Below are 57,671 nucleotides of genomic sequence, written 5' to 3'. Positions count from 1 at the left end.
CGCAGCTTTAACCATACCAGGCCCACCAGTGGCGAGGATTAAGTTGATTTTTTCATGAGTCATTAATTGATTAGACAGAGCAACCGATGGCTCATCAATCCAACCAATAATATCTTTAGGGGCACCAGCTTCAATTGCAGCTTCAAGCACGATTCTTGCAGCTGTTGTCGTTGATTGCTTTGCCCGAGGGTGCGGTGAGAAGATGATACCATTACGGGTTTTAAGGCTGATTAATGCTTTGAAAATGGCTGTCGATGTTGGGTTTGTAGTCGGTACAATCCCGCAAATAATTCCAACAGGTTCAGCAATTGTGATGGTACCAAAAGTCACATCCTCGCCGATAATTCCGCAGGTTTTATCATCTTTGTATTTGTTATAGATGTATTCAGATGCAAAGTGATTCTTAATGACTTTGTCTTCTAATAAACCCATATTTGTTTCAGATGCAGCCATCTTAGCAAGTGAAATTCGTGCGTCAGTGGCAGCAAGTGCAGCGGCTCGAAATATTTTGTCGACTTGTTCTTGGCTGAAGTTAGCAAATTCTTTTTGCGCTTTAGCGACTCGGTCAACAAGTTGGTTAAGTTGCTCTGTATTGGTGACAGTCATAATCACTTCCTTAAAAAATAGTTAACTAAACTAAACAGCTTTAGGTAACGACTCTTATATGTGAGTTCATTAGTTTGTTTATCTACAAGAATTCTTAATCTTCGTTATAAAATTACCTCTTTGGAGGCATTATTGTCGTGATCAACTGCACGCTTTGGGTGTTATTGGTAATTTTATTACGATGTTAGACAGGTAATTATCGTGTTGATCACATATTAAACTTAAATCAGGTTGTTTAAAGTTTGATTACAGTTAAATCAACTGAAAGTAGAACAAGGGTAGTTTAGGAGCTAAATTAATTATTACGTGGTTTACTGTGATGTAGTAAGAATAAAGTGAAGCGATATCGCTTCACTTTACCTCATGTTGTAAGCACTTGTGGTTATTACTAGTTGTAAGTAGTTGTTGGTGTAACTAATTTGCTCTTACTTTTACCCTTATGCCTTGTGAGTCTAAGAGTTACTATCTCTCTAAGCTTATCTCAAATATTCCAGCAGATTTAGGACCAAATAGTTGTTGATGTAAGCGGCCTGCAAATTCATCTGTCATTCCCGAAATATAATCTGCGATGATGCGCATCTCGTTTAAATTATTGTCTTTAGCGTGTTGCCACCGCTCTTGAGTATTAAGCGGTAATAATCGCAGCGGATCTGACTCAAAAGCTTCGAACAACTCCATCACGATTTGTTGTCCTTTGTATTCGAGCATTTGTATTTCAGGTTTGCGAATTACATACTTAAACACGAATTTTTTAAGGGTATCCAATGCATCAGCAAAAGCAGGTTGTAGTGCTGCATTGTATCTCAGTAGTGGCTCTTCAAATTTCTGGTCTTCGGTAATAATGATGTCGGTAACAAATCCGTTTACTAAGGTTCCGATTGCATCTTTTCGTAAGTGATGCTGATGGGAAAACAGTTTATCTGCAATGGTTTTAAATTCATTACTTAGCCATTGGTCTTCACTTTCTGATAAATGCATAGCAACATCACGCTGCCATTGAGCTGGAGTGACAATCCCCATGACTATGGCGTCTTCTAAATCGTGTACTGCGTAAGCAATATCGTCTGCGAGCTCCATAATAGAGCAATCGAATGATTTAAATTGTGTTCGATGATGCGGATATGTATCAGTAGGACTAGGTTTGGAGCTTACAAATCGATTACGATCACTTGTTGATAAACTTGCTAAAACCCAGTCATAAATATCTTTATCATCATTGAACAAACTTTTAACTGGCGGCCACTCAGAGGGTTTCAGTTGCCGATGGTTTTTAATTTCTTGTTGACCTAAATCAACATGCAATTTGTTATATAGAGCAGGGTACTTAAGGATCCCTAATAAAGTACGTCGAGTTAAGTTCATTCCCCAATACTCAGTATAGGGTTCAAGTCTTGCGAGAATACGAAAGGTTTGTCCGTTACCTTCAAATCCACCGTGATTGCGCATCATGTAATTAAGCGCGACTTCACCGCCATGACCGAAAGGTGGATGGCCTATGTCATGAGCTAAGCATAAGGATTCTATTAAACTCATTGAGTCTAGTAGAGAATTGATTTCATTGTATTTACGCTTTAGCTGAGCAGCAATGCCAGTGCCGATTTGAGATACTTCCAATGAGTGGGTTAGCCTTGTTCTAAAAAAGTCATTCATGCCAATACCGTGAACTTGAGTTTTAGCCTGTAAACGTCTGAATGCAGCAGAATGCAAAATTCGAGCACGGTCACGTTGAAAAGGGCTACGATGATCATTACGTCTTAGCTTATCCTCCCCTAAACGTCTGTCATGCCATGGATTTTGGATTAGTTCATGTTCAGTTTTTTTATAAGAAATCGTATCTGGCATTTTAGTTCCTTTATCAAAGGCTGCTAACTGGGTTTCAGTAACTAGTCATTAAATATGGGGATCGTTTTCAGTTAATTTATCCAATGTAGAAGTACAGCTATCTAAGAAGATATCAATGAAGCATTTTACCTCGGGTAATTGTTGCTGTATTTCGTTAAGCTTTTTATCAAGGTTGTCTTTAACATGATGAAATTCATCGTTGTTAAACCTTAGCTCATTCATCGTTTTTACATAGGCTTGTAATATGTCAGCAGCTTTTACAATCGCTTTGTACTCTGGATCAACTTCGGATTGAACCAGTAAAGACTCCATTTCCTCACGTAAATCAGCAGGTAGTGACGCTAAACATTCTTTTTCAGCTAAATCTTCAAGTTTTTTAAATGCTTTAGTAAATTCAGGGCTGTGATACTTAGTATTTGAATTAATATCCTGAAGTTTGGTTTCTGATACTTCATGGTATAGCGCGATAGTTGCGGCTTTTTCAGGATTTAAATTGCCGCCAAAGCGTTTATTGTTAATCACAACTAATAAATGGGCTATTACTGCAACTTGATGGCAATGTTCTGAAACATTCTCTTTTTGAAAACAATGCATTAACGCCCAGCGTTCGAGAAGTGGCATACGGGTGATCCATGCCATAAATGTACTTGGTTTCATTTGCGCCCCCTAGTGAGTCGATACTCGCTGAATACGGAATGTATTAATACTTGTATAGCTATAACATTACTTTAGTTAATCTTGAATCGCCATATAATCAATTTGTTTTTATTCAATATTTTATAACTAAAATTTGATATTGGAATTGCTTAGTTTTACTCTAACTTATTGGATTATTAGAAGAGTACCAAGATGGATGATGCCCGTTGTGTTGAGCTAAATAAACTGATTACAAATGAAGATTTGTATTTATTAGACAATGTGAAATCCTATAGCTTTGAATGTGACGAATGCGGCGTGAGTTTAATTCCTTGCTCTTATAAAAAAGCGGTCAACTTACGTAAGCCATACTTTAAAACGGGTAAAAATACTGAACATCAAACAAATTGCTATGCTAAAGCAACCTCGAAAATACGTGAGCAAGCCAAGACTAGCCGTATATCAACGGATGAAGGTTTTCCTTTAGCTTATCCTAACCGTTTTAATCTTGTGTCTGCCAGAACAATTAAACCTGTTGATGTGTTGGTAAACAATGAGCAAAGAGAATTTCAAGCAGGACGGTTAACAGCTTCAAGTTCCAGTCAAAAGAAAGAAAAACGTAACTATCTCACCAGTTCATTTCAAACCATAGTTGACCAATATTTTAATTTCCCGTTTGATCGTGATCGCCAATTAACCTTCGAAGGTATCAGTGGTAATCATTATCAAGAGGTTTTTCAAAAGATTAGTAATCCCATTGGTAAGCAAAAATTTCGTTTTCAGACTGAGCAAGCTGAAACAAAGATATTTTTTAGTACCTTGTCTTGGGATAAACCTGAAATTAGTGATGATAAAATAAAAATTAAGCTATCTGCTGGTTGGTGGCAAGAAAGTGAAGGTAAGAAAAAAAACCTTAGACCCTATTTTGTCGAAATCAATACTCAAGGCTGGCAAACCAATGTATTAACCAAGTTTATTGAGCGGTTAGTGCAAATTAGAGAGTTAGTAAAAGGGACAGATAAAAAAGCTTTGATGGCATTTGTCGGTGAGCAAGATCGTGAAGAAGACTTTTACCGATTTACTTGTAGTGAATCACGCTTAATATGCTTCAAAGTTTTTTGATTGATAATGCAATTTAAAGCTGTTGCTCAATAGAACTGGACTAAAAGCTTCATGGATAATGGCAGCTGTAGATCAGAAACTGCCATTACTTTAGTTTAAATTGGGTTTGAATTGGATTGTGATCGGATGCGGTAGTTTTATCAGAGTTAGCATCGATTAAGGTTAAACCGCGATAATAAAGGTGGTCTAATGGCAAGCCAAATACACGTTTCCTAAAATCGACTTTGTATTGAGCTTCTTCAAGCCTTAATCCATGAGCCAATTGCTTTACAATATCTAGTCTTCCGTCGCGCCATGTATTGAAATCACCCGCTAAGATCACAGGTCCACGGTGTATGGTGACTTTGTGTAGTATTTGCTTAAACTGTGCTTCGAAACTTGTTAAGCGAACATCAAAATTGACTCCGTGTAAATTAATTACTAATAGTTGCTCGCCAGAAGATAGCGGGTAACGGCTCACTAAGGTTGACTTAGCAAAACGAATTAACGGTTCGGTAGTTTGATATGCACAAGCCTCATTAGCAGGTTCTGTAGACAGATTCATCACGCCCATTGGCACATTCATTAACTTAAAGCCTTTGGCCATGAGCACATGAAATTGATTATCTTCAAGATACTGTTTGAAAGTTCGATTTAGCTTGGCTTCTTGTAGTAACACAAGATCATTATGTTTAGTTAGATTTGTTAAGACAGGCTGCCAATCGACCTTTTTTTGTTTGTAGATATTCCAAACGGCAATATTTAACATTCCGTTACGATCAATCGCGACTGAGTTAGATGACGAAGAACATTGCGATACAAAAAAAGGCGGTTGTTCACTCATCATTACCTCAGGCTCACCATTAAAATTTGAAATTATGCTGTTATAAGCCAACAGTAATCCACTAAGCAGCAACAAGATAAAAGGGTACTTATATCGTTTGATCTGCAAAATAACCTCTTAAAAATTGTTATCTATAGCATAGTTTTTTACTAAAGTTATTTTTTTACGCACAACATTAAAACTATTTCACGAATGACGCTAATTATGACGTTCGATGGATTATTCAGTACAATCAGACTTTACTATTTATTCATCGCTTATTCACTATAAAGCTTAGGACGAATCAAATACCTATGGATCAAATAACCCAGATTATGGCAGTGCTTGGTGTTTTCCTTTATTGGTTAATATTGGGTGGGGTTGCTACACGTATTGTGATTAAGAGACGTAGCGTGGGCGTTTCATTTTCTTGGTTGTTGATTATTTATTTTTTACCTTTTGTCGGTGTTATAGCATACATGCTGTTCGGTGAGTTACACCTTGGTAAAGCTCGTTCTAGTCGCTCTAAAGGCATGTATAAACCTTATGCCGAATGGTTTTCTGCCCTATATCATCACAATGCACATCAGCCTAAACGCCAAAGTGAATATGCGCGTTCTATTAGTAAACTATGTGATGTGCAATTAAACATCCCTTCATTAATGGCCAATGAATTGGTGCTGCAACACACTCCAGAACAAATTCTAAACTCAATAATTGACGATATTAATGCTGCTAAAACTTCGATAGATATTGAGTTTTATATATGGCATCCAGGTGGCTTAGCTGATGAAGTAGCATTAGCTTTAATTAATGCAGCTAAACGTGGTGTTGCAATTAAACTGTTATTAGACGCTGCAGGAAGTCGTCAATTTTTTAAATCTCATTGGCCAGCGGATATGAAGTCTGCTGGAATTAATGTTGTAGCAGCATTAATTGTTAGTCCATTAAGAATGTTCTTTCGCAGAATGGATTTAAGATTACATCGTAAAATAGTGGTTATCGATAACACCATTGGCTACACAGGCTCAATGAATTTAGTTGATCCTAAATGTTTTAAACAATCAGATGGCGTAGGTGAGTGGATTGATATGATGGTTAGAATTACTGGCCCTGTAGTACCAGTAATGAATACCGTAAGCGCATGGGATTGGGAAGTTGAAACCAATCAGCGAATTATGCCAGCTATGCCACCAGAAGCGCATTGCTCTGATACATCGTCATTAGTTCAAACTATTCCTTCTGGTCCAGGCATGCCTGAAGAAGTCATCCATCAGGTACTTTTGCAAAGCTTATATCAAGCGCAGCATAAGATAGTAATTACAACACCGTATTTTGTGCCCAGTGAACAGCTATTAGATGCGTTGGTGACAGCTTCTTTACGTGGTGTTGATGTGAATATCATTATTCCCCGTAAAAATGATTCAACCATGGTTAAGTGGGCAAGTAGCTCATTTTTTACCGAGTTATTAAATGCAGGTGTGGTGATTCACCAATTTAAAGGCGGCTTACTGCATACAAAATCTATTTTGATAGATGATGAACACTGTCTTATTGGCACCGTTAATATGGATATGCGTAGTTTATGGCTTAATTTTGAATTAACTTTGGCCGTTGATGATGTGAAGTTTGCTGCTAGGTTGGGGTTATTGCTACAAAGCTACATGGATGATTCAGATATTTTGACAGTCGAAGAATGGGAGCAACGGCCAATGTATAAACGTGTCATTGAGCAAGTTTTTTACCTGTTTAGCCCATTGCTGTAAGTGAATAAATTGTATCGGCATCAACAAAAAAGCCACTGAACTCAGTGGCTTTTTTGTTGAATGAATATTCCATTAGGCTTTAAACGCTATTGAGAATAATCTTCTAAGAAGTTACCAAAGTCCGTTAACGCTTTTGATAAATCTTCTTTGTGCGGTAAAAAGACCACACGCACATGATCAGGTTCTGGCCAATTAAAAGCAGTGCCTTGAACCAGTAGAATTTTTTGAGATTTGAGTAAATCTAGCACCAAACGCTCATCATCGCGTAAATTGAATTTGTTCATATCCAGTTTAGGAAAAGCGTATAAGGCACCTTTTGGTTTTTTAACACTGACACCAGGGATACTATTTAGGGCATCGAAACACACGTCACGTTGAGCGGTTAAACGACCGTTAGGAAGGATCAACTCATTAATACTCTGATAGCCACCTAAAGCGGTTTGAATCGCGTGTTGGTTAGGTACGTTTGAGCACAAACGCATTGAAGCCAACATGTCCAAGCCTTCAATATAATTAGCAGCAGATTTTAAATTACCGCTGAGAACCATCCAACCCACACGGAAACCCGCAGCGCGATACGCTTTTGATAAACCATTAAAGGTGACTGTTAAAATATCGTCAGATAACGACGCTGCATGGGTGTGTACAGCATCATCGTATAAAATCTTATCGTATATCTCATCTGCAAATAAAATGATGTCGTGTTGTCGACAAAGTTCAATCACGTCTAGCAATAATTCTTTACTGTAAACCGCACCCGTCGGGTTATTAGGGTTAATAATCACTATGCCGCGCGTACGTGGTGTAATTTTACTTTTTATATCTTCTAAATCTGGAAACCAGTCTGATTCTTCATCGCAGCGGTAATGCACAGCTTTACCACCAGCAAGGTTTGCCGCAGCAGTCCATAAAGGGTAATCAGGCGAGGGTATCAATACTTCATCATCAGTGTTAAGTAAACCTTGTAGCGCCATACAAATAAGCTCTGAAGCGCCGTTACCAATATACACATCTTCAATATCAATACCGTGAATACCTTGGGCTTGATAATGCTGCACAATCGCTTTACGGGCCGAGAATAGTCCTTTTGATTCGCAATAACCTTGTGCACTTGGTAAATTTAAAATGACATCACGAACAATTTCTTCAGGTGCTTCAAATCCAAATGGGGCAGGGTTACCGATATTCAGTTTCAAAATTCGGTGGCCTTCATCTTCTAAGCGACGTGCTTCTTTATGCACAGGACCACGGATATCATAGCAAACGCTATCGAGTTTATTGGATTTGATTATAGGGCGCATACTTGCCTCAACATTACTAATACGACTTAAGTCTGCGAACAATAACGAATTTGTAGCGCAGTTAAAAGGTTTATTTAGCAGTTTTTGTGCTTATTTTAGGGTTTTATTCTGTCGCGGGTTTTTGAAGTAACACTTGGTGGTTATTTGTGCTGCTGTGATGGGGCGATTTAGGTTTTGATGCTTATGTGGTTGTTATTTTAAGTACAAGTCACTTTTGCTGATTAATTTTATTTAAGCAATTAAAAACAATAAAAAAACCAGCATATGCTGGTTTTTAACAATTTCGCTGTTGCGATAATAAAAGCGTAAATTAAACGCGTTTTTTGAATTCGTTTGTACGAGTATCGATTTCGATTTTGTCGCCAATTTTTACGAATTCAGCAACAGTAACTGTACCGCCACCAGTAATGGTTGCAGGCTTCATTACTTTACCTGAAGTATCACCACGAGCTGCAGGCTCAGTGTAAGTTACTTCACGTACGATTGTGACAGGCAGTTCAACAGAAATCGCTTTACCTTCATAGAAAGTAACTGAACATTCCTCTTCCATACCGTCAACGATATAAGCACCAGCATCACCTAAGTTGTCAGCTTCAACATCGTATTGGTTGTACTCTGCATCCATGAATACATACATAGGATCAGCATAGTAAGAATAAGTACATGCAAGACGTTCTAGGATGATATCTTCCATTTTGTCCTCACCTTTAAAGGTGGTTTCAGTGGTAGAATCTTGAAGAACGTTTTTAAGCTTCATCTTAACGATTGCAGCGTTACGGCCAGAGCGAGTTGTTTCAGTTTTCTGAACAACCCATGGGCTGCCATCTAACATGATCACGTTACCAGGACGGAGTTCATGAGCAGTTTTCATTACTTTATTCCTATATTTTAGGTATTAATTTTTAATTGCGCAGTATCTTAGCTGGTTTTTACAAATTCAACCAGTCGAGAAGCGAGATCTGCATCCTTTTTAGCGTCAATCGGCCAATGTTTAGCATGTTGCTCAAGAGTCGATTGGGCTGAAATGAGTTGTTGCCAATGCTCTACAACATTGGAGTCTTGTTGATTGAAAGCAAAATTGGTTTTAGACCAAGTATTTGCGACATCATTTTCAAGTTTCTGGCTGTAGATATTAACAAAAGCCTGTAATTTTACTAGATGATAATCATCTTCTTGGGGGTATATGTGCCAAATAAAGGGTTTTGCAGCCCATTGCGCTCGTAGAAATGAATCTTCACCTCGAACAATATTGAAATCGCAACTCCATAGCAGTCGGTCGAACTGAGTTTGATCTGTCATTGGTAATATATGAATGACTAAGTTTCCTAAACAAAACTGTTGTCCAGTTTTTATTGCTTGAAGTGGTACGTTTAGCAAATCAAGAATACTGCTTAAGCTTTTACCCATAGGGAATAAAGCATGAATACGTTTGCTTACAGGTGATGTTTTATTTGTGATTGAATTACACTGAATCCAATGTTTGCATAGTGCGGTTAGTGCAGTGGTTTCATAACTAAACACACTAATGACAAAATCTTTTGCTGTGATACCTGTTAATCCAAGTTTTTTAAACAATGCTACTTTGTTATTGGTATTAGATTGCCATTCGTCACGCAGTTTAAACAATGTAGATTCACATATAAGGCCGCCACTTTTTGCTGTAAACCCCGGGAAATAAAAATGTTTTTTAATTCCGCTCGCTTGCATAGAAGGTAGGCCATGACATCCATCAACCCAATCTTCAGCTGACAAGTATTCTAAATTTAACCAAACAGGTGGCTTAGTAATACTTTCTTTTGCTTTATGCTTTTGATGCAACTCGCCGATTAATGAAGTAACCTGTGATGGTAATTCACAGGCAAAGGCCTCGATTAATACGGCTCCAGGATCATAATTTATATCTAGAGGTTGATTCCATTTAAATATATTCACATTATGAAAGCGTTGCTGAGCTACTGATTTATCAAGCTCAGGTAAAATATGTGAAAAGCTATTAAGGTCATCAACCCATAGATTGATGTCAATTTGATATTCAGCAGCCAATTGTTTAGCAAGGCGCCAAGTTACGCCTATGTCGCCATAATTATCAACAACAACACAGAATATATCCCAATGTGGTGAATGAAATGAAGATATAGTTGGTGTTTCAGATGCCATTTGGCTTTGCCTCTACAGGATGATATTTATAAACGATGCTAGCGAAATTAACGGTATGCCAAGAGCAGCTCGATTAAACCTTGTAAAATACAGATTCAAAAAAAGCGGCTAATGCCGCTTTTTATTATTTGCTAGTGCTACTTAAAGTAGAACACTGACAAAATATTAGTCTTCTAACTCTGCTAAGCACATTTCTTCGTAAATTTGCTTAACCCAAGCGTCTACACGCTCTTCTGTTAGTTCTGGTTGACGATCTTCATCGATACCTAAGCCAATAAAGTGCTTATCATCAACTAAGCCTTTAGAAGCTTCAAAGTCGTAACCTTCTGTTGGCCAATGGCCAATAATTATGCCACCACGTGCAGAAACAATGTCACCAACCATGCCCATAGCATCAAGGAAGTATTCGGCATAATCTTCTTGGTCACCACAACCAAAAATCGCGACTAACTTGTCGGTAAAGTCTACTTGCTCAAGTTCTGGGAAAAAATCATCCCAATCACATTGTGCTTCACCGTAATACCAAGTTGGGATACCGAATAGAATTAAATCGAATTCAGCGATTTGCTCTTTAGTGCTCTTGGCGATGTCTTTTACATCAACCAATTGCTTACCCAGTTTCTTCTGGATCATTTTGGCTACAGCCTCGGTGTTACCAGTGTCACTACCGAAAAAAAGACCTACAGTTGCCATTTGCTATCCTTTAAATATCTAGTTCGCTTTGCGAATTATAAAATATGGTTCAGTTGTCGATTTGTTGTTGCAGGATTAATTCGATTAACTGGCTACGGCTGATGTTACTGGCCAATGCTTGTTCGTTCAAGGCGTCATACAAAACTTGTGACACCTTTAACTCTATTCGTTTTAATCCATTAGCGCGATCCCGTTGGATCTGGTTACGCTTATTGATTTTTAGCTGTTGTTCCCGACTTAAGGGATTGCTTCTTGGACGTCCACGACGTTTTTCAGAAGCAAACAGGTCAATCGTTGTTCTGTCTGTTGATTCTTTTGCCATCGTTTTGTTTAACCGATGCCTGAGCCTTCCCAGGTCATCTGAATAATACCTTTTGCTACAAACCCGGCACAGCCAAGGAATAATACTAACCAAACGATATATCGACCAAACTTAGGCACTTTGCCTTGTTTGAGTACATCGTGAATCGCCATGCCGATAAAGAAAAAAATTAAAGCAAAAAACAAGTTTAGACCGAGAGTCTCAATTTGATCCATGTATTGATTCAACATGTTTTTACCTTCAGTTTTACTTTTAAGGCTAAAAGAGGGCGGGAATATACCACAATGAAGATACGTGGGCTATATCTGCTTAGTTCATTTTTTAAAATTTACGTAGTTGGTTTGTTTAATTAAATGTAACAAGAGTTAACTTGATTGCTTATTGATAAACTCAACGACAAGACGATTAAATATTTCTGGCTTTTGTGCATGTAACCAATGACCTGTGCCATTAATTGTTTTGGCGCTGACCTTTGGAAATTGTTTCATTATCGCATTGGAATGTTCAGCTAAAACATATTCTGACTCTCCACCGCGGATGAAAAAGCATGGCTTTGGGTAGACAGAATCTGGTATGTCCCAGCCAATAATGTGTGAGTAGTTTTCAATGAGACCTTCAAGGTTCATTTTCCACTCAAATCCATTATCGGTTCGTTGTAAATTTTTTAATAAAAATTGTGATGTGCCAATATCAATGTCTGCATTGGTGAGATGATCAAGTGCAAATTTACGTGATGAAACTTGCTCCATTGGCATGCTAGTTAATCCTGCAAATACTTTTTGGTGGCGTGGGCTGTATGCTACGGGTGCTATATCTGCAACGACGAGACTGGTAACCATTTCTGGATGGATTAACGCTAATGCCATAGCGACTTTGCCGCCCATGGAATGCCCAACAAAATGAGCCTCGGTTAAATTTAGTTTGTGTAATAGTTTAACGCATTCATCTGCAAGGCTAGGATAGTCCATATGCTGCCAGTGCATACTTTTACCATGGTTAGGTAAATCAACACGGATAACTTGGTGATTTTCTTCTAGTGCATTGGCAAGGTTTTTAAGGTTATCTAGATTTCCAAATAATCCGTGAATTAAAATTACCGGTTGGCCTTCGCCAGAAGAGACATAATGCATGGCTTGTTTTCCGTTATCATAATCAATGAGGCGGTGATTTTGCCTTCAAAATAGATATGATTTCAATAGGAGGCGCTAATTATCCTTAGAACTTATGTTCATTTATCAATCCACCAGTCAAATGATTTAATGAAATTAGCTATAATTGAAAGATTTAGTGACTTTTGCTCTTTAACCTAATGCGACACATGGGTAGACTGTGAGTAATATTTTGATCGATCAAAATCGATCTTTAAACCGCCAACATTCAATATCAACTGTTTGACAGTAGAATATAAAGAATTACAAGCATTAGGCGGTATTCGTTCAAAGACCAAAGGAAGCAGACTAATATGAAATATATTGAGGTAGACGAAGAACTCTATCGTTATATTGCAAGTAAAACGGAACGTATTGGCGAAAGCGCATCAGATATTTTACGTCGATTGCTAGACCTCTCTGTTGTCACTGCTGAGCCAGCGGAACCTCTTGCTATTAGTCATCCAAGTTTAGAAACTGCCCACGAAACTGCAACTGATGAAGTTGTAGAAGAGCCAAACCAAGCTGAACATAACGACGTTGTTGAAACTGAAGTTACTGAACTTGATCAAGCAACAGAGATTACAGCGGCGAACTTTAAAGATGTTGTTCACGAGCATATGTTGTCTCAACAAAAAGGGGCAGTAGGGCGCTTTATGTTCTTACTGGAATCACTATCAGTATTAACGCCAGCGACTTTTGACCAAATTTTAAAAATTCAGGGCCGTGGTCGTTTGTATTTTGCCCGTTCAAAAGCTGAACTTTTATCGGCTAGTCAATCGGCTAATCCAAAGGAAATTGGAGATAGCGGTTATTGGGTAACTACCAATAATAATACTGCTAAAAAGCGCACGATTTTATCAGAAGTGTTATTGCAATTAGGCTGTAATGAAGATCTGGCAAAATCGATAGCTGAAAGGATTTAAATTTTAATAGGGAGAGTAAGCGTGGCGATTCACAATCGAGCTGGAAAGGTGGCATTACAAACGGATTTGATCAATTTACCAAAATTGATGAGTCACTATTATCGCATTACTCCCAACGTTGAAGATGTCCTGCAAAAGGTGACTTTTGGTACATCTGGACATCGCGGCAGTTCGTTAAAAGCAAGTTTTAACCAAAACCATATTTGGGCAATTACACAAGCTGTTGTAGATTATCGTCAGCAAGCGGGTATCACAGGGCCTATGATTGTTGGTTTTGATACTCATGCTCTATCTTATGCGGCTTACATGTCGGTACTTGAAGTGCTAACTGCCAATCAAGTCGCGGTTAAAGTTCAGAAAAATGATGGTTTTACCCCGACGCCTGTCGTGTCTCAAGCCATTATTGCAGCAAATACTGCAGTAAATGGTGAAGCAAATAGCGCTACTAATATTGTCTCATTAACAGATGGATTGATTATTACCCCTTCTCATAATCCACCTCAAGATGGTGGAATTAAATATAATCCTCCTCACGGCGGCCCAGCAGAAGCTGAGATTACAAAACAAATCGAAGCCAATGCCAACCAATATTTAATTAATCAATTATCTGGCGTACAAAAAGTCAATTATGGCGTGGCGGTTGATTCTGGTTGGATTGATGAAGTCGATTTTATCGCTCCTTATGTTAAGTCACTTTCAAATGTTATTGATTTAGAAGCGATAGCAAAAGCAAACATCAAAATAGGTGTTGATCCGCTAGGCGGTTCAGGAATTTATTATTGGTCGCATATTGCGAAACAACATGGTTTAGACATTACTCTTGTGAATGACAAAGTCGATCCATCATTTGGGTTTATGACTTTAGATAAAGACGGAAAAATCAGAATGGATTGTTCGTCTCCTTATGCAATGGCTGGTTTGCTTGCTCACAGCGAAAATTTCGACATTTGTGTGGGTAATGATCCTGACTACGACCGTCATGGTATTGTTTGTCCAGGTTTTGGCTTAATGAACCCAAATCATTACTTAGCAGTCGCCATTGATTATTTACTCACTTACCGTAAAGACTGGTCAGTTGATTTATCGATAGGTAAAACCTTAGTGTCTAGTGCAATCATAGATAGAATTTGTCAGTCTCATGATCGCCAATGCTTAGAAGTTCCTGTTGGTTTTAAATGGTTTGTGGAAGGTTTAGCTGATAGTTCAATTGCTTTTGGTGGTGAAGAAAGTGCAGGCGCTGCGTTTCTAAATAAAGATGGCAGCACTTGGTGTACCGACAAAGATGGCTTTATATTAGCGTTACTTGCCGCAGAGATTTTAGCAGTTACAGGTAAAACTCCTGCACAAAGGTATGTTGAACTGACAGAGCAATTCGGTGAGAGCTTTTATACCAGAATCGATAGTCCAATCAACTTGAAGAAAAAAGCCAAGTTTGAAAAGTTATCGTCAGATAGTTTTGCAGACAAAACATTAGCAGGTGAAAATATCACAGCCATTTTATCTCATGCACCAGGTAATAATGCTGCAATTGGTGGCATTAAAGTGACTACAGAAAATGGCTGGTTTGCAGCGCGACCATCGGGTACTGAAGCATTATTTAAAATTTATGCTGAAAGCTTTATCAGTGAAACACATTTGAGTGAGATTATCAGTCAAGCACAAGTGATGATAGATACGGCATTAAAAGCTTAACTGACCATTTCGAACAGCATTACAAAGTAAAATAGACACAATAAATAAAGCCCTCACTTGAGGGCTTTATTTATTTTACGTTTTAATTTACGCATATTACTTTGATTTTTTATAGAAGATAAAGGCCACAATTGCCACCAATGCAATTGCAGGCGCCAATTCGTACATGTGATGAAATAAGCCAACACCACCGTGACCTTCATGTGCGAATGCGAGTGTTGGGGCTGCGGCTAATAGTAGTGCTGTTAGTTTTGCTTTCATGATGGTTTCCTTTTGTAAAAAATAGTTTATTGATAAATTGTTTTGATCTTACAAATCGTAATCTGTGTTTCTTAATGACACTCGTTCTATGCTTGTTTTAAAGTTTAAGCTGGTTAAAATTTACTGTTCTAAACTCAGTTTGCATTCATTTCTAGCTGCATCAACATCATGTCCTCACCGTCAATAACCCGGGTATCATGACTTTTACAATTTGGGCAGATGACATTTCGCTCAGTTAATTGTGAGCGAACTTGGCAATGTCGACACTCAATCACTAATGGTTGCAGCTGCATATTTAATACGGCTTGATGGCAAACGGTTTCAAGCTTAAAAGTATCAAATGCATTTTGTAGTAAATGTGGTTCTACACCACTCAATACACCGACCTTGATATCAACTCTGACAATTTCAGTTGCGTTATTATCTCTAGCTAATTGCTCTATTTGCTCCATTAAAGACATAACAATTGAGTACTCATGCATTAGCAAATCCTTGGCAGTAGTTCACCTTGAGGAATGTCTAAATAACGACTACTACCCCAAGGAGTATTCAAAATAACTTTGCCGTTGTGTTCTTCAGTTACATAGCCGATGATCGCTGCTTGATCGCAATGACAATATTGAGTCATTATTTCTAATGCTTTGTCTGCGGCTGCTCGAGGTAGGGCGATAATAAATGTCCCTTCATTGGCTAAATCAAAAGGTTCAAATCCGTAGAGTTCGCAAAGGCCTTGTACCTCAGAAGAAACAGGAACTGCTTTTTCATCAACATTAATTCCAACATCGGATGCGCTAGCCCATTCGTTCAATACCGCAGATAAGCCCCCACGAGTGGCATCGCGCATGGCATGGATATCAATATTGGCTGCGATTAATTGCTCGACGATTGGCCATAATGTGGCGCAATCACTGGTTAATTCAGAATCTAACGATAAGCTATCGCGTGCCATTAAAATTGCAGCTCCGTGTCTTCCGATATCTCTTGATACAATTATGACGTCATCTGTTTGTAAGTTCTTAACCGAGATATTCTGTTTTATAATTTTGCCAACGCCTGATGTATTGATGAATATCCCATCTGCGCAGCCTTTAGGGACCACTTTAGTATCACCACACACAATGTGCGTGCCGCTGAATTGCATTTCATCGGCCATACTGGTGACGATGGTTTGTAAGTCTTTTATTGCAAAACCTTCTTCAATGATAAAACTACAACTTAGATATTCAGGAATTGCACCCATCATAGCGAGATCATTGACTGTGCCAGCAATGGCCAACTTGCCAATATTGCCACCAGCAAAAAATAAAGGTTCTACGGTAAATGAATCTGTAGTAAAGGCTGTTGCACCAGATAGTTGTATATGCGCAGCATCTTCTTGTGAGCTTAGAATAGGGTTAGAAAATGCCTTAAAGAACATTTCGTTAATCAGGCTATTCATTTCTTTGCCGCCACCACCATGACTGAGTTGCACTTGTTTAAATTTATGGATGGACATGGTTTACTCCTGCATATCGATAATAAGCGTTACACGCACCTTCTGAACTCACCATACAACTACCTAAAGGGGTTTCAGGACTGCAACCACGGCCAAACACTTTACAATCAGGAGGACTCGATAGGCCTCTTAGGATATCGCCGCATTGACAGGCTTTATGATCGTCAATTTCAGCAGTGGGTAGGTTAGTCATATAGATGATTTCAGCGTCGCGGTGAGCAAATTTATCTTTCAACTTTAAGGCTGAATTGGGAATAGGACCTAATCCTCGCCATCTAAAGGTATCTCTAATCGTGAGGTATTGATCAATTAACGCTTGCGCTGTCAAGTTGCCTTCTTCTGTGACAGCGCGGCTGTATTGAATATCAAGTTCAGCAATGTCAGCATGTTTTTGTTGAACAATACGAAGAATGGACTCCATTACATCTACTGGTTCAAATCCAGATACGACGACAGGAGTTTGGTATTTTTCGACTGCTGGCCTGTAAATTTTAGCGCCACTTATCACACTGACATGAGCCGGACCTATAAAGGCATTAACTTTACTATTGGTATCAGCCATTACAGCGTCAATGGCTGGTGGCACTAATACATGATTAATGTGAAATAGTAAGTTGTTTATTTGTTGTTTTTCAGCCTGGTCAATCAGTACTGCTGTCATGGGGGTTGATGTTTCAAAACCTATCGCAAAAAAGATAACTTTTTTGTCTGGGTTATCTTTAGCAATAGTTAAGGCATCCATTGGATCGTAAAGCGGTCTAATATCAGCCCCTTTGGCACGAAACTTAGCAAGATTACCTTTAGAGCCGGGCACTCTGATCATGTCGCCTAATGTCAGCAAGATGACATCGGGGAGTTGGGCTAGGGTAGCTGCATGGTCTATTCGCTCTTTTGGCATAATACATACAGGGCAACCTGGCCCGTGAATAAATTTGATATTATTTGGCAGAAGTTGATTAAGCCCATATTTCATAATCGTGTGGGTATGTCCGCCACACACTTCCATAATATTAATATTTGACTTAATATCGGAAGCCAACTTATTAATCGACTCAGACAAAGCCCTTATTGTGTCTGGGTTCCTGAATTGTTGGTATAAGTCAGTAAGTTCCATTAAACCTGCTCCTCAAGCTCGAGTTTTTCCACAATTTCCTTATAGAGTTCTAGGCTTAAATTGGCTTCATCTTTATCAATTTTATTCATAACAAAACCGATGTGAATAAGAACAAAGTCGCCAATGGCTAAAGGTTCTGTCATAAGATGACTACTCACACGTCTTTTAACGCCTAATGTATTGACGGTAACAGTGGCGTCTTCGTGTAGCTCAGTAACTTGAGAAGGAACAGATAAACACATATCACTTTTCCCCTTGGTGTTTCTGAATCCAGTTTGCGACCGCAGTAATTGACTGCGGGTCTTTAACTGAAACGGGTATTAAGGTGACTTCAGGGTTTAACTTCTCAAGTTGTTTTCGACATTCAACCAAGGAGAAATCGAAATGTTCAGCTAAATCCATTTTTGTAATCAGGACTAAATCAGCACGGCGAAACATGACCGGATATTTTTCAATTTTGTCATCGCCTTCAGGGACAGATAATAAAACGATGTTGTGGTGGGTACCTACATCATAACTGGCAGGACACACTAAATTACCGACATTTTCTACAAAACAAACATCAATAGGTTTCAAATCGATGTGATGTAGCGCTTGATGCACCATAAAGGCATCTAAGTGACAAGCTGAGCCTGTTTGTACTTGATAGGCTTCAATGCCCTTAGCAATCAGCCTATCGGCATCTCTTGATGTTTCTAGGTCGCCTTCAATCACAGCGTACTTTTTAGGTAAGTATTCGTGTAGATGTTCAAGCAGTGTTGTTTTGCCACTACCAGGGCTACTCATAAGATTAAATGCACGGACGTTATTCGCTTCAAAGTGCTCGCGATTATGTTGCGCTTCATGATCATTCTTATCCAATATTTTATGAATGACGGATAAGGTTTTAGTATCGTTCAGTTGAGGATTCGAATGCAGGCTTGAGTGATCCGTTAATGAACATCCACAATCTTGGCACATTTTTATACTCCTTTAAAAACCGTTTTAACCTGTACTTATTCAGTATTAACATGGGTTTTAATTGATTCTTTGATTAACATCAGCAAAGTGAAACTCTTTAAACGCTTAATGCTGTGTTTGTGATCTATTTAGCTGTTGATATGCATACCAAATTTGTCCAAGAGAAATTCCTGCATCGTTAATCGGTACTAATCTGCTTGGTAATATCCGGTTTTCTATTTTAATTTCGTTGGTATTGTCTAGCTGAGAAAGTTTACATAAGGTCATCTCATACAAGAGTTTATTTTGAAATACTCCACCGCATAGCACGATTTTATGACTAGGAAATTGCTCGGTTACATCTGCCACTGTTTGGCTAATGCTGTCGATAAACTCCAAACACAATTGATTAATCAACTGTGGTAAGGCACTAATGCTAGTGTTTGATTTATCTTGATTGAGTCTTGTAATGAGTTGGTTGACGAGAAAGGCGGGCTTAAATACCTGAATTTGAATATTTTTAGCTGCTTTATCTATGTCATGAATGTTTTGTGCGATGTCAGATGTCAAACTTAATGGAGTTCTAGCATCATCACTAGAAATGGGCTGCTGATTGTTTAACGCTATCGCTTTATTGGCGTGAGTGGAAATCAGCATACCAGCTTGTGCTTCAAAATCATTTTGATTGATTAAATTAAGCGCGACAGCAACGGCATCGAATATGCGACCCACTGAGCGGCATTCAATACATGCACTGTTATTCGTCCACATATTGAATAAGTTGTTAACCGTTGTACTATCCATTTGCTGTATGGCATTAATTGGCAGCGACATAATTTCAGCAACAGACATGGTTTCAAATAACAGGGCTAATAATATTCGCACTGGCTGCTTTATCGCTTGTTCACCGCCAATCAATTTGAATGATTTAAAGTGTGATTTAATTTCATATTGATGCGCATCAGCAAGCATGCATTCACTGCCCCATAGCTCGCCATTATCCCCAAGACCAGTACCATCAAAGCTAAATGCTAATACTGGTTTATGATAGTTGTTAACAGCAAGAACGCTCAATACATGGGCATAATGATGTTGTATGTTGGCAAGTGATAAGTGTTGGTTAATGGCTTGCGTTTCAGCCCACTGGCTAGAGGTATATTCAGGATGTTTATCAGCAATGATTTGTTCGGCATTAAAATGATATAAACGATTGAATGTGGCTAAGGTTTGTTCAAAGTACTGGTTGGTTTCCAGATTATGTAAATCGCCGATATGAGGGCTCACAAAAGCATTTTCATTAAATGCAAAACACTGAGTGTTTTTTTGCTGAGCACCTACAGCGAGGAGTTGATGTTGTAATTTATTCTCTAGAGGAATACTGAGTGGCGCATAGCCCCTAGCTAATCTTATTACTTGTATCTTTTCATCAATAACTTGCACGACACTATCATCACAAGCGTTAACGATCGGACGGTTATGATCCACTATGCCGTCGACGACATGTGAAAGTTGACGTTTGATTTCGTTCCCATCAATGATAATGGGTAATCCAGATACATTCGCACTCGTTGCAACGATCGGTTTTTTGAATGCTTCAAGTAATAAATGATGCAATGGTGTATAGGGTAAAAACACACCTAAGGTATCAAGTTCTGGTGCAATGGCAGGGCTTAAATTAATTTTAATATCTGACCGTTTGTACATTAACGTAATGGGTTTCTCAGCAGAGTTTATGATTTGCCATTCTTTTGCTGTTCCTTCAACCATTTGTTTAGCATTAGTTAAATCAGTTGCCATTACTGCAAAGGGTTTGGCTTTACGTTGCTTACGCTGTCTTAGCCGTTTGACTGCCGCATCATTAGTTGCATCACAGATAATATGAAAGCCACCAAGTCCCTTAATTGCTAGGATTTTTCCTTGATTTAAATCATTTACTATCTGATGAATAATTTGCTTAGAACTGACATCAGCATTGACGGTTAATGCTTTTTTTTGTTCAGTATTGCATCGAACATAGCTCAGTTGCGGACCACATTTAGGACAACTAACAGGTTGAGCGTGATATCGTCGATTAAGAGGATCGTTATAGGCATAGGCGCATTCATCACACATCACAAAATCCGCCATTGACGTATTGATTCGGTCATAAGGTAAATTATTTATAATGCTATAGCGTGGGCCGCAATTAGTGCAGTTCGTAAAAGGATATTGATAATGACGATTGTTTGGATCGCGCATTTCGACTAAACAATCTCCGCATACGCTTTTATCCGCAGATATAGAAACGATTGCATCTTCATGGCTGCTACTGCTTTCAATAACAAAATCCTTTAATGAGTAATCAATAGCTTCTTCTTTAATTAATAACTTATCAATACGCGCCAGAGGAGGTGGGTTAACTTTAAGTTGGTGGACAACTTTATTAATGTCAGTATTCATACCTTGCAGATGAATACACACTCCTTGTTGATTATTTAATACAGAACCATACAAATTTGATTGAGTTGCAAGGCGATAAACAAATGGCCTAAAACCGACACCTTGGACGATCCCATTAATATTCAGAATAACTTGTTGTCGATAACCACTATGAATAGTCATAAATTGCTCCTAACGACGTCGCTTGGCAAGATACATACCGCCAATCGCTATATTGGCTCCATCCAAGTCAAATTGTCTGTTAACCACTAGTGGATAGTTTTTACCTAGTCGAATACATAATCTGTTTGCGAGCACCTCGTAGCTAAAATCGCTACCAGCTAAAACCACAGCGTCTATGCCTTGCTGTTGCTCTAGGTGATCAATCCAATTACTTAAATAATCGGTAAATGAGTCGAAAAAGCCAAAAGCTAAAATAGCTGGATTTGCTCCAGCTAATTTGAAACTCATTAAACTGGCCAGTGTTTTTCGCCAATTTATTGAACGGTTATGGACGGAAAAATCGTCATCACTGTTAATGGCACACAATGGAAAATCGATTCTTGGAGCATTGTTACCTTGGTAGGTTTGAGCCAATGCGTGGAATTTATTGGCTAGTTCTTGGCTCAGTAAATGTGGAGAAATGTGACCACTTGAGGATATTTCTTCAGTCGGTAGCACGATTAACGCAGCATAAGCCATAAATGCCTGTAAGCTATCAAGACGTTCATTAGGTGCTAGATTAAACTCTGAAACCAGTGTCACGGTATCAGGGAAAGCATCATTATATTTTTTAAATATGGTATTTTTATCAGAAGAGGTTAACTCTTGAATCAATTCAACTCCGTTTTGAGGGAGAATCGGTAATTGTAGGAATGAATTGATATCGCCTTGTTCATTTTGTGTAATCACAGAACTCGATTGCTGACTTGAAAAGTAGATACAAGCGAGTTTTTTAAGTGTTGAAGTGGCTTCGAAAAAGCCTTTAGCGCTTGTAATACAGCCTGTGCTTAATAAACCAGAATGCATGGCACATATTGCAGCATCAATACCGGCAAGCGGCTTACTCGCTATATGACTGGTACTCGTGATCTCAGCATGTTTATCTATGTGACAAGAGAGTACATTCTTTTTGTATGAGACATCATATTGAAGGTAACGATTGTCATCATGTCTTGGCAATGGTGCTTCAATGGATATATCACTTAGAGTTGTAGTTTGAACCCAAGCACTATCCAACCAAGTCACTCTTAGAGTATTGCTCGTTTTTGTTATATTGGGTTTATTGATGAATAACCAGTTAATCCCTTTATGTTTTAGTAATGCAGCTATCTTAATCAGCAGTCGGCTATCAGCAAATGTGACATCGTAGTAACTGGCAATTAAATGTTGTTTTTCATGTTCACTGATAGCATCTAAGTTTTTATTCGGAGCAAGTTTGATAAACGGTTTTTCAAAGCTTGATAACGCTAATGCTTGCTGTTCATTGACAATAAAAGATGAAGTGATTACTTGTGGATGGGTAAATAATATTTGTTGCAAAGGCCTAGCTTGATTTTCAAAATCTTGAATTGGGTTGGTCAGATTTATTGAATTAAGACTTAGGTAAATTTGATTAGCTGTTTCCCCTAAACAAACTTCTTTTCCTTGAACAATCTTGTCGACAACGTCACAAATATCTTGCTGTTTAAAACCTAGTTCATAGTCTTGTAGCTTTTTATGACCAAAGCATTGTTGACAGTTATCAGAGATATCATAGATTGCATTTATGTCTGACAACTTAGGTTCACATTCACTACAGAATCGTTGGTTTACGACGTGATGTTGTAAACAGTTTTTAGTGCCTAATCTATGTTCAATAGTTATTACTTCAGCACTTTTAAGCCAAATAGAGTAGAGAAACTTTGTCGCAATTTCATCTGCTAGATCACCGAGTTCTGCCTCTAAGCCTTCAACTTCTAAAAAATAGGTATGTACTTGTTCAAACTGGGCATGTTTGGTTTTTTGGTCATGATTAATGAGGTGACCAATGGTAAAATCGAAACGGTTATCAGCGAGATAAAGATTACAGAGATCTGCATATAAGGGGATGTCGCGATAACAGTGAAAATTAAAACAAATTTTAGGCATATTGTAAGTTTCCGCGTTTATATGAATCAGGGATAAGCTCGTTGATATCCACTTCCGCTTGTTGCTGGTAACTAAAGCCACGCTCTTTAAGGTGTTTGAGCAATACGTTTTCCATAGTAGGAACTGCTGCTTGGATAGTTTTAGTAAGTCCTAAGGTCATTGGTTCAATTACTGTAGGTGTTACGCCAACAACATGAGTATTTGGCCTATCACCAACCATTTCCATCATGATAAGGGTTTGCAACATTTCAACTTCATGCGCACTACCTTGCCAATCAATTTCAGGTGGTGCTTGGTCAAAATTAAACGAATAAACTTCACCGGGGCTAACACCAGGGCTATTAACGGTATCGACCACAATTAGGTTGTCGTATTTACATAAGATCGGAATAAGCCCCTGAGCTAATGTGCCCCCATCAAGTAAATCTAATTGGTCAGTCGGATGAGTAAACTGATATTTCTCTTGGATATAATTAACGAAATGTACGCCGATACCTTCATCGGCGTACAATACATTACCTATCCCAATAAGTAGGGTGGTAGACAAAGTTTAGTGATCCTTGTGGTAGTCATAGCCAGATACGATTGAATCGACTGAGTTATGTTTAAATCGAATACCAGACCAAACGGCCATATAAACGTGAATTACCATGAACACAATGAATACCCAAGTCAGGATATGGTGCCAGATCCTCACTTGTGCTAAACCACCCATTATTGCGGTAAACCACGCAGAAACATCCCAAATTATTCCGCCCAAACCTTCATGATAGACATTGGCGTAAAGTACTAATCCAGTAATACACATAAACAAGGCTACAAATGAAATAGCCACGTATGTAACAAACTGCAATGGACCATATACACCAGCTTTATCTAGGTGACCCATCCAGATGTAAGACTTTATCTGGGTAATCCAGCTTTTAATGCTCATTACATCTTTCATCGAGCGCCTTTCTATCGATCTTTTACTAAAGAAAAACAAGTAAAAACGGATAATGGTGATACTCGTTAATGCAAAGCCAAAAATAATATGGGCAAATCGGATCCATCCTTGTACTAATACATCAGATGATTCTGGTGCCACTAGAAATGGCCAAGAAATGTAAAATCCAGTAGCGATAAGCACCACAATTGATAACGCCCTTATCCAGTGAAAAATTCGGATAGCAGGCGAGAAAATCAATTCTCTATGGTGGGTAGCAACCTGAGTCATAATTAATTCCTCTTTGATTGGCTAAATAGTTAAAATCCGTTGGGATCGATTTTAAACTCGCCTAAACTGGTACCTTTGTAATCCATGACGTGAACGGCGCAAGCCATACAAGGATCAAAAGAGTGAATAATACGAATGACCTCAAGAGGTTTACTTGGATCTTCAAGCTCTAAACCAATGAGTGAGGCTTCATACGGTCCCACTTTGCCATTGACATCAACAGGTCCAGCATTCCATGTGGTAGGAACAATAGCTTGGTAATTTTCTATTTTACCGCCTTTGATCCTAATCCAATGGCTTAACATTCCTCGTGGCGCTTCAATCATGGCGTGCCCCACATAATCTTTACTGGAATCTATTTCTGGAGTGACATAGGTGCTTTCATCTGATTGCATATTTACTAGCATCGCATCAAAGGTTTTTAATCCTTCTTCTGCAACGATCACCGTTTGAAGCATGCGAGCTGCTGTACGTCCCAATGTAGTAAATAAAGCCTCGATGGGTAATCCAGTTGCTTCAAGTAAACCATTCACTGAATCAACAACGACCTTGTTACCTCGGGCGTAACTCACAAGTAATGATGCAAGCGGTCCAACTTCGACGGGTTCATCTTTGTATCTTGGGGATTTAACCCAAGAATATTTGCCGTCGCCATCAACAGTAGGTAATTTGCCATAAACCGTATCGCGTTCAACAAAACCGGTATAGTTTGGCACGGTCGTACCTTCATATGGATGTTGAGCTTTATCGGCGTCATACCATGCATGGGTGACATCTTCTTTAATCGAGTCAGGGTCAATATCACTAACACCGGCTAAATCACCGTTCATGATAACGCCTTGATCGAACATGTATTGTCCATCAGCTAATACGAAATCATTGGTCGCCATGAAGTTTTTAACATTGACTCCACCCAGCACACTAGGTTCTGTACCAAAAGCGGCAGCTGCCATGACAATATCGGCTTTGTAAGCTCGTAAAATAAAGTCCTGAACTATTGCGTGCTTTTGTTTCCATTCTTGTAACCTTGCAGGGCTAAGCATGTCGCGTACGGAAGTCACACCACCGACCACTAAAGACTGAGGGTGAGGGGATTTACCGCCAAAGATTGCAAGCATTTCGGCAGCAATACGCTGAACTTCAAGCGCTTTAAGGTAATGAGATAACGCAATTAGGTTTTGCTCTGGGGTAAATTTATAGGTTCTATTTCCCCAATAGGCATTAGCAAATGGACCTAATTTACCGGTATCAACTAAGCCTTTAACGCGCTCTTGCGCAGCACGTAAGTCACCTTCGCCAGCTGCAATAGGATTTGCTGTGTACTTAAGTGCTTCTTGTGCAGCGAGTGCTGGGTCAGCACTTAACGCTGAAACCACATCTACCCAATCTAATCCATGTAAATGATAAAAATGAACAATATGGTCATGCATATACAATGATGTTTGCATTAACGAACGCAAATACTTGGCATTAAGTGGAATTTTAACGTCTAGTGCGTTTTCAACAGCTTCAGTACCGCAGCGATAATGAGAGTAGGTACAAACACCACAAATTCGCTGTACGATTAAACCGACATCCATTGGTGTACGGCCTTTTAAAATAACTTCGATACCACGCCAAAGGGTGGAAGAAGACCAAGCCTTTTTAATGACATTATTTTCATCAACCTCGACTTCAACACGCAGATGGCCTTCAATTCGAGTAATAGGATCAATTACGACACGTTTGTTCATGGGTTATTCCTCTAAAGGCTTAGCAAAAAGACTTGCAACGGCATGTGCACCAATACCAACAACAGTCGCACCGAGTATGACTGCACCAATGGTATCTGCTGTAGCATCTACCCCATGTAATAATTGTCTGCCTAATGGTTTTTCAAAATCAGCCATATCATCCCAGAAGTTCGGCTCTGAACAGCCAATACACCCGTGCCCCGCTAATACTGGCCAACTCGTATGATGATTAAAACGTTCCGTTGGACAATTGTTGTAAGTGTAAGGACCTTTGCAACCTACTTTATAAAGGCAGTAACCATCTTTTGCGCCTTGATCGCCAAATGTTTCTACAAACTCACCAGCATCAAAACGTCCACGTCTTTCACAGTTGTCGTGTACTCGTGCGCCATATGCCCATTTAGGTCTATTAAACATATCTAAGGCTGGGAGTTTACCGAACATGATGAAGTACATTAATGTACCGACGATGTTCTTTTCACTTGGAGGGCAGCCACCTAAATTAATGACTGGCTTATTAATTACATCTTGCACGCCTTTTGCACCTGTAGGATTTGGTGCTGCTGCTTGAACGCCACCGAATGCTGCACAAGTCCCCACTGAGATGATTGCTGCAGCACCTTCTGCAGCTTCTTTTACAATATGCATCCCGGTATGGCCTTTACAACCAACCGTTAAAAATGCACCGTTATTTGCTGTTGGAATTGCGCCTTCAACTGCTAAAAGATAGTTACCTTTATAAGCTTCCATCGCGTGTTCTAGATTTTCTTCTGCTTGCCAACCTGATGCTGCCATCAAGGTTTCATGATATTCCAAGGAAATATGATCAAATATCAAACTATCAAGGTTTGGAGTGTCGGTACGTATAAGGGATTCAGAACAACCAGTACATTCGGCCATATGTAACCAAATTAGCGGGACTCTATCTGCGAGCTCTGCGGCTTCGGTAACTAAACTTGTAAAAGGGAGTGGTAGGGCAAGTAGAGCGGTAACAGATGCGCTCCAAGTCATAAATTCACGTCTCGTAATACCGTTTTCTTTTAGTTTTTCATCGAGTGTTACGGTTTGGCGAGGCGCTGTTTGTTTTAATTGTTCTAAGCGGGTTTTGCACCGCTGATATAAAGCTGCATGTGTATCCATGTTTTAACCTTTTCCATGTTGGAGGATTAAACTGCGTCAACACAATATAAAGAGTTAAAAAAAGGGTCATATTGATTTGAATCAATATTAAAACACTTGATTGGATTTTATTTGAAACAATGATTGTTGATTTGATTTTAATCAAAAAATGCTAATTTAGTGAGCGGTGAAATGTTTGTGATTTATTTGAAATTGTTGCGCTAAGTCATAATAAACAGTCGCTTATTGCAGATTTAGTAATGCCGATTGCACTTTTTGCAAATGCGATTATTGAATAGCTGTATCCATAGATTTAACTGCATTCTAAAACCAATTTGATTAGTTAATATTTTAATGGAAACAATTTGCTTAGTTTCAGTGGTTAAAACTTAGCTTGCAAACAAATCAATAAAATAACTTTGCCCTTACAATAGAAGTAGAAGTTTATGGGCAAAGTTTTAATAGCATAAATTGTAATTTTAAATTCGACTTTAACCACCTGTAAGTTGTTTGATAACCTGCGGTGGAACAATTTTAGCGAGTCTATCTAAACACGCTTGAGTTGTTGGGTCTCGATACTTAATTTTAAATTCACATAAAGCATAAAGGTGTTGTGGGTTTCTGCCCACATCGTAGGCTTTCGATATAGATACCATTGCTTTACTAACATTTATTTTTTCTTGGGCTAAACCTAAAACGTACCAATATTGCGCGTTTGTTGCTTCAATTTCAGTTGCTTGAGTGAAGTAATCTATTGCATATTTAAGTTGCTGCTGCCTATATAAGTTTAAACCTGCGCTATAACGTAATGTTGCTGATTGAGGTTGGTTTTTAATTCCTTTCTTTAGCAGCACTAGTGATTTGTCATCATCACCAAGTTGGCGATATAAATCAGCGAGATTCACATAACTAGTGGCAAAAATGGGTTCAATCTCTATCGCTTTTAAATAAGTTAGTTCGGCTAGCTTAACTTCTCCTTTAGCACGGTGGATATTAGCGAGGTTCATTAACCCAAAACCTCTATCAGAATTAAACTGCTGTATTTCGATGTATTCATTTAAAGCAGGAGTTAACAATGCTTGTTGGTTAGCATTCATATTTTGCCAATTAATAACTAACGCGCCTGCAGTTTCTGTTCTAACGGCAAAAACAGGATCTTGTAATAATGGGCTGATAATTTGCCAGCGATCTTCAAATGGATAAGCAGCAGAACCTGCTATAGCGCCTATTCTTATTTGAGGGTCTTGATGTTTTATCCCGCGCATTATTGCAACCATGGCATTTTGACCAGGAAATCTATCCATTCTTGAAAGAGCAGAAGCGCGAATAATATTAGCTTCGAGACTATTTTGAGCAATGTAAGACAGCGAGTCACCACTAATTGGTATTCCAGCGCCAGCTTGTGCAAATGCTATCGCGAAATGATCGCTTTGTTGGTAACTAGAATTAGGAAACTGTTTTGCTAATGCATTAATAGCCCATTGATTGGTTTCTTTGGTGTGGCAACTTGTACAAACATTTGGTGTACCAATTTGTTGGCTAATGTCTGGTCTTGGTATTTGAAAGCTATGATCGGCTCTTGGGTCTATTTCCATATAGGTTGTTTTGGGCATATGGCAAGTGACACATAACGAGGCTTCACTGCCTTCTTGATGTTGGCTATGTTTAGCAGCAGTATATTCATTAGGGACATGACACTTAAAGCAAATAGCTTCTTTAGGTGCTACTAGTTTATTACTGTGAGGATTATGACAGTCGGTACATACGACGCCAGCTTTGTGCATCTTAGACTGCTTGAATGATCCTAATACAAAAACTTCATCATAAATTTGGCCGTCAGGATAATACAATTCTGGAGTGATGGCGTTAAGCATGTATTTATCAAAAAAATCGGATTTTAGATGGTCATGATTATTATTTAGTTGCGCTCTACGGCTATGACATTGACCACAAGTGTTCAATTGGTCTGAGTCTGATAACTGCTTGGGTTTAAGTATCTTTTTACCTTTATTAAATTCCCAAGAGCCAACTTTGGGTGCTAAATTACGATTAAACCCCATATTACTGTTTTGTTCGATAGGTTGTTTTGACCACTTAATATGGTCACTTGCTGACCCATGACAAGCTTCACAAGCGACATTGATTTCAGACCAAGTCGTATCATAGGTATTTGTTTTACTGTCATAGTTTTTATTCACGTTTGTGGAATGACAATCAGCACACATATAATTCCAATTTTGGCCATTATTGGTCCAAAAAAATTCATCATGGACTTCCATATAAGGGTAGAGGTGAAACCAAACTTGACCTCCTTTTGACTTATCACGACTATCCCATGCAAGTGGGATAAGTTGCACACGTCCGTCAGGGAATTTGACCATATACTGCTGTAAAGGCTCGTAACCGAAGGTATAACTGATTTGATAGTCATGAAACTTTCCATCAGGTCCTTTAGTATTGACCCAATAATCGGTTCCTTTTTTGAAGAAACGATGGGTTTGTTCGTTTACAGCCAATGTTGCGTTGTTAAAGTCACCTAAAACTGATTCTACAGAGGCATGCCTCATAGACATGTTGTGGTGTGAAGTTTTCCAATCGTTATACTCTTGCTGGTGGCAGTCTACACATTGTTCGACACCGACATAATCAGCAGAGTAAGCCCTTTTGTGATAACAAAAAGAAAGCATGGTTATACAAATAATGGTAACTAGCTGATTGAATTTCATATTAAAACTGCATTTTTAATTAGTTAACTCCAGTCTAAGGTCTAATTAACAATTATCCAACACTTAAGATGTGTCTATTTGAAAAAAATGAAGGGTATATCAACAGTAAAAATTTACTGCTTTCCTAATGAGTACTGTGGCCAATACTTATTAAGTACGAAAACGGCTGAATAAATTCAGCCGTTTAATGAAGTAGTCAGAAGCATGTTAAAAGAAAAATTATAGCTAGATTGTTATTTAATCACTTCCTTTAATGGGTAACCAGCAGCACTGGAAGGGGCGTTGATATTAACAATCGCGCTTAAGGTCGGCGCTAAATCAACAGTGGCTACAGGTCTATTGATTACTTGCGGCTTAAGTCCAAAGCCTGCAAAAATGATAGGAACATGGGTGTCATATCGCCAAGGCGAACCGTGAACAGATGCTACGTTTAATCCGTCAAAATCTGCAACAAACACATTAGGTTCAAATACTAAATATATATCACCAGAGCGACTTGGGTAAAAGCTATTTTGAACCTTTTGAGTTATTTCATCTTTAGGTACATTACCGTTTAAAAGATCGTCAAAACTGTAGGCACGGTGAATGCCTGCAACACTATTTAGTACTTGTGCTACTTCGTTAGATGCTAGTGCTAAAGATACCTTTTGTTTAGCCAATTTATCATGGTCTAAATTGATATATGGCTGCCAAGCATTGGCAAACAAGTCACCTTTAATATTCCATTTTGATTTAAGTGATTGAATCTCTTCATTTGTTTCAAGGGAGGATAAATCAAAATGTTCAGCTTTTATGCCAAATTGAGTTAAATATCCAGGCGCTTCAGGTGCGCCATGATCTGCAGACAATACTATTAATGTGTTATCCAAACCGACTTTATTATCAATATATTCGAATAGCGAAGCTAAGGTGCGATCAAGTCTTAATAAGTTTTCTTCAGCTTCGAGGCTTGAGGGACCAAAAATGTGACCGACATAATCAGTTGATGAAAAACTTATTGATAGATAATCAGTTACAGGGTTACTGTTTTGTTTGCTTGAATTGACTTGGCGATGACCTAGTTTATTTTCAATAATAATTTGTTTAGCAAAATTAGCCGTCATTTCATCACCAATGGGGCTGACTGTTAAAAATGTACTGAAGTAAGGGTTATCACTAGGGCCAAAATTGTGGGGGAAGGTAACACCATAACCTGGTAACTTTGTTTTCCAGTCATGGGGATTATTGTCGCCAAATATATATTGATCTTTGTTTTTAGTTAATGCCCATTGAGTATCGGCGTACTGTGAAATTGGATTTTGTTTATTCCAATTTGTTACCCATTGAGGATATTGGTCAAAGTAATAATCACTACTAACAAATTCGCCAGCAGACTTTGAAAACCAAAAAGCTTTACCAGTGTGACCTGCGAGTGTAATAGCACCTCGGTCTTTAACTGAAACAGCAAAAACTTTAGATTGGCCATTATTACTTGCGGTTAGTTCATCACTGAATGTGGTTGCCATAATATTTTTTGGCGAGCGTCCTTCAACCTTACTGGCTTTCTGTGTTGGATCAATTTCATTTTTAGTATCTACAGCAGCATTAGCGCTTAATAGAGGATGAGCTTTATCTTGCACATTATAAATAGGTTGTTGGAGTTGTTTATCAAACCATAAGTTACTCACCATACCGTGAGCAGAAGGATGAGCACCTGTTGCTAATGTGGTATGCCCAACTACGGTTTCTGTAATGGCATGTTGATGATGAGCTTCTTTGTAATAGATACCTTCATTGATCAAATAACCAAAACCTTCTTCAGAAAAGTGTTGTTGATAACGAGATAGTAAATCTCCACGAAGTTGATCAACCGTTATCTGAACAATTAACTTAGGTTGTTCAGCATAAGCGAAATTTATAGATGTGCTAATAGAGAATGCGCTAATGGTTGTGAGTGTTACTAATGACAAATTTGGCAGCCATTTCATTAAATTTTCCTTTTAAAATAGGTTGTAACCACAATTCCTTGTAACGATAGTTTTAGCAGAGAATACAGTAATGATAAATAAGGCTTTGGTGTTGATAGGTAGCTTTATTTATTAACCTACTTAAAGAATTAAATAGAAACGGTTAGTTATAGCCAAGTAAATGCTGCTGACACAAGGCTAATTTTAATCGTATTGGATCTAAATACGCCGAAGCTTCATTATCCGATAGGTACCAAAAGCCTCTCGATGTTTCAGGAGATTGATTAAAAAACAGTTGCTCGATAACAAGTAACTTTTGCTGAGACAAATATTTTAACCAAATTGATAGTGGTAGCTGACTTAATAAACCTAAGTTTAGTATCCCTGATTTCGTTTTGTGATTTTGCTCAGACAAATGCATAATTTGTGTAAAGGGATCTTCATCGCCATTATTTATTGAAGTCAGTAATTTTAATTGTTCTTGGCTTTCTACTGGACTTGGTTTATAAGTTTCAGTCTCTTCTAAAAGAAGTAACTCGGGCCAATTTGCTTGGTTAAAGTTGCCTTTAATTTTTATGTCTTTAGCATTCAAGTGATACTCAATTGCTATTCTGCGTTCGCCTAGCCAATTATGAACGACACAAGGTAAATGTTCTGACTCTGATAGCGCACTGCCTCTATTTAAGCTTGGCAGCAAAGACATTCTTGACAGAGACAGTTCGATACCTAATTGGCTGAATAATACAAAGCACACTAGGCCTGACGAAGGCCAGCATTGGAGCTTTGTTTCAAGCTCTTTTGCGACACGCGATAATTGTTTAGTTAACCATTGGCTGTGTTCACCTGTAACAACAAAATCTTCAGTTGATCCCGCATAAGGTCCATTACACACATTAATTATTTGGTTACCAGTAGCCACAGTACCATTGAAGATAATGGTATAACCGTGATTAGCCGCTGCCCAGTCGCCATTTGCGTTCCCTATAATGGTAACTTTATTGAAAGGAGATTGTTCGATAGGCAACATATTAAGACCAATTGGAGTATTAGCTAAAAGAGATAAGTTAACTATTTTACAGTGATTCTTTGGTGTATATGCAAGTTTTATAAAAATCGACCTGATTTTTCTTTATGATTTAGACATATGTTTGATTTGAAACGTCGCTACGAACTCTCTGCAAGTTATCTATTTCAATTGCGCGCTTCTAACTGGCTTGTGAAGTAAAAAAGTGCTTGAATTTTAATTTGGTTGATCTACATTTTATATAAGCTTTCGATTGCTACTTAAACAGATTTGTTTTTATTCGTGTATTACTGATTAATCAACAAAAAAGAGGCTTTTATGTTAGGTGAAAATCACTCTCTTAGAAATGAATTCCCAGATCACTTAGATACAATTACATCCCTGAATAACAGCGATGCAGAGTTTGCAGAAGTGTTAAAACAATATGATAAGTTAGATCAACAAATTCGCGAACTAGAATTGAAAGATTCTCCAATATCCGATGAATCAATACATGATTTGAAGCAACACCGTGTTGATATGAAAGACAAGCTATACCATAAGATTATGGCTTCGGAAAATTCGTAATCCTTATCAAATAGCTACCTTAGATTGTGACAAAAAAAGCCAGAAGACAATATGTTCTTCTGGCTTTTTTAACACCAAACTTAGCAAAAAAAGTGAAGAATTTTCCTTTCTTTTGGTAGGCAAGCTTTAGAATGATTAGTTATTAAATTGCTAATAATAAGCTAATCATATCTATAATTAAGATGACTTGTCAGTGAGTTGTGGACTTAGCAGAGGACTCAGTACTGTTAAGTCGCCGTCAATTTTTTCAGTTATGGTTAAGCCTAAAATTTCAGCAATTAGTGGGTAAAGGTGAATGTTTTCAGCTTTTTCTACCATGACGTTGTTTTTAAATGCTGGCCCTTGAGCATATAACACAGTGTTCATATCTGTTATAACTCTCGGGTCATAGCCATGTTTACCAATTACCCCAGGTTTTGCATCACTACTCGTTATATAGTGATTATTACTGATGATAATGGCATCACCAATAGATGGGTTATTAGTAAAGTGCAAATGTGTAGGAATATCTTTTTGTAAGTAAAACTCGAGGCCATCAACTTTATCAACTAATAGCTTGAGTGCTAATAAATCGGCTGTTTTGTTTTTACCTGTTGCGGTAACTAAGGAAAATGCAGCATCGTTATTGAAAGTGAATTTTTCAATGAGCTGTTCATTATCCGCAATAAGTTTATCGGTATAGATTCGATCAAATTCATCAACTTTAGCCATGCCATGATCTGACGTGATAATGACATTGACATTAAATGGTAGGGCATCTAAACCCGTTAGCAGGTCCCCAATCATTTTATCTATATATTGAACAGCATCGTAAGTTTGCTGTGCTTCAGGACCGTGGTGATGGCCAGCACTATCTACATCAGAAAAATACAAAGTAACAAATTGTGGTCGCTCATCTACAGGTAAATTAAACCAATCAATAACCTGCTGTACTCGCTCTTCGTTTGGTGTTCTACCATCATATTTTAACCAGTAGTTTGGTCTAAAACCGGCTATTTCTGCTTCTGAGCCCGGCCAAAAGTAGGTGGCTGATTTCAAACCTTGTTGGCGTGCTAAAGACCATAACGGTGTACCTTGATAAAACTGTCCGTCTGTAACTGCATCATGAATATTCATAGCATACTCACGTTCTAGCACTGGGTTATAAAAGCGATTAGAAATAATCCCGTGATTTGCTGGATAAAGACCAGTCACTAAAGTTAAATGATTGGGAAATGTGACTGTAGGAAAAGAAGGGATGAAGGACTTTACTGTCGCAGCTTTATCTGCAAATTGATTGATGTTCTTTGGCGAATGTAACTCATTGTAATTGTGATGATAACCATCGATAGATACCAGTAATACATATTGCTGGATTGGTTGAACATCATCTTTTTGAGTTTGAGTTGGTGGCTTGCTCCCTGCAAAAATGGATAAAGAAAAAAGGAGTCCACTTGTAGCTAATAGTAATCTTGTGAGCTTGTTATTTCTGAACACGATGGTTCCCTTTGCATTAGTGTTTAAGGTAATGGGTAAAAATAATTGATAAATACAAGTAACTAATAAAAGCTAAAAAATAAGAAATTCGATTATGTAGTCTGATTCGTTAACTTGTTTAGATAGCAGCTGAATATTTATTAGTTTGCCATAATAGCCTTTGTTTATGACATTCTTAGGATAACCTAATCAAATAGCCGAATAAGTAAACTTCTTAAGTACTGTTTACAGTAACAGCATCAAGGCATTCAATATATTCAGACAATAAAAAAGCGAAACTTTCGTTTCGCTTTTGTGTTATCAATTACTTTGAAACTAACTGTATAAACTGATTTGAAATTAGCTTAGTTCATACTATGTGGCGTTTGTGTAGTTATGCCTGCCTGTAACTCTTCCTTAGTTTCTGGGTCATACATTCTCCAAATACTACGGACTATTTTGCGCATATCTTCAATTGCAATATATAAGCAAGGGATTAGGCATAAAGTTACGACAGTGGCAAACAGAACACCAAACGCTAATGATACAGCCATTGGTATAACCATCTGCGCTTGCATACTGGTTTCAGTCATAATTGGCATTAAACCAATAAATGTGGTTAACGAAGTTAACATGATAGCTCTGAATCGACGGCAACCTGCATTAATAACAGCTTCGTTTAACGGTACACCACGCTTACGGGAGTTATTGACATAATCCACCATAACTAAAGAGTCATTAACCACCACACCAGCTGCTGCAATTATACCGAACACAGATAGGGCACTTAAATCGATGCCTAAAATAATATGACCTAGCATTGAGCCAATTACACCAAACGGAATAACCGACATGATCATAAATGGTTGGATGTATGATTTAAGCGGTATAGCTAGCAGGCTGTATATGACCAACATTGAAATGATAAAGTCTCGTAGTTGTGTGTCTGCGCTGTCTAACTGCTCTTGAATATTACCTGAAACTTCACTTTTTACTCGTGGATACTTAGTCAATAACTCTGGCATAAAGTTATCACGAATATCTTTAGCAAGTTTGAAAGGCTCTGCTTGCTCGGCATCAACAGATGCCCATACATTAATAGTACGGTTACCGTTTTCACGGCGGATGCTGTTCACACCTTGAACCACTTCGATATTAGCAACCTCAGATAAAGGTAATTCAGCGCCTTGCGGAGTCTTGATTAAGACCTCTTGTACAAGTGCAATTGAATTACGCTGCTCCTCTGGGTATCGAAGCATGACTTTTATCTCTTCACCATTACGGATTATGCGTTGAGCTTCAAGCCCGTAAAAGCTATTACCTACCTGAGAAGCTATATTGGCAAGGGTTAACCCTAAACTATGAGCTAAAGGTTTTAAATTAAATTGCACTTCTTTAGCCGATGATTGACGGCTATCATTGACATCGCTAACGCCTTTAAGGGTATTTAACTTCTCTTTTAAGGCTTGTGACGCTGCAATTAACTGTGCATCATCATTTCCTTCTAATCTAAAGCTAATGTCACCATCATCACGACCACCACCAAATAAACTGTCCTGGACTTCAAAAGACTTAACCCCTGGAATTTTTGGCATAGCTTGACGCCACATTTCTGCAACTTCAAAGGTGTTAATTGGTCTTAATTCAGGATCAACCAGTTTAGTTCTCACTTCAGCGCGAGTTCGACCTTGAAGCTCAACCTGAAGTTCAGCAATCATTCCTTGACCGTATTTATCTTCTAACTGCGCCTCAACATCTTTTAATGCCTTTTCAATAGCATGAGCGGCATCAAGTGTAGCTGTTTCTGCAGCATCAACATTCATTTCAAGACTGATACGTGGGAAATCATGTGGAATTTTAGGCTGGCCGATAAAACGAACCAATCCACTGATGTATAAAGCTGCACAAATAACGATAAGCATGATGAAAGTAGAAATCACGGCGTAGCGATATTTAACGGCAAGGGTCAGGCTTGGTTTGTAAATATTGCCAATAAACCAAGTTAGATTTTTTTCAATTTTTCCTTGAATAAAATTAACCCCATTACGTAGCCAATCTAATGGATTCTTAGAACCAGGTTGGACAACCTTTGGTTTATTCATATGGGCTAAATGAGAAGGCAAAATCAATTTTGATTCTACTAATGAAAATAGCAGACATAAAATAACCACAAACCCAATAGCTTGACCAAATGCCGAAGAAGGACCGTCATCTAAGGTGATTGGTAAAAATGCGGCTATAGTGGTCAAAACACCAAACGTCGCAGGCATGGCAACTCGTTTAACGCCACGAATAACACTATCAATATTTTGACCATTTTCTTGGCATTCTGTATGGGCGCTTTCCCCCATAACAATTGCATCATCAACGACAATACCTAGTACCAAAATAAACGCAAATAAGCTGATGACGTTAATTGTCACATCAATAAATGCCATAGGCATAAAGAGTAGGGTACCGAGGAAACAAACAGGAAGCCCCATCATTACCCAAAACGCTAACCTCACGCGCAAAAATAATGCGAGCATGAAAAATACTAATACAGCACCGGTTTTCATACTATCTAGCATGAGGTCTAAACGGCCTTCAAGGTAATAGGTCATATCAACCCAAGGCTCTAACGTTACCCCTTCTGGGAGTAGTGCTTGCTTCTTGGCAATATACTCTTTCATGGTGTCAGCAACGTCGGTGATACTTTGGTTTTTGGCCGCACCAACAAAAAATGTTACTGCATTTTGGCCGTTGAATTTTGAGTATTGAATGCCTTCTTCAAAGCCATCATTAACAGTTGCAACATCACCTAATAGTAAATTTGTCCCGTCGTCTAACGTAAGTAACGGTAAATCTTCAAACTCATAGCCAACGTAAGCTTGGTTTTCAACCCGCAAATTAATGTAACCATTCTCTGCTTTAATTTGGCCTGCTGACATATTGCGTGAGTAGCCGCGGACAGCTTCTGCAACATCATTAAAGTTAAGTCCGAATTCTCTTAATCTATCTTTACTGACTTCAACGCTAATTTCGTAATTTAATCCGCCATAAAAATCGGCGATATTAACATTGGGAAGTTGCATGATTTCTTTATGAATTTTTTCACCAAGATCTTTCAGTTGTCGTTGAGATAAATCACCGTACAAACTCAAATACATCACTTCTTGACGAATTTTAATGCGCTCGACCTTTGGAAACTCCATTCCAGCAGGAAACGTCGAAACAGAACCAATTTCAGATTTAACTTCATCAAGTACGACTTGAGGGTCGTATGAATCTTCAATACGGAAATAACCATTTGCCTGATTTCGATTTGAATAAGTAATTACCCGCTGTAAACCTTGAACCGTTTCTAAAGCTTGTTCAATTTTTACCGTAATACCTTCTTCGACTTCCTGTGGAGCGGCGCCAGGATAGACGGCACTGAATTCAATCCAGTTAATTTCTACTGCGGGGAAGAATTGCTTACGTATGGTGTTAGCTGTGAGTAAACCACCTAGTAAAATGATGATCATTAATAGATTTGCGGCAACACTGTTGCGCGCAAACCATGCAATTAAGCCTTTATTAGTATCTTCCATGAATTATTCCTTGTCTTCCATGGCTATAGCTGTGTCAGAATCTACACCTACTTTAGGCTCTTTTTGCAATATTTTGTCCTCTGGTAAAGCAACGCTCATGCCTTCAACGGGGTAGTCCAGTGCTGAAGTAATGATATTCATACCATTTTCTAAACCGCTTGAAATAATCACATTGCTGCCATCTTGTCTGATGATATTAACGGGTAAATAACGTAGCTTTTTTTCTTCATCCATTGTGGCAACTAAACCATTAACAATAAGGTGACGAGGTACGACTGCTACTTGACCTGCATGGGTCCCACCAATATGTGCGGTTACGTAAGTGCCATAACGTAATTCTTTGTGATCTTTTTTAAGTCCATAGGGATCATCGATTTCAGCCACAAGGTAAGTCATACGGCTTTTACTGTCGATAACACCTTCGCTACGCACTATGGTGCCAATCCATTCTTGTTTTTCACCTGCGAAGTTACCTACTAAGGTTACTTTTGCATTGGCACCTTTGCGATCTAAATATTGCATTTCCTTGTCAGCTAGTGGTAACCGTACTTCAGCTTTATCAGTGTTATATACCAAACCAATTGGCGACCCGTTACTGACGTATGCGCCTAGACCAATATTACGGCTACCAATTAATGCATCATAAGGCGCCTTGATGATGGCTCGTTCAAGATTACGTTGCGCTCGTAGTAATCCGGCTTCAGCACTTTTAAGTTTGGCAATCTCTTGTGCAAGTTGTGGTTTGCGTAGACTTAAGTCACTTGGTTTACTGTCGGTTATTTCAGCCCATTCTCGCTCAGCAACTTGTGCATTAGCTTTTTCTTGGACTAACGTTGCCTTAGCGGAAGCCAAATTTGCTTGTGCATCTAACAGAGCAGATTCGTAATCACTTGGGTCTATCCTTGCTAGTATGTCTCCTTTTTTAATGAAGCCACCTTTGACAAATGCATCTGAAAGGTAGGTGATTTCACCGCTGACTTGTGCTACTAGCTCAGTGTGGTATTTAGCGTTGACGACACCGTAGGAACTGACAGTAAACTTCATGGGTTTGTAGTTAATGGTTTCAACTGAAACTAAAGGGGTATTATCTACAGGCGGTTTTTCTTCTGGTGGCTTTTGCATTGAAACCAAAAGACCAGTAACAAGTACGCCAACACCTATGATGCCTATAGGTAGAATAATTTGCTTTGCAGTAGCCACGACACTTCCTCTTGTTGAAGCTAATCACAGGCTTTGCCTATGATAAATTAGTTAATATTATTATACGGCCATGTTACAGAGTTTGTTAAACCCTTACTGTTTCAATGTGTAATTTAATGTGTCTGATTTGTAAAGTTTGTAAGCTAGTTGAAAATAATTAATAAAACAGTAGCTTAACTTTGCTTTATGTGTGCTTTCTGTAAGTATTACTCCCTAATAAAGAAGTTATGCTTTTATATATGCAGCGCAAAATGACATAAGTTTGTTATTTTATTGTGCCAAAGTTTTAATCTGTGAGTTTCTGAATCGGTGATAGTTTTTTAAAGATAAAGCAGTTAAAACTAGTTTTTTATTAGGTTAAAGGTATGCATTAGAACCATCAGAAAGTATTATTGTAATAACTCCATAGGCTTAGATAATTTACAGCACTCAAGTTGTGTTTGTTAACAGGGAAAAAAGATGAATGTTTTAGTGACAGGTGGGGCTGGGTATATTGGTTCTCATACCGTTTTATCGTTATTAAAAAATAACAGTGACGTCGTTGTTTTTGATAATTTATTTAACTCAAACATTGAATCTATTAAAAGAGTAGAAGCCTTAACGGGTAAATCAGTTGTGTTTGTCGAAGGCGACATTCGAAATAAACAACAGCTATCTTCAGTTTTTAAAGCGCATAATATTGATACCGTTATTCATTTCGCTGCTCTCAAGGCAGTAGGAGAGTCAGCACAAATTCCTTTAGAGTACTACCAGAACAATGTTCACGGTTCAGTATGCTTACTGGAAGTAATGGCCGAGTATCAAGTCAATGACTTTATATTCAGTTCATCAGCCACTGTTTATGGTGAAGAGAATGATGTGCCGTATGTTGAATCTATGAAATTAGGTACGCCATCTAGCCCTTATGGCGCAACAAAAGTCATGGTTGAAAGGATCATGGCTGATACTGCAGCATCTAATCCATCATTTAGAGGTGTGTCACTGCGTTATTTCAACCCTATTGGTGCTCACGAAAGTGGCCGAATTGGTGAATCCCCTAAAGGCATCCCAAATAACTTATTGCCTTATGTCGCCCAAGTCATGGTGGGTAAACGTGAAAAACTGAGTATTTTCGGTTCAGATTACCCAACTAAAGATGGTACCTGTGAGCGTGATTACTTACATGTTATGGATTTAGCTGAGGGGCATGTTGCTGCAATGAATTGGTTAAACGCCAACAACCAATTTACTGGCGTTGAAGCGTTTAATTTAGGTACGGGGAATGGCGTATCTGTGTTTGAAATCGTTAATGCATTCGAGCAAGCCGTAGATAAGAAAATCCCATATGAGGTCAGTCCGCGTAGAGCAGGCGACTTACCCGCATTTTGGGCTAATGCTCAAAAAGCCAATAAAGAGCTTAACTGGCAGGCGAGTCGGACGCTAGAACAAATGATGGAAGACACATGGCGTTGGCAGTCAACTAACCCTAATGGTTATGAAGAAAAGTAATTGAGCATTAATTCAGTAAAGTAAAAGCGATTCTAAGATAAGTTTCGCTTTTTTGTTTTAAGACTTACAGCTACTATTTAAAATACACTTGGAGTACTTATATAGTGAGCTGCTTGTTGAAATTTAGACACAAAAAAAACCAGCTTCAGCTGGTTTATTGTTAAGAATGATTTGGTACAACTGAGTGGATTCGAACCACCGACCCCTACCATGTCAAGGTAGTGCTCTAACCAACTGAGCTACAGTTGTATATTTTAATCATTCTCAAAGGAGATGGTACAACTGAGTGGATTCGAACCACCGACCCCCACCATGTCAAGGTGGTGCTCTAACCAGCTGAGCTACAGTTGTATCGTTTTAAGAAAACATATCATGTAATCTTTGGAACGAGCGATATATTACGGTATACGGTGATTGATGCAAGTAAAAATAACAAAAAATCGATTGAGTGGTGATTTGCTGTTCAGTTTGAAGTTAATTACAGCATATAAGCTTAATTATTCGTAGCTTATATGCCGTAGTAAGTAACTCTAGACTGAACAAGGGGCAAAATAAAACTTAGCTGTTATCCGAAATAACCGCTTTTAATTTCCCTGATGTTTGTATGTAGCGCAACCTTAAAGCAAATAATATTGCAGCACTTGTTAAACCAGCAATCAAGCCTACCCAAAAACCATGCGCTCCCATTGCTGGCACAATTAGGTCAGTACGGGCAAGGGTATAGCCTAGGGTCATGCCTATTGCCCAGTAAGAGACTAGGGTAATGTAAAAAGCACTTTGGGTATCTTTATAGCCACGTAATGCACCAGCTGCAACGACTTGAATAGAATCAGATAGCTGATATAAAGCTGCTAAGAACATCAAGCTCCCCGCTAATGCGACTACTTCAGGGTTATTGTTATAAAGCAATGCGATCTGAGTTTTAAATAGTACCGTAATGATGGCGGTTACTACAGCAAGAGAAAATGCGATAAACAAACCAATTTTAGTGACTAAATTACTGACTTCTAATTTGTCTTGCCCTAAGTAATATCCCACACGTATTGAAACTGCGATACCAATTGATAAAGGTAGCATGAATACGATTGATGAAAAGTTAAGTGCAATTTGATGTCCCGCGACCACATTTGCCCCAAGAGGCGCTAACAAAAGTGCAATGACGGCAAATAAGCTAACTTCAAAGAATAAAGCTAGCGCAATCGGCATACCATGCTTGATCATTTCCCAAATGGTTTTCAAATTAGGTCTATTTAACCTACTGAAAGGGGCAATTTCTTTAAACTTTTGGTGAAACTGCATATAAATCATCATAGCCATCAACATTGCCCAAAATACTAAAGCAGTTGCTATACCACAACCAGCACCGCCCATCGCTGGTACACCAAAGTGACCATATATAAAGATATAATTGGCAGGGATATTGACAGCTAAACCAACGAAACCAATAATCATCGTTGGCATCGTATAAGAAATTCCTTCCGAGCAACCACGTAATATTTGATATAAAATAAATGCAGGAACGCCCCACATAAAGCCATGTAAATAGCCCGCGCTTAAGTCTGCTAATTCTGGATCAAGTTCCATCATTGCAAATATTGTTTTAGCAAATGAGAGGAAAAGCAAAACACCAACACTGCCAATTATGGCAATATAAAAAGCTTGAGACATTAATGGTTGGATAGCCTTGGGATTATTCGCACCATGGTGGTGGGCAAATACTGGTGTAAATGCGAGAATAAGCCCTTGAACAAATAGTAAAGCTGGTAACCATAAACTGGTGCCAATGGCAACTGCAGCCATATCTACAGCACTGACACGGCCAGCCATGACGGTATCAATAAACCCCATCATGGTCTGAGTAACTTGTGCTATTAATACTGGCAGCGCCAGTTGAATTAATTTTTTGGCTTGAAAGCCTGTGTGATTCATTAGAAAACCTTTTAACTAACGAGTGAAAATATGTTTACTGGTATCGTGCAAGCCACATGTGAAGTGGTTTCGATTAAAGAGCAAAGCGGTTTAAAAACATTTGAAGTCAAAATTCCAGAAGAGCTGCAACAAGGTTTAGAAACCGGTGCAAGTGTTGCAAATAATGGCGTATGTTTAACTGTCACTAAACTTGCGAATAATAGTGTTTATTTCGACGTAATGGAAGAGACGTTAGAGGTCACAAATTTAAATTTTGTTGAGCTAGGTAACAAAGTCAATATAGAACGCTCATTAACTTTTGGAAAAGAAATTGGTGGCCACATTTTATCAGGCCACGTTCACGCTATGGCGACAGTAGTTGAAGTGAGTGAAACAGATAGCCATTATAATTTAACACTGAGTATTCCAACCAAATGGATGGATTATATTTTTTATAAAGGTTTTGTCGGTGTCAATGGCTGCAGCTTAACTGTTGGTGAAATTAATGATGACAGATTTATGCTTCACCTTATTCCAGAGACACTTAAACTAACCAACTTAAGTGACAGCAAAGTTGGTGATAAAATCAATATAGAAATTGATAGTCAAACTCAAGTTATTGTTGATACTGTTGAACGTGTTCTAGCAAAAAAAATGCTCAACAATAACTAATCTAATTCAAAAATTACCTTTGTTCATGAAACGAGCAGTTAATACAGCTGCTCGTTATCTGAGTCTATAAACAATTGAATAGTTCTATTAGAGTCATTGACTTGTAATCTCATGTGGATTGAATTGCAACAAATTCGGCAATCATCATAATATTCTTGATCGCCCAAGCTTGTATCAATGTGCACATGCTGATTATGTCCGCAATGGGGACAACTAATAACGCGGCTAACTAAATTCATATATAACTCCTTATAAATAGTTTAATCACAGCCTTAATCCATTATTTTGTTACGGGTCTTTTTAATCACATTAGTGATTATAGTTGAGTCTTGTCGGTGTCAAAGAACATCTGTATTTGATATTTAAGCTCAATCAAACTGCCTTTTAACTGTTTTATGGTTATCAATGGCTTAAATAAACCAATTATGTGCAGTTAAATCTGATTTAGATATGTACATCTCTTGCTTGCAAAAGGCCTTTTCACATACAATGCGAGTTCATGCCACTATCAGCTCAGACTCCTGTAATGTCTGTAGTTCGGTGGCATTTCTTTTATTTATTATTTATTACCAAGTGGCCCTACGTGTGGGTCACCACTGGATAAGGAAATTAAATGCCAATTATTACATTGCCTGATGGCAGCAAACGTGAGTTTGCAGATTCTGTTTCTACTTTAGATGTCGCTGCAGACATCGGTCCTGGTTTAGCGAAAGCGTGTATCGCTGGTCGCGTAAATGGCGAGCTTGTTGACGCTTGTGACTTAATCACCACTGATTCAGAACTTTCTATCATTACGGCTAAAGATGAAGAGGGTGTTGAAATCCTTCGCCATTCTTGTGCACATTTATTAGGCCATGCGATTAAGCAAATGTGGCCAGAAACAAAAATGGCTATTGGTCCTGTTATCGATAATGGTTTTTACTATGACATCGATTTAGATCATAAATTGACTCAAGAAGATATCGATGCTCTTGAGAAGCGCATGAGTGCGCTTGCAAAAACCAATTATAACGTTGTTAAGAACGTCGTTTCTTGGCAAGAAGCCCGTGATACTTTTGAAGCACGCGGTGAAGAATACAAAATCGCAATCTTAGATGAAAACATCAGTAAAGATTCGACTCCGGCTTTATATCATCATGAAGAATATGTTGATATGTGTCGTGGCCCACACGTTCCAAACATGAAGTTCTGTCAGCACTTTAAATTAATGAGTGTTGCTGGTGCATATTGGCGTGGTAATTCGGACAACAAAATGCTGCAACGTGTATACGGCACAGCATGGGCTGATAAAAAAGCATTAAAAGTACATTTAAACCGTCTTGAAGAAGCGGCTAAACGTGATCATCGTAAAATTGGTAAGCAATTAGACCTTTACCATATGCAAGAAGAAGCACCTGGAATGGTATTCTGGCATAACGACGGTTGGAGTTTGTATTTAGAGCTTGAAAAGTTTATTCGTCAAAAGTTAGGTCAATACACCTACCAAGAAGTGAAAGGTCCATTAATGATGGATCGTAACTTATGGGAACGTTCAGGTCACTGGGATAAGTATTCTGATGCGATGTTCACTACTAACAGTGAAAACCGCGAATATGCCATTAAGCCGATGAACTGTCCTGGACACGTCCAAATCTTTAATCAAGGTTTAAAATCATACCGTGATTTGCCATTGAAAATGGCTGAGTTCGGTTGTTGTCATCGTAATGAGCCATCAGGCTCACTACATGGGCTAATGCGCGTACGTGGCTTTACTCAAGATGATGCACATGTATTTTGTACCGATGGACAGGTGCAAGAGCAAGTAAGTGAATGTATCCAAATGGTATATGATACTTACGGTACTTTTGGTTTCGACAACATCGTCGTAAAATTATCAACACGTCCTGAAAAACGTATTGGTGATGACGACATGTGGGATAGAGCAGAAGAAGCACTGAAGCAAGCACTTGTTGCTAATGATATCGAATTCGAGATTTTACCGGGAGAAGGCGCTTTCTACGGTCCAAAAATTGAATTTACACTTCATGACTGTTTAGACCGTGCATGGCAATGTGGTACTGTGCAATTAGATTACGCATTACCATCTCGTCTTGGCGCAACTTACGTTGCTGAAGACAACACGCGTCAAACACCAGTTATGATCCATAGAGCGATTTTAGGGTCTCTTGAACGTTTCTTAGGTATTCTTATTGAAGAATATGCAGGTAAATTCCCAACATGGCTTGCACCACAGCAAGTAATTGTTATGAATATTACTGATAAACAGTCTGATTATGTTGACGAAATTGTTAAAACTTTCAAAGAAAGTGGCATTCGTGCATCTAAAGACTTGAGGAATGAGAAAATAGGCTTTAAAATACGTGAACATACGTTAAAGCGTGTACCTTATTTATTGGTCGTAGGCGATCAAGAAATGGAAAATAAGGAAGTTGCGGTAAGAACACGTGACGGTATCGATTTAGGCAAGATGAAAATCAATGATTTCGCTGCCAAGATACAAGAACAAATTTCTAGCCGTAGTCTATTATTGTTGGAGGAATAGGTCATAAAGATCAAGAGAGCAGCAGGGCGACAGCCAGCCCCTAATCGTATTAACGATGAAATCACTGGCGTACCAGAAGTTCGTTTATCGGATATCAATGGTGAGGCAGTTGGAATCGTTAGTATTTCACAGGCACAGGAATTAGCTGATGAAGCAGGTGTAGACCTGGTTGAAATCAGTCCTAATGCTGAGCCACCTGTCTGTCGCATAATGGACTACGGTAAGTTCCTTTTTGATAAGGCTAAAGCCCAAAAGGAACAAAAAAAGAAGCAGAAACAGGTCCAGCTGAAGGAAATAAAATTCCGTCCTGGCACTGATGAAAACGACTATCAGGTAAAACTACGCAACCTGATTCGTTTTCTTGAAGATGGGGACAAAGCGAAAATTACGCTGCGTTTCCGTGGTCGCGAAATGGCACACCAAAGCCTAGGTATGGATCTTTTGAACCGTATCAAAGCAGATTTGGAAACATATGCTGTTGTTGAATCTTTCCCGAAAATGGAAGGTCGACAAGCAGTTATGGTCCTCGCACCTAAAAAGAAATAGTAGGGCAACCCACTAAAAAGTAGCAAAGTCCTTTTGAGGATTTTGCTCGCCTTACGTTTTATTAATGTCCCAATGCGGAGTTTTAGCAATGCCTAAAATGAAAACAGATAAGGGTGTTCAAAAGCGCTTCAGAAAAACCGCTAATGGTTTCAAGCGTAAACAAGCACACTTACGTCATATTTTGACAAAGAAGAGCACTAAGCGTAAACGTCACTTACGTGCTAAATGTTTAGTTGCAAAGTCTGATGTGCCAGCAATCGCACGTCAACTACCATACGCTTAATTAAAGGAGATATGAACAATGCCTAGAGTTAAGCGTGGTGTAACCGCTCGTGCTCGTCACAAGAAAGTACTTAAATTAGCCAAAGGTTATTACGGAGCTCGCTCTCGTACTTACCGCGTTGCTGTTCAAGCAGTAACTAAAGCTGGTCAATATGCTTACCGTGACCGTCGTCAAAAGAAACGTCAATTCCGTCAACTTTGGATTGCACGTATCAATGCGGCTTCTCGTCAAAATGGTCTTTCTTATAGTCGTTTCATTAACGGCCTTAAAAAAGCATCTATCGAAATCGATCGTAAGATTTTGGCTGACATCGCTGTATTCGACAAAGTTGTATTTACAACTTTAGTTGAAAAAGCAAAAGAAGCTTTAGCTAAGTAATTAGTTAAAATGCTTTAAAAAAGGAGCCTTAGGGTTCCTTTTTTTATGCCTATCATTTATTTTTAAGTATGCCGTACTGTGTCACATTATAAAAACGTCATTATTAACGGAATAATTTTATGACTGTAATCTCAACTTCCCGCCTTAATATCTCACTCATGTCACTTAATGATGCTGATTTGCTTTTTGAATTAGATCAGGACCCAGCCGTTATGAAATATATCAATGGCGGTAGAAAAACATCACGCCAAGAAATTGAACAAGTATTTATTCCACGACTTGCAAGTTACTTAAATCCTGAAAAGTGTTGGGGCTTGTGGAAAGTGTTTAATAAAGAGGATAATTTTATGGGTTGGATTTTAATAAGACCAATGGACTTCTTTACTGATAAACCACAGTTTAAAAATTTAGAGATAGGTTGGCGTTTTAAGCAAACTGCATGGGGGAAGGGCTTTGCTACAGAAAGTGCAAAAGCAGTTATTGAGCATATTGTTAAGCAACACCCTGACGTTATTAGATTTTCAGCGATTGCTGATGAACTTAACTCTGCATCAATTAGTATTATGAAAAAACTTGGTATGCAATATATAGAAACAATTTTACACCCAGATGTAGAAGGGGATGTCGATGTGGTTCTATATTCAAAGTACTTAAATCTTACAAATAACGCAGGCAATAAAAAAGCCAGCTAATGCCGGCTTTAATCTTATTTAGTTTAATTATGTTCGGCTAAATGAAACTATTCATGCCTCTAATATTAAACTTAGAATAATCTTACTGTGCATCTAAAAATCGTTCAGCATCTAGTGCGGCCATACAGCCTGAACCTGCTGAAGTGATTGCTTGACGATAATGTTGATCCATTACGTCACCACAAGCATAAATTCCTTCAACACTTGTTTGCGTTGCATTACCTTGTAGACCGCTGTTAACAGTAATATAGCCGTAATTCATATCAAGCTGACCATCAAAAATACCCGTATTCGGACTATGACCGATGGCAATGAATACACCTGCAACTTCTAAAGACGAAATTGCCCCGTCTTTAGTGCTCTTCATATTCAAGCCAGTAACCCCCATATTATCACCTGTCACTTCATCAAGAGTTTGATCTAAGTGAAGGATAATATTTCCGTTTGCTACTTTGTCCATTAGTCGATTAATTAAAATTTTCTCTGAGCGGAATGTATCACGGCGGTGAATTAAGTGAACTTCTGATGCAATGTTACTTAAGTAAAGTGCTTCTTCAACTGCGGTGTTACCGCCGCCAACTACGGCAACTTTTTGGTTACGGTAGAAGAAACCATCACAAGTTGCACAAGCTGAAACACCACGCCCCATGAATGCTTCTTCAGAAGGTAAGCCTAAATATTTGGCTGATGCGCCAGTTGCAATAATCAATGCATCACAAGTAAATTCGCCATTATCGCCTTTCAATTTATAAGGACGTTCGCTGAAATCAACTTCATTGATATGATCGAAAATGATTTCAGTATCGAATTTTTCTGCGTGTTGCTGCATTCTTTCCATTAACGCAGGGCCAGTTAAGCCTTCAGCATCACCAGGCCAGTTTTCAACTTCAGTCGTCGTGGTTAATTGACCACCTTGTTGCATACCGGTAATCATAACTGGCTTTAAATTAGCACGAGCAGCATAAACTGCGGCAGTATAACCAGCAGGACCTGAACCTAAGATAAGTAGGTTAATATGACGAGTTTGACTCATTATTGTATTTCTCCGTATTCATGCCTTTAGCAATTTGCATGGATTGTAGGGAATTTAAAGGATGGGGTAAAGCGCAGAAGAGTCTAAGATATAGATTGTATTAATCGATTCTGTAAATAAAAGGCACCTTTAAAAGTGCCTTAACTGTGTTCATATTTTAGTAGCTTATGTGACAGCTAGGTAAGTCGTTCTTTTCTAGATAGTTTTGGTGGTATTCTTCTGCTTGATGAAATTGTTGTAACGGCACAATTTCAGTTACAATTTGGCGCACTCCCCATTTACCACTCTCTGTGAGTTGCTGTTTTGAAAATTGTGCAAGTTGTTGTTGATTTTCATCATGAAAAAATATGGCACTTCTATACTGATGACCAACATCATCACCTTGTTTGTTCAAGGTAGTAGGGTTGTGGTTTTGCCAAAAAACAGCTAGCAAGGTTTCATAAGAAACAACCTTTTCGTCAAACTCTATTTGAACGACTTCAGCATGACCTGTTTGACCTGCTTTAACTTCTTGGTAGGTTTGAAACTGATCTTTACCACCCATATAACCACATTTTGCATCAAGAACGCCTTCTACCTGTTTAAAAAAGTATTCAACACCCCAAAAACAGCCTGCACCAAATGTCGCTAATGTCATAATATATCCATAAAGAAGTCTAGATGGCTAAAATTATATTAAATCTGAAACAGAATGCAAGTAAAGATTTACACTATGGTAATTGTCTCTTAACGTTAGCTTCCCTCAGTTGTGTTAGAATCAACACTTGTTATTGAAACCAAATCAGTTTTAACCGTCTTTCAAGGAGTCTTCGTGTTTCAACAATTAATGGATGAAAAAGATTTTCTAGCTTTTACTTTAGCTAACATCGATAAGCACATACCCCAGCACAGTTTCACCTTATCTAATCAAACAACAGTAAAAATAATAGATAACGGTGTCATTAGTTTTACACCGTATGCTGGTTCTACCAAAGATATCGTATTGTCGTGTGCGGTTCATGGAAATGAGACTGCGCCGATTGAAATTTGTAATGAACTTATTCAAGCATTGCTAGAAGAAAAAATACAAACTGTGCATCGCGTTTTGTTTTTAATCGGTAACCCTGAATCAATTTTAACGGAGACACGATTTGTAGAAGAAAATATGAATCGTCTATTTAGCGGCGCTCATTCAATGGGTGAGGGCTTATGTAACAAAGAAAGAATACGAGCTAAAAATCTAGAGGATTATGTACGTGACTTTTTCGTAGACAATAAAACCTCTCAACGTATTCATTACGATTTACATACTGCGATAAAGCCATCTAAACACGAGAAATTCGCAATTTACCCTTTTAGACCAGGTAGAAGTTTCAGTCAGCAACAAATTATGTTTTTAGCAGGCTGCGATGTGGATACTATTTTGTTCCATCATGAGCCTACAACAACATTTAGCTATTATTCTTCAGAGCAGTTCCAAGCTGACGCATTTACCGTTGAATTGGGTAAGGTAATGCCTTTCGGTCAAAACGATATGAAGAAGTTCGCTAACACTCGTAAAATGATGAATCAATTGATAACTCAACATAATATTGAGTTAGAAGCATTCGATAGTAACAAAGTTAATTTGTATAAAGTTTCTCGTTCAGTCAATAAACACTTCGATGATTTTAGTTTCTCTTTTCCTAAATCGACTGTGAACTTTACTGGTTTCGAACAAGGGCAGACTTTAGCTACAGAAGGTGGCCAAGAAATTGTGATTGAATACCCGTATGAAGCTATCGTTTTTCCAAATGAAAATGTACCTGTAGGACAGCGCACGGTATTATGTTTGATACCAGCGCCTAACGAAGATATTCAGTAATATGTAAAGCTAGATATACATAATTAGTGAAAGGTTATTCACCAGATAGAATGAACATTAGTTGATCGCAAGTTTACGTTAACGTAATGTTCGTTCGCATATAATAATTAAGCTTTATTTTATAAGGCCTCACATAATAAGAGCACAATATGAGCAACGCACCACTGAATAATGAAACAGTGCATCGTGTCAGCTTCTTAGACAAAGCTTCCTTGCACATTCCTATTTTAAAAATTCTGCAAGCAGATGGCACCACTTACGAAAATGCTGTTATGCCAGTCATTGATAAAGCATTAGCAGAGAAAATTCATGATACTTGTGTTTTTACACGCGTATTAGACGAGCGCATGCTCAGTGCTCAAAGACAAGGCCGTATCAGTTTCTACATGACTTGTACTGGTGAAGAAGCATCTATTATAGGTAGCACTGCAGCATTAGATGATGGAGACGTTATCTTAGCTCAGTACCGTGAACATGCTTCTTTACGTTACCGTGGATTCACTACTGAACAATTTATGAATCAAATGTTCAGTAATGAAAAAGATTTAGGTAAAGGCCGTCAAATGCCAATTCATTACGGTAGTAATGAACTCAATTACCAAACAATTTCATCACCACTTGCCACTCAAATCCCGCAAGCAACAGGTGTTGCACATGCATTTAAGTTACAAGGAAAACGTAACGTAGCCATTTGTTATTTTGGTGAGGGCGCTGCTTCAGAAGGTGACTTCCACGCGGGTCTAAATATGGCTGCAGTACTTAAATCACCGACCATCTTCTTTTGTCGAAATAATGGATATGCCATCTCTACACCAACAGAAGAACAATTTGCAGGTAATGGCATTGCTAGTCGTGGCGTAGGTTACGGTATGCATACAATACGTGTGGACGGAAATGACATGTTGGCTGTACTTGCAGCGACGCAGCAAGCTCGTGCTCACGCTCTTGAGCATAACGCACCTGTGTTGATAGAAGCGATGACTTATCGTTTAGGTGCACACTCATCATCTGATGACCCATCTGGTTACCGCTCTAAAGAAGAAGAGGCGAAGTGGGAGCAACATGACCCAGTTAAGCGCTTTAAACTTTGGATGATTAATAAAGATTGGCTAAACGAAGCAGATGATGCTGCACGTTATGAGAAATACCGTGAAGAAGTACTTAGCGCCGTTAAGGTAGCAGAAAAAGTACCTTTACCGCACATAGATGGTTTGATTACAGACGTATTGGATAAGCCTACACCTGTCTTAGAAAAGCAGCTTGCAGAGCTAAAACAACATATTAAAAAATATCCGAAGTCTTATCCTAAAAGCGCAGGGAGAATATAATTGTGGCTGAAATGAATATGTTACACGCCATCAATGATGCACTAGCCATTGCAATGACTGCTGATGAAAGAATGGTAGTTTTTGGTGAAGATGTGGGTCATTTTGGCGGCGTTTTCCGCGCAACTTCAGGCTTACAGGAAAAGTTCGGCCGTGAACGTTGTTTTAATACGCCACTCACCGAACAAGGTATTGCAGGTTTTGCTAACGGACTTGCTTCCAATGGCATGACAGCCGTTGCTGAAATTCAATTTGCAGATTATATCTTTCCAGCATTTGACCAAATAGTGAATGAAACCGCAAAGTTCAGATACCGCAGTGGCAATCAGTTCAATGTTGGTGGTTTAACATTCAGAACCCCATATGGCGGTGGTATAGCAGGTGGTCATTACCACTCGCAATCGCCAGAAGCTTACTTTACACAAACACCTGGTTTAAAGGTGGTTATTCCTCGTAACCCAGAGCAAGCTAAAGGGTTATTATTAGCTTCGATCCGCGATCCTAATCCGGTTATTTTCTTTGAACCTAAACGCCTATACCGCGCATCTGTAGGTGAAGTTCCTGCAGGTGACTTTGAAATTGAAATTGGTAAAGCAGAAGTAGTTAAGGCAGGTAATAATATAACATTACTTGGATGGGGCGCTCAGATGGAGATACTTGAAAAAGCAGCTAAGATGGCTGAAAAAGATGGTATTTCATGTGAAATTGTCGATTTAAGAACCCTTGCTCCTTGGGATATTGATACTGTAGCTACGTCAGTCAAGAAAACAGGCCGTTTATTGATTAACCATGAAGCGCCTTTAACGGGTGGTTTTGCAGGTGAAATAGCAGCGACAATACAAGAAGAGTGCTTCTTACATTTAGAATCTCCAATTAGTCGTGTTTGTGGTTTAGATACACCTTATCCGCTCATTCTTGAAAAAGAATATATGCCTGATGAACTTAAAACCTATGAAGCGATTAAAGCTTCAGTCAATTTCTAGGAGCAAGATATGATTAAAGATTTTATTTTGCCTGACATTGGCGAAGGCGTAGTGGAATGTGAACTTGTTGATTGGATGGTAAAAGAAGGCGATGTTGTCGTTGAAGACCAGCCAATTGCTGACGTAATGACAGATAAAGCATTAGTACAAATTCCTGCACCTCACGCAGGTGTTATCACTAAACTTTATTATGCCAAAGGTGAAATTGCGCAAGTCCACGCTCCTTTGTACGCGGTAGAACTAGATGCAACATCAGCTATTACAACGGAAACTGAATCAGTTGCAGACCCAGCTCAAGTAGTCAGTCAACCAACTACAAACGCTAATTCTAATGCTAATGCTATCGAAGAGTTTTTATTACCTGATATTGGTGAAGGTATTGTCGAGTGTGAATTAGTTGAATGGTTAGTCGCAGAAGGCGAGATGGTTGTTGAAGACCAACCTATTGCAGATGTGATGACTGATAAGGCGCTTGTTCAAATACCTGCGATTAAAAACGGTAAAATTGTTAAACTACATTACCGTAAAGGTCAGCTTGCAAAAGTACATGAACCGTTATTCGCTATTGAAGTGGAATCAACTGCGCATGCGACTGAAGTAACTCAATTGGTTAATGAAGCAAATACTGAAACAACAACGTCTGTCTCGGCTGAACCAGTGGCACAAGGTAAAGCTTTAGCCAGTCCCGCTGTACGCCGTTTAGCACGTAGTTTAGATATCAATATTGCCAACGTGCCTGGCACAGGTAAGAGCGGCCGAGTCTATAAAGAAGATGTTGAAAACTTTGCCAATGGTAAAACTGCAACTAAGCCAGTAGCATCTCAATTACAGTCCAATGTGAATACACAAACGTTAAGTACTGCTGTAGCATCGAATACTTCAAGCAATATGTTGACTGCATCTGATAGAGTTGAGCCAATAAAAGGCGTTAAAGCTGTTATGGCTAAAATGATGGTTGAGTCAGTTTCGACAATCCCACATTTTACTTATTGTGAAGAATTTGATTTAACTGAGTTAGTGGCATTACGTGCTGAAATGAAACAACGCTACTCATCTGATGAAGTTAAATTGACTATGATGCCTTTCTTTATGAAAGCGATGTCCTTAGCCATTAATGAATTCCCTGTATTAAATAGCCAGGTGAATAGCGATTGTACTGAACTCACCTATAAAGCTAGCCATAATATTGGCATGGCTGTGGACTCAAAAGTGGGTTTATTAGTACCTAACGTCAAAGATGTACAAAATAAATCGATTTTAGAAGTAGCCGCTGAAATTACCCGTCTCACGACTGCAGCAAGAAGCGGTCGCGTCAGTCCTGCTGATTTAAAAGGTGGATCAATTTCAATTTCAAATATTGGTGCTTTAGGTGGAACAGTCGCGACGCCTATTATCAACAAACCGGAAGTTGCTATTGTCGCTTTAGGTAAATTACAAACCTTACCGCGCTTTAATGCTAACGGTGAAGTGGAAGCACGCAAAATAATGCAAGTTAGTTGGTCTGGTGACCACCGCGTTATAGATGGCGGAACTATTGCTCGTTTTTGTAATTTATGGAAACAGTATTTAGAACAGCCACAAGAAATGTTATTAGCAATGCGCTAAATCAATCTTGCTAATGTTTTAAGAATATAAAGGACGCTAATGCGTCCTTTAATTTTGTTAAGCGTTTTTGTATAATCGCCGGACGTTGTAACTTCTCGGAACCATAATGATCACTTCGGCACCGAATATCGAATCTATCGAATATCCTTTTCCTGCAAAACCTGCTTTATTGTCAGATGCTGAAAAAGCGGCTTCAAAAGCAAGAATTAAACAGCTGTTAATCGACCAAGATGCTGTTTTAGTTGCACACTATTACACAGATCCTGAAATCCAAGCACTAGCTGAAGAAACAGGTGGTTGTGTTTCCGACTCATTAGAAATGGCGCGATTTGGCCGTGATCATCCAGCAAAGAAATTAATTGTTGCTGGGGTTAAGTTTATGGGCGAAACATCTAAGATTTTAAGCCCTGAAAAAACGGTATTGATGCCAACTTTAGAAGCAACATGTTCATTAGACATTGGCTGCCCTATCGACAAGTTTTCAGATTTCTGCGACGCCCATCCAGATCATACAGTGGTGGTTTATGCCAATACCTCTGCAGCTGTGAAAGCCCGTGCTGATTGGGTAGTGACGTCTAGTATTGCGCTAGAGATTGTTGAACATCTAGATAGCGAAGGCAAAAAAATTATTTGGGGCCCAGATCGTCATCTAGGTAGTTACATTGCTAAAGAAACTGGCGCGGATATGTTGATGTGGCAGGGCGATTGTATTGTTCATGATGAGTTTAAAGCAAAAGCTTTAAGAGAGCTTAAAATTCAGCATCCAGAAGCTGCTATTTTAGTTCACCCGGAGTCGCCAGCTAATGTTGTTGCTTTAGCTGATGCTGTGGGATCAACTAGTCAGTTAATTAAAGCTGCGCAAACAATGAGTAATCAAGAGTTCATTGTCGCAACCGATCGTGGTATTTTTTATAAGATGCAGCAAGCCGCACCAGGTAAAACACTAATTGAAGCACCAACGGGTGGTAACGGCGCAACTTGTAAAAGCTGTGCCCATTGTCCTTGGATGGCAATGAATGGTTTACAAGCTATTGAAGCTTCACTTACTGCAACAGATAAAACAGACCATGAAGTGTTTGTTGATGATGAATTGCGTGATGATGCGCTAGTACCATTAAACAGAATGCTTAATTTTGCCAAAACTTTAAATATGAAAGTGAAGGGTAACGCGTAATTTTATAGCAAAATTTAAAAACAAAAAGCCCTGCAAGTGCAGGGCTTTTTAGTGTTTCAACTTTTTCAATTAAAACAAATTATTTGGCTGTCATTAATGCAACAGTATTATCTAACATGCGGTTGCTGAAACCCCATTCGTTGTCATACCAAGCCATAACTTTAACAAGTCGTCCATTAACGCGTGTTTGAGTTGCGTCAAAGTTAGAAGAAAATGCATTATGGTTGAAATCGATAGAAACTAAAGGCTCAACGTTAATGGCAAGCGCTTCATTCAGCGGTGAAGTTTTTGCTGCATCAGCCACAATTTGGTTTATTTCTTCAACCGTTGTGTCACGAGACGCTTGGAAAGTTAAATCAACCAGTGAAACGTTTACTGTTGGTACACGAACAGCTAAACCGTCAAACTTACCTTGAAGTTCAGGAACCACTAAACCTACTGCTGCAGCAGCACCGGTTTGTGTTGGGATCATTGACATAGCTGCTGCACGAGCACGACGTAAATCAGTGTGGTAAACGTCTGATAGACGTTGATCATTGGTATAAGCATGAATGGTTGTCATTAAACCAGATTCAATACCAACTGAGTCATTTAGCGGTTTTGCAAAAGGCGCTAAACAGTTGGTAGTACATGATGCATTTGAAATCACTGTCATGTCACTGGTTAACACTTCATTGTTTACGCCATATACTACGGTAGCATCAACATTTTTACCTGGAGCAGAAATAATAACTTTCTTAGCGCCTGCTGTTAAATGTGGTTGTACTGCTTCTTTAGAAGTAAAGATACCTGTGCATTCATAAACAACATCGACGTTTAATTCTGCCCAAGGTAATTTAGAAGGATCTCTTTCTTGGAAAGTCAGGATTTTATCGCCATTAACGTAGATAGCTTCATCATCATGATCAACTTTAGCGTTGAAACGACCATGTACTGAATCATATTTGGTAAGGTGAGCATTGATTGAAGCATCACCCAAATCGTTTAGAGCAACGATTTCAATTGGGTAATCCTTTTCGCTTTCATAAAGCGCACGTAAAACATTTCTACCGATACGGCCATAGCCGTTAATTGCTACACGGATAGTCATTGCATATCCCTCAAGTGATTATAAATCTGTTACGTAAATCATATGGTAGTAAAATTACCAAATTAACGATTTTCGTCAAGTAAAAAAGCCTAAAAACGGCAATAAAAGCTAAAATATCTGTATTTAATTTACAAAATCCGACATCTCGCACTTTTAAACGTCTTTTTTGAAAGTGCAATAC

General features: G+C 38.6%; 51 protein-coding genes and 2 tRNA genes (1 of these 53 running past the window's edge). 17 read left to right on the top strand and 36 right to left on the bottom strand.

Annotated elements, in window-relative coordinates:
* The 3 genes from adhE to yfbR form a co-directional block, all read right to left on the bottom strand.
* Positions 1–606: the 5' portion of a bifunctional acetaldehyde-CoA/alcohol dehydrogenase gene (adhE, locus tag K5Q58_RS13655; RefSeq protein ID WP_220754473.1), read on the bottom strand. 2,007 nt of this gene lie to the left of the window's left edge; the window shows 606 of its 2,613 coding nt (coding positions 1–606); the start codon lies at positions 604–606; its stop codon lies off the left edge, out of view.
* 462 nt (positions 607–1,068) lie between these two features.
* Positions 1,069–2,448 (bottom strand): anti-phage deoxyguanosine triphosphatase, encoded by a 1,380-nt coding sequence (locus K5Q58_RS13650; protein ID WP_220754472.1) that lies wholly within the window; start codon positions 2,446–2,448, stop codon positions 1,069–1,071.
* 48 nt (positions 2,449–2,496) lie between these two features.
* Positions 2,497–3,105, bottom strand: coding sequence for a 5'-deoxynucleotidase (yfbR, locus tag K5Q58_RS13645; protein ID WP_220754471.1), 609 nt, complete (start codon positions 3,103–3,105; stop codon positions 2,497–2,499).
* 192 nt (positions 3,106–3,297) lie between these two features.
* Between yfbR and K5Q58_RS13640 the strand changes: the two genes are divergently transcribed.
* The gene (locus K5Q58_RS13640) at positions 3,298–4,206 is read left to right on the top strand and encodes a hypothetical protein (protein WP_220754470.1); all 909 of its coding nucleotides are present in this window, start codon (positions 3,298–3,300) and stop codon (positions 4,204–4,206) included.
* Between the two features lie 85 nt (positions 4,207–4,291).
* On the opposite strand, the gene K5Q58_RS13635 is transcribed toward K5Q58_RS13640, so the two are convergent.
* The gene (locus tag K5Q58_RS13635) at positions 4,292–5,101 is read right to left on the bottom strand and encodes an endonuclease/exonuclease/phosphatase family protein (protein ID WP_374758506.1); all 810 of its coding nucleotides are present in this window, start codon (positions 5,099–5,101) and stop codon (positions 4,292–4,294) included.
* 221 nt (positions 5,102–5,322) lie between these two features.
* Between K5Q58_RS13635 and cls the strand changes: the two genes are divergently transcribed.
* Positions 5,323–6,774, top strand: coding sequence for a cardiolipin synthase (gene cls / locus K5Q58_RS13630; RefSeq protein WP_220754469.1), 1,452 nt, complete (start codon positions 5,323–5,325; stop codon positions 6,772–6,774).
* An 86-nt stretch (positions 6,775–6,860) separates the two neighbouring features.
* Here the strand turns inward: cls and K5Q58_RS13625 are convergent, their stop codons facing one another.
* The 7 genes from K5Q58_RS13625 to K5Q58_RS13595 all read right to left on the bottom strand — a co-directional run bounded on the left by K5Q58_RS13625 (position 6,861) and on the right by K5Q58_RS13595 (position 12,377).
* Positions 6,861–8,075, bottom strand: coding sequence for a pyridoxal phosphate-dependent aminotransferase (locus tag K5Q58_RS13625; protein ID WP_220754468.1), 1,215 nt, complete (start codon positions 8,073–8,075; stop codon positions 6,861–6,863).
* A gap of 310 nt (positions 8,076–8,385) precedes the next feature.
* Positions 8,386–8,946, bottom strand: coding sequence for an elongation factor P (gene efp, locus K5Q58_RS13620; protein WP_220754467.1), 561 nt, complete (start codon positions 8,944–8,946; stop codon positions 8,386–8,388).
* Positions 8,947–8,993: 47 nt separating this feature from the next.
* Entirely contained in the window at positions 8,994–10,232 is a 1,239-nt protein-coding gene (gene earP, locus K5Q58_RS13615) for an elongation factor P maturation arginine rhamnosyltransferase EarP (protein ID WP_220754466.1), read from the bottom strand.
* A 165-nt stretch (positions 10,233–10,397) separates the two neighbouring features.
* The gene (gene fldA, locus K5Q58_RS13610) at positions 10,398–10,925 is read right to left on the bottom strand and encodes a flavodoxin FldA (RefSeq protein ID WP_220754465.1); all 528 of its coding nucleotides are present in this window, start codon (positions 10,923–10,925) and stop codon (positions 10,398–10,400) included.
* 49 nt (positions 10,926–10,974) lie between these two features.
* Positions 10,975–11,247 carry a LexA regulated protein gene (gene ybfE, locus K5Q58_RS13605; protein ID WP_055023987.1) on the bottom strand — a complete coding sequence of 91 codons (273 nt, stop codon included), beginning with the start codon at positions 11,245–11,247 and terminating at the stop codon, positions 10,975–10,977.
* 8 nt (positions 11,248–11,255) lie between these two features.
* Complete coding sequence (locus tag K5Q58_RS13600; RefSeq protein WP_102527253.1) at positions 11,256–11,477, bottom strand: DUF2788 domain-containing protein; 222 nt, start codon at positions 11,475–11,477, stop codon at positions 11,256–11,258.
* A gap of 135 nt (positions 11,478–11,612) precedes the next feature.
* Positions 11,613–12,377 (bottom strand): alpha/beta fold hydrolase, encoded by a 765-nt coding sequence (locus tag K5Q58_RS13595; RefSeq protein WP_220754464.1) that lies wholly within the window; start codon positions 12,375–12,377, stop codon positions 11,613–11,615.
* 332 nt (positions 12,378–12,709) lie between these two features.
* On the opposite strand from K5Q58_RS13595, the gene seqA reads away from it, so the two are divergent.
* Together seqA and pgm are read left to right on the top strand one after the other, a co-directional pair.
* Positions 12,710–13,321: a replication initiation negative regulator SeqA gene (gene seqA / locus K5Q58_RS13590; RefSeq protein WP_220754463.1), complete on the top strand. Its 612-nt coding sequence runs from the start codon at positions 12,710–12,712 to the stop codon at positions 13,319–13,321.
* 21 nt (positions 13,322–13,342) lie between these two features.
* On the top strand, positions 13,343–15,013 hold the full coding sequence (pgm, locus tag K5Q58_RS13585; protein WP_220754462.1) for a phosphoglucomutase (alpha-D-glucose-1,6-bisphosphate-dependent): 1,671 nt from the start codon (positions 13,343–13,345) through the stop codon (positions 15,011–15,013).
* Between the two features lie 96 nt (positions 15,014–15,109).
* Here pgm and K5Q58_RS13580 read toward each other — a convergent pair whose 3' ends face one another.
* The 15 genes from K5Q58_RS13580 to K5Q58_RS13510 all read right to left on the bottom strand — a co-directional run bounded on the left by K5Q58_RS13580 (position 15,110) and on the right by K5Q58_RS13510 (position 33,137).
* Positions 15,110–15,274 carry a hypothetical protein gene (locus K5Q58_RS13580; protein ID WP_220754461.1) on the bottom strand — a complete coding sequence of 55 codons (165 nt, stop codon included), beginning with the start codon at positions 15,272–15,274 and terminating at the stop codon, positions 15,110–15,112.
* 134 nt (positions 15,275–15,408) lie between these two features.
* Positions 15,409–15,756 carry a hydrogenase maturation nickel metallochaperone HypA gene (hypA, locus tag K5Q58_RS13575; RefSeq protein ID WP_220754460.1) on the bottom strand — a complete coding sequence of 116 codons (348 nt, stop codon included), beginning with the start codon at positions 15,754–15,756 and terminating at the stop codon, positions 15,409–15,411.
* A complete protein-coding gene (gene hypE, locus K5Q58_RS13570; RefSeq protein WP_220754459.1) occupies positions 15,756–16,769 on the bottom strand; it encodes a hydrogenase expression/formation protein HypE in 1,014 nt (337 codons plus the stop codon). The genes hypA and hypE overlap by 1 nt, the downstream gene beginning before the upstream one ends.
* Positions 16,756–17,883 (bottom strand): hydrogenase formation protein HypD, encoded by a 1,128-nt coding sequence (gene hypD, locus K5Q58_RS13565; RefSeq protein ID WP_220754458.1) that lies wholly within the window; start codon positions 17,881–17,883, stop codon positions 16,756–16,758. The genes hypE and hypD overlap by 14 nt, the downstream gene beginning before the upstream one ends.
* Positions 17,883–18,125 (bottom strand): HypC/HybG/HupF family hydrogenase formation chaperone, encoded by a 243-nt coding sequence (locus tag K5Q58_RS13560; protein ID WP_220754457.1) that lies wholly within the window; start codon positions 18,123–18,125, stop codon positions 17,883–17,885. The genes hypD and K5Q58_RS13560 overlap by 1 nt, the downstream gene beginning before the upstream one ends.
* A 1-nt stretch (position 18,126) precedes the next feature.
* Positions 18,127–18,843, bottom strand: coding sequence for a hydrogenase nickel incorporation protein HypB (gene hypB / locus K5Q58_RS13555; RefSeq protein WP_220754456.1), 717 nt, complete (start codon positions 18,841–18,843; stop codon positions 18,127–18,129).
* Between the two features lie 105 nt (positions 18,844–18,948).
* Positions 18,949–21,423, bottom strand: coding sequence for a carbamoyltransferase HypF (hypF, locus tag K5Q58_RS13550; RefSeq protein WP_220754455.1), 2,475 nt, complete (start codon positions 21,421–21,423; stop codon positions 18,949–18,951).
* A 9-nt stretch (positions 21,424–21,432) separates the two neighbouring features.
* Positions 21,433–23,370 (bottom strand): hypothetical protein, encoded by a 1,938-nt coding sequence (locus tag K5Q58_RS13545; protein WP_220754454.1) that lies wholly within the window; start codon positions 23,368–23,370, stop codon positions 21,433–21,435.
* Positions 23,363–23,917, bottom strand: coding sequence for a HyaD/HybD family hydrogenase maturation endopeptidase (locus tag K5Q58_RS13540; RefSeq protein ID WP_220754453.1), 555 nt, complete (start codon positions 23,915–23,917; stop codon positions 23,363–23,365). The genes K5Q58_RS13545 and K5Q58_RS13540 overlap by 8 nt, the downstream gene beginning before the upstream one ends.
* Positions 23,918–23,920: 3 nt before the next feature.
* Positions 23,921–24,586: a Ni/Fe-hydrogenase, b-type cytochrome subunit gene (cybH, locus tag K5Q58_RS13535; RefSeq protein ID WP_220754452.1), complete on the bottom strand. Its 666-nt coding sequence runs from the start codon at positions 24,584–24,586 to the stop codon at positions 23,921–23,923.
* 29 nt (positions 24,587–24,615) lie between these two features.
* Positions 24,616–26,319, bottom strand: coding sequence for a nickel-dependent hydrogenase large subunit (gene hyaB, locus K5Q58_RS13530; RefSeq protein ID WP_220754451.1), 1,704 nt, complete (start codon positions 26,317–26,319; stop codon positions 24,616–24,618).
* 3 nt (positions 26,320–26,322) lie between these two features.
* The gene (gene hyaA / locus K5Q58_RS13525) at positions 26,323–27,459 is read right to left on the bottom strand and encodes a nickel-dependent hydrogenase small subunit (protein ID WP_220754450.1); all 1,137 of its coding nucleotides are present in this window, start codon (positions 27,457–27,459) and stop codon (positions 26,323–26,325) included.
* 470 nt (positions 27,460–27,929) lie between these two features.
* On the bottom strand, positions 27,930–30,164 hold the full coding sequence (locus K5Q58_RS13520) for a multiheme c-type cytochrome (protein ID WP_259651339.1): 2,235 nt from the start codon (positions 30,162–30,164) through the stop codon (positions 27,930–27,932).
* Positions 30,165–30,397: 233 nt separating this feature from the next.
* On the bottom strand, positions 30,398–32,131 hold the full coding sequence (locus K5Q58_RS13515; RefSeq protein WP_220754449.1) for an alkaline phosphatase family protein: 1,734 nt from the start codon (positions 32,129–32,131) through the stop codon (positions 30,398–30,400).
* Between the two features lie 142 nt (positions 32,132–32,273).
* Positions 32,274–33,137: a hypothetical protein gene (locus K5Q58_RS13510; RefSeq protein WP_220754448.1), complete on the bottom strand. Its 864-nt coding sequence runs from the start codon at positions 33,135–33,137 to the stop codon at positions 32,274–32,276.
* A gap of 315 nt (positions 33,138–33,452) precedes the next feature.
* Between K5Q58_RS13510 and K5Q58_RS13505 the strand changes: the two genes are divergently transcribed.
* Entirely contained in the window at positions 33,453–33,701 is a 249-nt protein-coding gene (locus K5Q58_RS13505; RefSeq protein WP_220754447.1) for a YdcH family protein, read from the top strand.
* A gap of 177 nt (positions 33,702–33,878) precedes the next feature.
* Here K5Q58_RS13505 and K5Q58_RS13500 read toward each other — a convergent pair whose 3' ends face one another.
* The 3 genes from K5Q58_RS13500 to K5Q58_RS13490 all read right to left on the bottom strand — a co-directional run bounded on the left by K5Q58_RS13500 (position 33,879) and on the right by K5Q58_RS13490 (position 39,928).
* Positions 33,879–35,177 carry an ectonucleotide pyrophosphatase/phosphodiesterase gene (locus K5Q58_RS13500; RefSeq protein ID WP_220754446.1) on the bottom strand — a complete coding sequence of 433 codons (1,299 nt, stop codon included), beginning with the start codon at positions 35,175–35,177 and terminating at the stop codon, positions 33,879–33,881.
* 344 nt (positions 35,178–35,521) lie between these two features.
* Positions 35,522–38,728 carry an efflux RND transporter permease subunit gene (locus K5Q58_RS13495; protein ID WP_220754445.1) on the bottom strand — a complete coding sequence of 1,069 codons (3,207 nt, stop codon included), beginning with the start codon at positions 38,726–38,728 and terminating at the stop codon, positions 35,522–35,524.
* 3 nt (positions 38,729–38,731) lie between these two features.
* The gene (locus K5Q58_RS13490) at positions 38,732–39,928 is read right to left on the bottom strand and encodes an efflux RND transporter periplasmic adaptor subunit (RefSeq protein WP_220754444.1); all 1,197 of its coding nucleotides are present in this window, start codon (positions 39,926–39,928) and stop codon (positions 38,732–38,734) included.
* 459 nt (positions 39,929–40,387) lie between these two features.
* On the opposite strand from K5Q58_RS13490, the gene galE reads away from it, so the two are divergent.
* Entirely contained in the window at positions 40,388–41,416 is a 1,029-nt protein-coding gene (gene galE / locus K5Q58_RS13485; RefSeq protein ID WP_220754443.1) for a UDP-glucose 4-epimerase GalE, read from the top strand.
* A gap of 172 nt (positions 41,417–41,588) precedes the next feature.
* Here galE and K5Q58_RS13480 read toward each other — a convergent pair.
* The 3 genes from K5Q58_RS13480 to K5Q58_RS13470 all read right to left on the bottom strand — a co-directional run bounded on the left by K5Q58_RS13480 (position 41,589) and on the right by K5Q58_RS13470 (position 43,345).
* A tRNA-Val gene (locus K5Q58_RS13480) sits at positions 41,589–41,665 on the bottom strand.
* Positions 41,666–41,690: 25 nt separating this feature from the next.
* A tRNA-Val gene (locus K5Q58_RS13475) sits at positions 41,691–41,767 on the bottom strand.
* A gap of 207 nt (positions 41,768–41,974) precedes the next feature.
* Entirely contained in the window at positions 41,975–43,345 is a 1,371-nt protein-coding gene (locus tag K5Q58_RS13470; protein ID WP_220754442.1) for an MATE family efflux transporter, read from the bottom strand.
* A gap of 30 nt (positions 43,346–43,375) precedes the next feature.
* Between K5Q58_RS13470 and K5Q58_RS13465 the strand changes: the two genes are divergently transcribed.
* The gene (locus K5Q58_RS13465; protein ID WP_220754441.1) at positions 43,376–43,996 is read left to right on the top strand and encodes a riboflavin synthase subunit alpha; all 621 of its coding nucleotides are present in this window, start codon (positions 43,376–43,378) and stop codon (positions 43,994–43,996) included.
* Positions 43,997–44,034: 38 nt separating this feature from the next.
* On the opposite strand, the gene K5Q58_RS13460 is transcribed toward K5Q58_RS13465, so the two are convergent.
* A complete protein-coding gene (locus K5Q58_RS13460) occupies positions 44,035–44,235 on the bottom strand; it encodes a CPXCG motif-containing cysteine-rich protein (protein ID WP_220754440.1) in 201 nt (66 codons plus the stop codon).
* 374 nt (positions 44,236–44,609) lie between these two features.
* On the opposite strand from K5Q58_RS13460, the gene thrS reads away from it, so the two are divergent.
* The 5 genes from thrS to K5Q58_RS13435 all read left to right on the top strand — a co-directional run bounded on the left by thrS (position 44,610) and on the right by K5Q58_RS13435 (position 48,437).
* Complete coding sequence (gene thrS / locus K5Q58_RS13455) at positions 44,610–46,538, top strand: threonine--tRNA ligase (protein ID WP_220754439.1); 1,929 nt, start codon at positions 44,610–44,612, stop codon at positions 46,536–46,538.
* 3 nt (positions 46,539–46,541) lie between these two features.
* The gene (gene infC, locus K5Q58_RS13450; protein WP_248983241.1) at positions 46,542–47,084 is read left to right on the top strand and encodes a translation initiation factor IF-3; all 543 of its coding nucleotides are present in this window, start codon (positions 46,542–46,544) and stop codon (positions 47,082–47,084) included.
* An 88-nt stretch (positions 47,085–47,172) separates the two neighbouring features.
* Complete coding sequence (gene rpmI / locus K5Q58_RS13445; protein ID WP_055023949.1) at positions 47,173–47,367, top strand: 50S ribosomal protein L35; 195 nt, start codon at positions 47,173–47,175, stop codon at positions 47,365–47,367.
* An 18-nt stretch (positions 47,368–47,385) separates the two neighbouring features.
* The gene (rplT, locus tag K5Q58_RS13440) at positions 47,386–47,745 is read left to right on the top strand and encodes a 50S ribosomal protein L20 (protein ID WP_012325107.1); all 360 of its coding nucleotides are present in this window, start codon (positions 47,386–47,388) and stop codon (positions 47,743–47,745) included.
* Positions 47,746–47,864: 119 nt separating this feature from the next.
* The gene (locus tag K5Q58_RS13435; protein WP_220754438.1) at positions 47,865–48,437 is read left to right on the top strand and encodes a GNAT family N-acetyltransferase; all 573 of its coding nucleotides are present in this window, start codon (positions 47,865–47,867) and stop codon (positions 48,435–48,437) included.
* 82 nt (positions 48,438–48,519) lie between these two features.
* On the opposite strand, the gene trxB is transcribed toward K5Q58_RS13435, so the two are convergent.
* Together trxB and msrA are read right to left on the bottom strand one after the other, a co-directional pair.
* Positions 48,520–49,470, bottom strand: a complete 951-nt coding sequence (gene trxB / locus K5Q58_RS13430; protein WP_220754437.1) for a thioredoxin-disulfide reductase — start codon at positions 49,468–49,470, stop codon at positions 48,520–48,522.
* Positions 49,471–49,627: 157 nt separating this feature from the next.
* Complete coding sequence (gene msrA / locus K5Q58_RS13425) at positions 49,628–50,107, bottom strand: peptide-methionine (S)-S-oxide reductase MsrA (protein WP_220754436.1); 480 nt, start codon at positions 50,105–50,107, stop codon at positions 49,628–49,630.
* Between the two features lie 174 nt (positions 50,108–50,281).
* Here msrA and astE point away from each other — a divergent pair, with 174 nt between their 5' ends.
* From astE to nadA, 5 genes are all read left to right on the top strand, one after another.
* Positions 50,282–51,313, top strand: coding sequence for a succinylglutamate desuccinylase (gene astE / locus K5Q58_RS13420; RefSeq protein ID WP_220754435.1), 1,032 nt, complete (start codon positions 50,282–50,284; stop codon positions 51,311–51,313).
* Positions 51,314–51,462: 149 nt separating this feature from the next.
* On the top strand, positions 51,463–52,641 hold the full coding sequence (locus tag K5Q58_RS13415) for a thiamine pyrophosphate-dependent dehydrogenase E1 component subunit alpha (RefSeq protein ID WP_220754434.1): 1,179 nt from the start codon (positions 51,463–51,465) through the stop codon (positions 52,639–52,641).
* A gap of 2 nt (positions 52,642–52,643) precedes the next feature.
* Entirely contained in the window at positions 52,644–53,621 is a 978-nt protein-coding gene (locus K5Q58_RS13410; protein WP_220754433.1) for an alpha-ketoacid dehydrogenase subunit beta, read from the top strand.
* Positions 53,622–53,630: 9 nt separating this feature from the next.
* Positions 53,631–55,226 carry a dihydrolipoyllysine-residue acetyltransferase gene (locus tag K5Q58_RS13405; RefSeq protein WP_220754432.1) on the top strand — a complete coding sequence of 532 codons (1,596 nt, stop codon included), beginning with the start codon at positions 53,631–53,633 and terminating at the stop codon, positions 55,224–55,226.
* A 106-nt stretch (positions 55,227–55,332) separates the two neighbouring features.
* The gene (gene nadA / locus K5Q58_RS13400; protein WP_220754431.1) at positions 55,333–56,400 is read left to right on the top strand and encodes a quinolinate synthase NadA; all 1,068 of its coding nucleotides are present in this window, start codon (positions 55,333–55,335) and stop codon (positions 56,398–56,400) included.
* 79 nt (positions 56,401–56,479) lie between these two features.
* On the opposite strand, the gene gap is transcribed toward nadA, so the two are convergent.
* On the bottom strand, positions 56,480–57,490 hold the full coding sequence (gene gap / locus K5Q58_RS13395; RefSeq protein WP_102527304.1) for a type I glyceraldehyde-3-phosphate dehydrogenase: 1,011 nt from the start codon (positions 57,488–57,490) through the stop codon (positions 56,480–56,482).
* Between the last annotated feature and the right edge of the window lie 181 nt (positions 57,491–57,671).

The sequence above is a fragment of the Shewanella sp. KT0246 genome, assembly GCF_019654955.1.
GTDB lineage: Bacteria > Pseudomonadota > Gammaproteobacteria > Enterobacterales > Shewanellaceae > Shewanella > Shewanella goraebulensis.
This window is presented reverse-complemented; position numbering and strand designations above follow the sequence as displayed.

Excerpts from the sequence above, each read along its gene's own strand:
- K5Q58_RS13600 (WP_102527253.1), bottom strand. The coding sequence starts at position 11,477 with ATGTTGAATCAATACATGGATCAAATTGAGACTCTCGGTCTAAACTTG.
- hypF (WP_220754455.1), bottom strand. The coding sequence starts at position 21,423 with ATGACTATTCATAGTGGTTATCGACAACAAGTTATTCTGAATATTAAT.
- K5Q58_RS13435 (WP_220754438.1), top strand. The coding sequence starts at position 47,865 with ATGACTGTAATCTCAACTTCCCGCCTTAATATCTCACTCATGTCACTT.
- K5Q58_RS13505 (WP_220754447.1), top strand. The coding sequence starts at position 33,453 with ATGTTAGGTGAAAATCACTCTCTTAGAAATGAATTCCCAGATCACTTA.
- hypD (WP_220754458.1), bottom strand. The coding sequence starts at position 17,883 with ATGGAACTTACTGACTTATACCAACAATTCAGGAACCCAGACACAATA.
- hyaA (WP_220754450.1), bottom strand. The coding sequence starts at position 27,459 with ATGGATACACATGCAGCTTTATATCAGCGGTGCAAAACCCGCTTAGAA.
- yfbR (WP_220754471.1), bottom strand. The coding sequence starts at position 3,105 with ATGAAACCAAGTACATTTATGGCATGGATCACCCGTATGCCACTTCTC.
- rplT (WP_012325107.1), top strand. The coding sequence starts at position 47,386 with ATGCCTAGAGTTAAGCGTGGTGTAACCGCTCGTGCTCGTCACAAGAAA.
- seqA (WP_220754463.1), top strand. The coding sequence starts at position 12,710 with ATGAAATATATTGAGGTAGACGAAGAACTCTATCGTTATATTGCAAGT.
- nadA (WP_220754431.1), top strand. The coding sequence starts at position 55,333 with ATGATCACTTCGGCACCGAATATCGAATCTATCGAATATCCTTTTCCT.
- K5Q58_RS13415 (WP_220754434.1), top strand. The coding sequence starts at position 51,463 with ATGAGCAACGCACCACTGAATAATGAAACAGTGCATCGTGTCAGCTTC.
- K5Q58_RS13405 (WP_220754432.1), top strand. The coding sequence starts at position 53,631 with ATGATTAAAGATTTTATTTTGCCTGACATTGGCGAAGGCGTAGTGGAA.
- cls (WP_220754469.1), top strand. The coding sequence starts at position 5,323 with ATGGATCAAATAACCCAGATTATGGCAGTGCTTGGTGTTTTCCTTTAT.
- msrA (WP_220754436.1), bottom strand. The coding sequence starts at position 50,107 with ATGACATTAGCGACATTTGGTGCAGGCTGTTTTTGGGGTGTTGAATAC.
- K5Q58_RS13560 (WP_220754457.1), bottom strand. The coding sequence starts at position 18,125 with ATGTGTTTATCTGTTCCTTCTCAAGTTACTGAGCTACACGAAGACGCC.
- K5Q58_RS13470 (WP_220754442.1), bottom strand. The coding sequence starts at position 43,345 with ATGAATCACACAGGCTTTCAAGCCAAAAAATTAATTCAACTGGCGCTG.
- ybfE (WP_055023987.1), bottom strand. The coding sequence starts at position 11,247 with ATGGCAAAAGAATCAACAGACAGAACAACGATTGACCTGTTTGCTTCT.
- K5Q58_RS13510 (WP_220754448.1), bottom strand. The coding sequence starts at position 33,137 with ATGTTGCCTATCGAACAATCTCCTTTCAATAAAGTTACCATTATAGGG.
- hypE (WP_220754459.1), bottom strand. The coding sequence starts at position 16,769 with ATGTCCATCCATAAATTTAAACAAGTGCAACTCAGTCATGGTGGTGGC.
- K5Q58_RS13460 (WP_220754440.1), bottom strand. The coding sequence starts at position 44,235 with ATGAATTTAGTTAGCCGCGTTATTAGTTGTCCCCATTGCGGACATAAT.
- K5Q58_RS13520 (WP_259651339.1), bottom strand. The coding sequence starts at position 30,164 with ATGAAATTCAATCAGCTAGTTACCATTATTTGTATAACCATGCTTTCT.
- K5Q58_RS13650 (WP_220754472.1), bottom strand. The coding sequence starts at position 2,448 with ATGCCAGATACGATTTCTTATAAAAAAACTGAACATGAACTAATCCAA.
- K5Q58_RS13625 (WP_220754468.1), bottom strand. The coding sequence starts at position 8,075 with ATGCGCCCTATAATCAAATCCAATAAACTCGATAGCGTTTGCTATGAT.
- K5Q58_RS13640 (WP_220754470.1), top strand. The coding sequence starts at position 3,298 with ATGGATGATGCCCGTTGTGTTGAGCTAAATAAACTGATTACAAATGAA.
- hypA (WP_220754460.1), bottom strand. The coding sequence starts at position 15,756 with ATGCATGAGTACTCAATTGTTATGTCTTTAATGGAGCAAATAGAGCAA.
- gap (WP_102527304.1), bottom strand. The coding sequence starts at position 57,490 with ATGACTATCCGTGTAGCAATTAACGGCTATGGCCGTATCGGTAGAAAT.
- K5Q58_RS13595 (WP_220754464.1), bottom strand. The coding sequence starts at position 12,377 with ATGCATTATGTCTCTTCTGGCGAAGGCCAACCGGTAATTTTAATTCAC.
- rpmI (WP_055023949.1), top strand. The coding sequence starts at position 47,173 with ATGCCTAAAATGAAAACAGATAAGGGTGTTCAAAAGCGCTTCAGAAAA.
- K5Q58_RS13545 (WP_220754454.1), bottom strand. The coding sequence starts at position 23,370 with ATGCCTAAAATTTGTTTTAATTTTCACTGTTATCGCGACATCCCCTTA.
- K5Q58_RS13580 (WP_220754461.1), bottom strand. The coding sequence starts at position 15,274 with ATGAAAGCAAAACTAACAGCACTACTATTAGCCGCAGCCCCAACACTC.
- galE (WP_220754443.1), top strand. The coding sequence starts at position 40,388 with ATGAATGTTTTAGTGACAGGTGGGGCTGGGTATATTGGTTCTCATACC.
- K5Q58_RS13515 (WP_220754449.1), bottom strand. The coding sequence starts at position 32,131 with ATGAAATGGCTGCCAAATTTGTCATTAGTAACACTCACAACCATTAGC.
- K5Q58_RS13465 (WP_220754441.1), top strand. The coding sequence starts at position 43,376 with ATGTTTACTGGTATCGTGCAAGCCACATGTGAAGTGGTTTCGATTAAA.
- K5Q58_RS13495 (WP_220754445.1), bottom strand. The coding sequence starts at position 38,728 with ATGGAAGATACTAATAAAGGCTTAATTGCATGGTTTGCGCGCAACAGT.
- hyaB (WP_220754451.1), bottom strand. The coding sequence starts at position 26,319 with ATGAACAAACGTGTCGTAATTGATCCTATTACTCGAATTGAAGGCCAT.
- hypB (WP_220754456.1), bottom strand. The coding sequence starts at position 18,843 with ATGTGCCAAGATTGTGGATGTTCATTAACGGATCACTCAAGCCTGCAT.
- trxB (WP_220754437.1), bottom strand. The coding sequence starts at position 49,470 with ATGAGTCAAACTCGTCATATTAACCTACTTATCTTAGGTTCAGGTCCT.
- fldA (WP_220754465.1), bottom strand. The coding sequence starts at position 10,925 with ATGGCAACTGTAGGTCTTTTTTTCGGTAGTGACACTGGTAACACCGAG.
- thrS (WP_220754439.1), top strand. The coding sequence starts at position 44,610 with ATGCCAATTATTACATTGCCTGATGGCAGCAAACGTGAGTTTGCAGAT.
- earP (WP_220754466.1), bottom strand. The coding sequence starts at position 10,232 with ATGGCATCTGAAACACCAACTATATCTTCATTTCATTCACCACATTGG.
- efp (WP_220754467.1), bottom strand. The coding sequence starts at position 8,946 with ATGAAAACTGCTCATGAACTCCGTCCTGGTAACGTGATCATGTTAGAT.
- cybH (WP_220754452.1), bottom strand. The coding sequence starts at position 24,586 with ATGACTCAGGTTGCTACCCACCATAGAGAATTGATTTTCTCGCCTGCT.